The sequence below is a fragment of the Streptococcus mitis genome (assembly GCF_002860865.1).
GTDB classification, from domain to species: domain Bacteria; phylum Bacillota; class Bacilli; order Lactobacillales; family Streptococcaceae; genus Streptococcus; species Streptococcus mitis_AT.
In genome coordinates this window covers 1-49,013 of record NZ_PKIE01000010.1, presented here as the reverse complement: position 1 = coordinate 49,013, position 49,013 = coordinate 1, and the positions used below count along the sequence as shown (strand labels likewise).

The window sequence follows — 49,013 nt, the reverse complement described above, 5'->3', positions numbered from 1 at the left end:
AGAGTAACATAAATCTCAAAAAATAGGGTGAAAAAACCTTTATTTGTCATGCAAAAAAATAGAAGATAGGATAGAGAATCACTTTGATGTTCTCAATCCTATCTCCTATTTAAAGAGTTAGATCACTAACTTAATGACATTGTAGACATTCCCTCCTTTTGTGTTTTTTAATAAGTTGTTTTCTATAGAAAGCTTACATCATGCCGCCCATCATGCTTGGATCCATTGCTGGAGCTGGGGCCACTGGTTCTGGTTTATTGGCTACGACTGCTTCTGTTGTCAAAATCAAACTAGCTACAGATGCTGCATTTTGTAGAGCTGAACGACTCACTTTAACTGGGTCGATAATCCCTTGATCAATCATGTTGACCCATTCGCCAGTCGCTGCATTGAAACCTGTACCAAGCTCAGCATTTTTCAAACGATCGATAACGATAGAGCCTTCAAATCCTGCATTGTGGGCGATTTGACGAACAGGTTCTTCCAAGGCACGGAGTACAATATTGCGGCCCGTTGCTTCGTCTCCTGTCAATTCCAAATCAGCTACGGCAGGGATAACATTTACAAGGGCTGTTCCACCACCTGCAACGATTCCTTCTTCAACAGCTGCACGAGTAGCGTTAAGGGCATCTTCAATGCGGAGTTTCATTTCTTTCAACTCAGTTTCAGTTGCAGCACCGACCTTAATCACTGCGACACCACCTGACAATTTTGCCAAGCGTTCTTGTAATTTTTCACGATCAAATTCAGATGTTGTAGTTTCGATTTGAGACTTGATAACTGCAACACGGTGAGAAATCGCTTCAGGATTTCCAGCACCTTCTACGATAACAGTGCTATCTTTATCAACAGTCACTCTAGCAGCTTGACCAAGCGCCTCAATAGTAGCATCTTTCAACTCAAGACCAAGGTCTTCTGTAATAACTGTTCCTCCTGTCAAGATGGCAATGTCTTCGAGCATGGCTTTGCGACGGTCACCAAAACCTGGAGCTTTGACTGCTACCACGTTGAATGTTCCACGAATCTTGTTCAATACAAGAGTTGGAAGAGCTTCACCATCCACATCATCCGCAATAATCAAGAGTGGACGATTGCTTTGGAGAATGCTTTCGAGGAGTGGCAAGATTTCTTGGATATTTGAAATCTTCTTATCTGTAATCAAAATGTATGGATTTTCAAGGTCAGCCACCATTTTTTCGCTATCTGTCACCATGTACTGTGAAAGGTAACCACGGTCAAACTGCATTCCTTCCACAACTTCAAGTTCTGTTTCCATACCACGTGACTCTTCGATGGTGATAACACCATCTTTGCCAACTTTTTCCATGGCTTCAGAGATGTACTCACCAACTTTTTCAGAACGAGAAGATACAGCAGCAACCTGAGCGATGGCTTCTTTGTTGGCAACAGGGATGGCATTATTTTTCAAGGCTTCTACTGCTGCGGTAACTGCTGTTTCAATCCCACGACGAATTCCGATTGGATTTGCACCTGCTGTGACGTTTTTGATTCCTTCGCGGACGATTGCTTGGGTCAAAACAGTTGCAGTTGTAGTCCCGTCACCTGCGATATCATTTGTTTTTGAAGCGACTTCTGATACCAATTTGGCACCCATATTTTCAAAATGGTCTTCCAACTCGATTTCTTTGGCAATAGTCACACCGTCATTGGTAATCAAGGGTGAACCGAATGACTTTTCAAGAACGACATTACGACCTTTTGGTCCTAAGGTTACTTTAACAGTGTCTGCAAGGATATCGACACCACGGACCATAGCTGAACGGGCATCTGATGAAAATTTAATTTCTTTTGACATACTTACTTTCTCCTTCTATTCTTCAATGATTGCCAAGATGTTAGCTTCGCCTACGATGATGTACTTTTCATCGCCATCTTTGACATCAAGACCTGCGTGAGCTTCAACCAAGACACGGTCTCCAGCTTTAACACTTGGAGCAACTAAGTCACCGTTCAAGGTACGAACACCTTGTCCAGTAGCCACAACTTGAGCTGTTTTGGTTTTTTCTTGGGCTGAACCTGCGAGGACAAAACCTCCAACAGTTTGTTCTTTTTCTTCGATTTTTAAGACCACACGGTCCCCTAATGGTTTCAACATCTGATTTCCTCCATAATGAGATAGATAGTATTAGCACTCTTTATATCTGAGTGCTAAATCATAGTTCTATTGTATCACTTGGTCAGAAATAGTCAAGAAAAAAGTCTGACTTTCTCAAGATAAAAAGCCTGAGAGCAACTCAGACTTTTTAATGCTTAAAATGGCAATTCTTCCTCTTCCAAGACCAAATCTGCCAAATCTTGGCCTGCATTATTTTCACGCATGGCACGTTGAGCACGACTTTCCAAGAGTTGGAATCCTGTGACGAGGACTTCGGTCACGTAGTTCATTTGACCATTTTTCTCAAAACGACGGGTACGAAGTTCCCCATCAACGGAAATGAGACTACCTTTGGTTGCGTAGCTGGCCAAGCTTTCTGCTAGTCTGCCCCAAAGAACCATATTGACAAAATCAGCTTCGCGTTCCCCGTTTTGGTCTTTGTAACGACGGTTCACAGCGATAGTTGCTCGTGCTACTGACTTGTCATTGCTGGTTTTGTGCAATTCTGGTGCTGCAACGATTCTTCCAATAAGAATAACTTTATTATACATATTTTCTTCCTCCTACTTATCTATTCGCAGAAAATCAAAAAAGTTACAGAAATTTGTAACTTTCGAGGAAATTTTTTAGTTTTTATGAACCATGAAACCTGTCGCCTGTTGATTTGCCATAATGGTCATATCTGTAATCTGAACACGACGAGGTTGACTAGTCACATAGACTACTGTGTCTGCAATATCTTGAGCTTGCAAGGCTTCTATTCCTTGGTAAACGGACGCAGCCCGCTCTTTGTCACCATGAAAACGCACTGTAGAAAAATCTGTTTCGACAATTCCAGGCTGAATGGTCGTCACCTTGATATCCGTTGCGATGGTATCAATTCGCAGACCATCTGAAAAGGTCTTAACTGCTGCCTTGGTAGCTGAGTAAACAGCGGCACCAGCATAGGCGTAGATTCCTGCGGTTGACCCCATGTTGATGATATGTCCTTGATTGGCTTTTACCATTGCTGGCAAGAAACAGCGAGTGACGGCCATCAAACCTTTGACATTGGTATCCAGCATGGTCAACATATCCAACTCTTCATAGTCCTGATAAGGTGCTAAACCTAGAGCCAGTCCGGCATTGTTGACCAGAATATCAATCTGACCTATCGTTTCTAGAATATCAGAGCAGACAGTCTTCACCATGGTCATATTCGTCACATCTAGTGAAAAGGTCCAGACAGTTTGATTTGGGAAGACTTCTGCAAACTCCGACTTGAGGGTTTCTAGTCTATCTATCCGTCGTCCAGTTAGAACGACATTCTCACCCTGCTCCAGATAAGCACGCGCAATCGCTTCACCAATACCTGATGTCGCTCCTGTAATCACTACATTTTTTGCCATCTTATTTCCTTCTAGCTGGTCTATCAGATACTAACAACTGCTTAGGCAGTCCAGTGTTTAGCTGGGTCAAATGGAGTTCCAACAACTTGGTCTTCTGATAATTCAATAATACCACGTTTTTGCGGAGCCTTTGGCAAATGCAATTCACGAGGACTACACATCATGCCAAAACTCTTTTCACCACGAAGTTCACCTGGGAAAATAAGATTGCCTTTGGGCATCATCGCTCCAGGAAGAGCCACAATGGTTTTCAACCCGACACGCGCATTGGGAGCCCCTGCAACGATTTGCACTGTCTTGTCACTTGCGACTGCAACTTGGCAGATGTTGAGGTGGTCACTATCTGGATGGGCTACCATCTCGACAATTTCACCAACAACAAACTTAGGTTCCTTGTCATTTACAATTTCTTCTGTAAAGCCTTCCGCCTGTAATTCTTGGTTCAAACGAGCGACTTGCTCATCTGATAAAAAAACTTGACCACGCTCTGCAATTTCAAATAAACTTGAAACTTCGAAAACATTCCACGCCACTGTTTCCCCATTGTCTTTGAGGAAAACACGAGCTACCTTGCCTTTGCGCTCCACATCCAGTTTGGCATCTCCACTGTTTTTCACGATGACCATAAGGACATCACCGACATGTTCTTTGTTATATGTAAAAATCATTGTTTCTCTTTTCTCCTATTTCAGTCCTGCTAAAAAGTCGTTAATTTGTTGCTTACTTTTACGATCGCGATTAACAAAACGACCAATTTCCTTGTCTTTTTCTAGAACAACAAGGCTAGGGATTCCATATACATCCCAGAGTTTGGCCAAATCCATATACTGGTCTCGGTCCACTCGAATAAAGGTGAACTCTGGATTAGTCTCCTCAATCTCTGGCAAGGCAGGATAGATATAACGACAATCGCCACACCAGTCCGCCACAAAAAGGAAGACTTTCTTGCCATCTTTTTCTACTAAAGATGCCAATTCTTCTAAACTTGCTGGTTGTATCATAAGACTTCCTCCTCATAGACCAGGTCCTCATTTTCATAGACAAAGGTATAATGACGGCCATCCTCAAAAATGACGCCACCAACCAAGCTCTCTAGACTGCTTTCATAGACTTGAACATAGAGGGCCGCGATTTCCCCCATGTCTGAAAAATGGTCTCGCACAATCTCTGCCAACTCTTCCTGAGTCTTCATGAGCTTGCGGTCATCTGCAACTTTTTTCGTAGCAAGGGCAAGGCTCCCAATACCAAGCAGAGCCAGACCTGCCATCCACATTTTTTTAGCTTTCATACCATTCATTTTAACACAAAAAAGTTTTTAGGACAAATGAGGAAGCAGCAGAAAAGCAAGTAAAAAGCCTCTTCCTTAAAGGAAAAGGACTTCTTATACTCAATGAAAATCAAAGCGCAAACTAGGAAGCTAGCCGCAGGCTGCTCAAAACAGCGTTTTGAGGTTGTGGATAGAACTGACGAAGTCAGCTCAAAACACTGTTTTGAGGTTGTGGATGAAGCTGACGTGGTTTGAAGAGATTTTCGAAGAATATTATTCTTATCGCCAGGCACCTGAGTTGTCAACGTAGTAAGCATCAGGTGTGTAGGTATTGCGAAGCATCTTACCTGATGAAGCTAGATAATACCACTTACCATTGTCTTTGATCCAATCATTCGCTTGCATGGCACCAGAAGAACTTACATAATACCAGTCTCCCTTGTCATAAACCCAAGCGCTTGCTTTCATAGCTCCTGAAGTTGATAAATAGTACCACTTGCCTTGATCGTAAAGCCAATCACTAGCAATCATGGCTCCTGATGATTTAAAGGCATACCAGTTGCCACCTTGATAGAGCCAAGTTTGATTGAACATGACTCCTTTATCGTTCATAAAGTACCAAGTTCCCTTGTCCTTAACCCAATCCTTCTCTACTAATTGACCTTGTTTTTGATAGTACCAGTTTTGGTTTGATTTTAGCCAGCTTTCTGCTTTTACGATTGGATAAAGTTCTTTGAAAGATCCTCCATCATATTTATGACTAATAGACTTTTGTTTTTCAAGTTTCAACTCACCATTGTCATAGTCTGCCCAAGCAAAGACTTTTTGACCATTGACAGTCTCTGGTAGGGTGGCAGTGTAAGTCTTGGTTTGATAATCCCATTTAGCATCGAGGTAAGTGTATTGATTATTTGATTCTTCAATACGGTAGTAGCCTCTCTTTCCACCTTCATGATGTACATCGTCAACCACTTTCGTTGACCAGGTCTTCACTTCGTTTCCGCTCTTGGCTTCTACCTTGATATCTCCTCTATAGCCATATGGAACATAGAAATTCAGATAACGCCCTTCTACGCCAATCATAGACTTGTCCTTTTCTTGACCTAGGAAATTGACTGTCTGATCTTGACCATTGAGACTAACCGTCCACTCGATTTTCTCGGTTTTTGGCAAATCCAAGACTTTGATATCCACTTCATGACCATTGTTAAATCGAAGAATCTTGCCATCTTGATACTGTACTCCACACTTAACAACCCATTCTTCTTTTAGATCGAAGGCCTGACCTGAATGAGGAAAAGCCAGTAAAGCTAGGCATGCTAGAGACAAACCAAATAGTGTGATTTTTTTCATTGTAAATCCTCCTTAACTTTTATTATGTTAATTATATCACTATGTCTTTATTTTGCAACTCATATCCTAAATATGCAAGCAAAAAACCTCTGAGATTGTTCTCAAAGGTTATAATCTAGCTAATTGCTGTTCTCAACTGCTGCAGTCACAAAGGCAGTGTAGAGTTCTTCTGGACGATTTGGACGACTTGACAGTTCAGGGTGATACTGACACGCTACAAAGAATTTATTTTCTGGAATTTCCACGATTTCTACCAAACGATTGTCTGGAGAAACTCCTGAAAAGACAAAGCCTGCTTCCTCAAACTGTTCACGGAAGACGTTGTTAAACTCATAACGGTGACGGTGACGGCGTTGCACCACTTCTTGATTGTGATAAGCAGCCGCTGCCTTAGAGCCACGTTTCAACTTAGATGGATAAAGTCCCAAACGAAGGGTTCCGCCCATATCCTCAACGTCAATCTGATCACGCATGATATCAATGATAGGGTATTTTGTTTCTGGTGCAAGCTCGGCAGAATTGGCACCTTCAAGACCCAAAACGTGACGAGCAAACTCGATACAAGTCAACTGCATTCCCAAGCAGACTCCCAACATTGGAACATCATTCTCACGCGCATAGCGGATAGCTTGAATTTTCCCTTCCGTACCACGTTGACCAAAACCGCCTGGTACGATGATTCCGTCCGCATCAGACAAGAGTTCCGCCACATTCTCTGCTGTCACATCATTGGCATTGATCCAATTGATTTTCACTTCTGCGTCGTTGGCATAACCAGAGTGTTTCAAGGCTTCAACCACAGAAATGTAGGCATCTTGCAACTCAACATACTTACCGACAAGGGAAATTTTAACTTGTTTCTTGAGGTTCATGACCTTGTCCACCATGGCTGACCATTCTGTCATATCCGCTACTGGTGCGTCTAATTTCAAATGGTCACAGACAATTTGATCCATACCTTGAGCCTGCAAGTTCAATGGAATTTGGTAAAGGTGTTCGACATCCAAAGACTCGATAACGGCTTCTGGTGCCACATCACAGAACTGGGCCAGTTTATTTTTAATTCCTTGACCAGCTGGCTCTTCTGTACGAATAACCAACATATTTGGTTGGATTCCCAATCCACGCAATTCTTTTACAGAGTGTTGAGTTGGTTTGGTCTTCATTTCACCAGCTGCCTTGAGGTAAGGAAGGAGGGTTGTATGGATGTACATGACATTGTCCGCCCCCACATCTGCCTTCATCTGACGAAGGGCCTCTAAGAATGGCAAGGACTCGATATCTCCTACTGTTCCACCAACCTCTGTAATAATGACATCAGAATCAGTCGTTAGAGCGGCACGCTTGATTTTTTCTTTCAAAGCATCTGTAATATGAGGAATGACTTGAACAGTTGCCCCAAGGTATTCTCCACGTCGTTCCTTACGAAGAACTTCACTGTAAATTTTACCAGTTGTCACGTTAGAATATTTGTTAAGATTGATATCGATGAAACGTTCATAGTGACCCAAGTCCAAATCTGTCTCAGCTCCGTCATCTGTCACAAAAACTTCCCCGTGCTGGTAAGGGCTCATAGTTCCCGGATCAATATTGATATAAGGGTCAAACTTTTGAATGGTCACTTTGAGACCACGATTTTTCAAGAGACGGCCTAGACTTGCTGCCACAATCCCTTTCCCAATAGACGATACCACACCACCAGTTACAAAAATATATTTCGTTGACATAGATTCCTCTTTCTAAAATGCTCAAGGTCTTGTCAACTACGAGGGGACATAGAAAACAAGACCCTACTAATAAGAATAATCTGGAACGACTGCACCAGATTCACAACCAAAATACAAGAAGATAACTTCTTGAAAAACAAAAATAGCTCCCTAAGAACTAGGGAGCCCCGACCTCTAAAAGAGGTGCCCGAACAATATGATACCTAAAAATAGGATAATTGTCAATAGCTAACTTTTATTCCTCGACGTTTTCAGAATCATCGTCTGAAAACTCATCGTCTTCTTCGTTGAGATCCACGTCTTCACCCAAGTCATCTGGGGCGATTTCGTTGATTTCTGCATCGTAAGCTTCCACTTCATTTTTCTCATCATCTGGATTTTCATCATCGTATGAAAGTGCTGGATCAGCTTCGTATGCATCTTCATCTTCTGGATCATCTGCATTGTAGTCAATAGCATCTGAATCGCCATCCATGAAGGCATTGACGCGTTTTTTCTTAGCTTTTGGTGCTACTTCATCGTCGTCATTTTCTTCAAGAGCAATGATTTCTTCGTCGATTTCGTCCACACCATACCATGAACGAAGACCCCATTTGTTGTCTCCAAGTGAGATGAAGCTACCGTCAAAGTTCAACTCTGTGTAGAACAAAGGCAAGGCTTCACGGATATCGCTGTTTGATGTTCCAAGGTAGTTTTGAATTTCGTTTACAAGATCGCTAAAATGCATCTCGTGATCGCGACCACGAAGTTCCAAGATAGCACGCGCTACCTCAATCATAGATAGTTCACTTTTTTCTTGCCCAGCAAATACTTCTAATTCCAAAGCGTTTCTCCTCATTTATACTACTATCGCCAGAGCGAACAGACTCTGACCTCATTTTATCATTTACTCTTTATTTTACGATAATTTTACGGAATAGTCAAAGGTTAAGGGGGAGAAAGTGACAGGACTTTTTATTTCTTTGCTACCCAGCCGATGGCATCGTGAGGTGGATTTTCAGTATCAATCCAGATAAATTCAATACCTATTTCCCCATTTTTAAACTTGGTCAATCGAATTCCATTGATTTCCAGTTCATTTAGTCGTTGTCCTGTCAAGACTTCTCGTTCCTGTAGTTGGAAAACACCACGTAAAATCCAATTCCCGAGGATTTCTTGCTTATCTGTAGACTGAATAGCCTTACCAGCTTCTTGGTTGATATAGGCATTGATGACATCTCCAGAAGATAAGAAGCATAGCTTAAAGGTTCTTTCTTCTTTGGATAGAGCTAGTTTTTTAGTACCAGGTTCAAAGGTCCCAAACCCAGGACCAAAGAAATCAGGTCTTTCATCGTGAAAGTTTTTCGATTCAGGCAGAGGAATGTAAACTTCACTAACTGGCCGATATACGAGTTGTTCAATTTCTTTAATGAGTTTTTTATTGCCAGTATTGTGAACAAAGTGAATCAAATCCTCACGAATAGCTTTCATCTGAGCTTTTTCTTCCTTACTGGTCCATTTTTTCAATAGAATTTCCTCTAAAGAGAAGGTCACAAAAGCTAGTTCTTCTGGAGCCAGACTGTCTTTGAATTTTTCCTGAATCTTTAAAATTCGTGGCAGCCGATCTTTTTTAGCTAATTTTGAACCACCATTAAAGGCATTGAAGCCAGAGTTTTCTTCCACATTTCCATGTTTATCTGTGATAACCCAAGACACTGTCTCTAAGATATCAGTTTTATCCTTTTCAGCTGTCAGTAAATGAAGATTTTCAAATAGCGAAAAAGGATCTTCAATATAATGGACGTCCCAAGTGTCTACCACAATGTCTTTATTATTAAAAGTCATGTGGAGCTGGCTATCAGCTGCTGTATACTTGTAATGATGTTGTCCATCCGTAAATCGAAAATTAGTTGGATTGTTTTTGGTGGTTGAACCTTCAATGACCAGATTATCAATATCGACTGGTAAATAAGTCGTCTCGCCAACAAAAATCCTAGGATTTTCTCCCTTTGGTGTCGGCATTAGAACGTGATAAACAGCTTCAACATTGACCGAATCTGAGTTAAAACCCTTAATTTGTGCCTTAGAAGATTCGATTCTCTGATTTCTTAAGGTCGCAATCTTTCGTGCCAACTCTTCATAGCGTTGATAGTTTTTCTTGTCTGCTGTTTCTTTATCTGATGAGATATCTGCATGGAATTTGATATCACCCAACAATTCCGTCCAATCTTGTGAGTCTTTCTTAAACTGGGCAATTTTTTGGTCTCCAGAATTGATTCCAAAAGACTTGATACCCACTAGGTATTTATGATTTTCATCCACAACGACAGAGGCATCATAGGAAGTATTGGCAATATCTTCTCCAACGGCATTAAATGCTTTTTGAAAAACAGTCTCTTGAAATTTAGAATTAACAATTGGAGCAACATAATTCTCTGTTTGTCCCTCATCTTCTGATTCTGCCTTTTGAGAGAAAGCTTGGCTCAAACTAGCGAAGTTGGTAATTAAAGTTTTGTATTTGTCTTTTTGTTCAGACTTTAGATATTCCCACATAAGCACCCTCTTTTCTATTTTCAGTATATCAAAAGAAGATTAGTTTTTCACTAATCCTCTTTATATATTCGTTAATTAATACTGTAAAATTCAAGATTTCCTCGTTTTTTAACCAATTTTAAATAATCTTCACCAGACAGAAGGGCTAGACCATCATCATAAGATTTGATTTTTTCAAGAGCTTGATCATAGCTATCTACAAAGTCCTTGACATAGGATTGCCCTTCAAATTGTCCATTCATCTTGGTGTAGATAATAGCGAATTTTCCTGAGCGGTTAAGTTGAGATTGCCCTTGGCTGTCATTCAAGGCCTTGGCAACATTTTCCGCGATACGTTTAATCACGGGAACGACTACGCTATTCCCAGCCTGTTTGTATAGCTGACCGTTAGAAACGCCTTCTGGGATTTTAAAGGATTTAGGATATCCTTGAACATTAAAAGTTTCTTTCGGTGTTAGCTTACGAATCTCGCCACTGTCCGTCAGGATCAATGGAACGTTGTGACCACCTGTTCCCATATTTGCTGTTAGGGTAGGGACAACGCCATTTTTATTTTCACGGACATATTGACGGCGCCACTGGTAAACCGTATCTTGACTAGTCACTTCAAACTTCAACTGGTCGTAGAAATTTTGCTTGCCTTCACGATAGTAGTAGACTTCATCAAGCTGGTCACCAAAGTTAATGACGTCTTGAAGAGTCGTAGTCAGTTTAATTTCCTCTGGAAATTCAAACAAGTCATAAGCTTCCTTGGTATCAAAACCAACGATGTAGATCCGCTCACGGTTTTGAGGGATATTTCCGTAGTCTTTCCCGTTGAGAACCTTCCACTTGATAAAGTAGTTGTTCTCGGTCAAGGCCTCACGAATAACCTTGAAGGTATTGCCATGATCATGACCGACCATGTTCTTGACGTTTTCGATAAAGATAGCACGAGGTTTACATCCCTCAATCATGCGAAGCAACTCAAAGAAAAGATCGCCACGATCATCATCAAATCCCTTGCGATAACCCGCAATGCTAAAGGCCTGACAAGGGAAACCTCCCATAATCACATCTACGCGCTCAGCTGGGATATCTTCCGGCTGAACATCGTGAATATCACGACCATCCAAATAGGTATCTGGATGGTTTAACTGATAAGTCTGACGCGCATACTTATCAAACTCATTGGCATACACCACTCTGAACTCGTTGGTCTGTTCAAATCCCAACTCAATTCCCCCAACACCTGAGAAGAAAGCTGCAATGTTGTACTTCTCAGGTCGGTTCGAACTTACAGAATTTGTCATGTAGTTACCTGCTTTCTAGAAATGTTAGTTATATTAGTAGTATTTTGATAATTTGCAAATAATTGTATTTTATCTTTTTATTGGATATAAAAAGATCTATTTGTACCCATATTTTTACTTGCTCCTATGGATTTATCAACAATTTCCTATCTTTATTAATTTCCTGTTATACAATTATGTACTTTCATCATTAATGTTTATTATTGATTATTCTTTTTGGTCTTGATCTTACCAATGCTTTCACTCGTTCTGATAGATGTATCAATAATTTTCTCTCTTCGTTAATTTCCTCTTCTACAATTTGTATACTTTTATCATCAATATTTGATATCACATATCCTTTTACATCATTAAATTCTTCTTTAGAATGAGCTAATGAATTCCGTTTATCTATCATTCGCATCCAATCATTCAATAATGATTTGTTGAGGGTTTTATCACGTTTACTAAGATGATTATTTTTAAAATCTCCGTATAGAGATTTATAATTTCTAGAATCTGCCAAGTCAACCTTTAATATTTTTTTTAATTCATATTCTATCTCAGCATTTTCACTCATATACTCTCCTCTAAGAGCATTTAGTTCATCCCATTTTGATAGACTAATTTCAATGGCTTTCTGAAATTCACGTTTAATTACTTCATCACTAGGAGAGGATAAGTTGATAATCATAGTATTATTTAATAATCCTAGATTATCTTCCTTATTAATTTTTGTTATTACTGTCTCCTTTATCTCATCATAATTTTTTGAATAAAGAATAAAAAATTGCTTATAGTTTTCTCGACTTCTTACATCACTTAAAAAGTCAATGCCATTATCAATACCATTCGCATATTCTTCTCCTAAATTAAAATCAGATATAAAAAAATCGATTCTTTTAGAACTATCATCCAAAACTTTTCTGGCATCTCCAATGCTTTCACATAAATAACAATTATCTGTTAATAATTGATAACCTTTATCTTCTATAGCTTTGTTTACTATTTTTAAATAGTCGTGAAAAGCATCTTCCATCTCATCTTCTAACCAAATAATACTAATATCTCTACGCATTTTCTAATTATCACCTAATTCAATTATAAAGCTTGTTTCTTCCGTATTTGAAACCACTTTAATTTCCCATTTAAATTTTTTACAAGTTTGTCTAATTATGTACATTCCAACTCCTGTTCCATTTTCTTTAGTAGTAAATCCTAATCTAAAAATATCGTCCTTATTTACTATTTCAGAAGATAATGGCTTATTAGAAGTTATAACTAATCTATTTTCTTCATCTATGAATTTAAATATAATTTTGTCTGCTAGTTGATCCATAGCATTTATAATAAAATTATCTAGTATCATACCTAAATCAAAAATATGTACTCTGGAAGTATGAGGATTATTTGAAAAATCAATTATAATCTCTAAATTTTTATAAGACAGACTGTTTAAGTAACTCTTTATATAACTTTTGACATTAATGTATTTCCTTCCTTTTACTTCCGAAGTATTTAATTTGAGAATTTGGTTTTTTATTGTAAATAATTTTCCAGAAGATTTTTTTAGACTAACAACATACTCGCTCACTCGTTCAAAATCATCTGTCGATTTAAAATCTGCAACAATTTTTTTATTTACTGAATCTATGTTTTTATACACTCCAGTTAATTCATGAGCCAGCAAATTTTGTTGCGCAGAATTATTACTTCCAATTAAAACATCCTTTCTTTTACTTTCCTCCTCTGCTATGTCTCTAGCTATTTCTGCTTCTTTTTGTTTTGTCTCTGCCAATTTTCTAGCTAAATCAGCCTCCTGACGTTGCTGTTCTGCAATTCTTTTATTTTCTTCTGCTTGCTTCCTTTTTTCCTCTGCAAGTTGCTCTTTTCTTTCTGATTTCTCTTTTTCTTCTTGTCGAATTTTTTCCACTTCTTTGCGAACTACACCACCAACATTAACACGTTCACTTATCAACTTATTAACAATTGGTTTTAGCAGTTCAATCAATAAAGTTATCCTTTCATCATTTCCTGATAATCCTTCACGATTTGAAGTTGAAATATCCTCCAAATAATCATTGTCTAAAATATCAAATGAGATTTCCCCTTCTATATAATTACTAAATGCTTGAGTATTATTTAACTGTGGCATAAAATCTGATACTGCCAATTTATCTCTAACATAAAGTCTTAGCTGATTAGCCTTATAAACAGAATTCCTTATAAATCTATTATTGGGATCATTTTTTGTATTTTCAGCTGCTTCCACCATATTAATTGTACTGTGGATTCCTATCCAACCAGTTAATTCATAATTAAATTCCTTTGCATATCCTTGTAAAGTTATAAATTTTCTTTTTCCTTTTAAATTTATTTTAGTAATATCTGATGGATTTAATTTTTTTACCTTACGTAATTTGTTGGATACTTGTTCTAAATCTGCATTTATTTTCACTGAGTCATTTAACAATTTGTTTTCAACGATACCTTCAGAAGTTTGAAAAAAAGCATACAAATTTTTAAATCCAATTACTTTAGAAACTTTTGAAAATTCTATCTTCTGTTTTGCTTTAGTCTTGTACGCCACTTCGATAACTGCACCAATATTGTTTAACAAGTAATAATTAGCCAAATTCATCTTTAAAGAATCTAGCTTTCCCTCTGCAAATCCAGCTAAATTAACTCCAACCGATTTTATCAAAGTCCCCGACTCAAACGAATCCCAAACACTTCTATTTTCAATAGATACATCATTAATGTCAACACGAATTAATTCAGGAATATCGCTATCAGATGCATTTGTAGAGTCTAACATCCAAGCTGTTTCAGTTCCTCCCTTCTTAGAAACTATATAATATTTTTTTGACAAAAATAATGTCGCTAATTTTCCTATACCTTTTCTTCCCTTTGTCTTCTCAGAGAATTCCTCGTTTGATATACGTCTATTTCTACCAATCAAGGCGTACTTAGTAGATAAATCTTCATAGCTCATTCCACTGCCATTATCTAAAATCTCTAATATCGAATTCTCTTTATCGATAGATTCTATATAGAGCTTGACATTTGTTGCACCAGCATCTAAACCATTAGCTATTAATTCAGATATTGCGCTCCAATTATTAGTATACATTTGCTTTCCTAACAAGTTTAAAGCAAAATAAGAGAAGTTAAATGGGATACTATTAGTTTCTATCATAATCAAACGCCTTTATAATTTATTTTCCTCGAAAAAATTTTTTATTCTATTAGCCAGATGAATACTCAAAATAGGGGGGACAGCATTCCCAATTTGAGTATTGATAGCTTGCAATCCACCTACAAATTTATAATTATCTGGAAAAGATTGAATTCTTGCCCCTTCTCTAGCCGTCAAAGCTCGGTTTTGTTCAGGATGAATGCAACGAAGAGAGGATGGTGTTGACAAATTATTTGTAATAGTAGTAGAAGGTCTATCCCACCACAATCTACCGTAAGTATTATTATAGCCAGAAGTCAGGTATAAATCTTTATCTAAAATACCATCTTCTACCATCCTATTAATATCGTTTTTTCCTTGCCCCTCTTCAAGAGCTCTCATTATTTTTTGTAATCTCTCACCATGATTTCGACTAACATGATTAAGTAGCTCGGTTTGATTTCCTTTTAATAAAGCTTGGTACTCTGTTCTTGGTTCACATATATAATTATTTTTTTGTTCATTATTTCCTAATATAGGTAAATCACTAATTGCATCTCTTAATGTAATTTCATTGTTTAGGGTAGTTTCTTCTGGGAATGTCCACTCGAACTTAATTTTTAAATCCTTTCTTATTCCTATCAAAAAAACACGTTCTCTATTTTGAGGAACACCAAAATCTTTTGCATTAATTAATTTAGTAAAAACGTCATAACCACTGACATCACCAAAGCTTGATAAATCATTAAAACTTTCTTTTACATTTCTAATGATTGGGCCGTTCTGTTCATTTTTCATAGTTAAAAGTCCAAAAACATTTTCAAAAACAAACATCTTAGGTTGGATAAAAGAAAGTATTCTTCGATATTCTCTATACATTTTAGCTCTTTTATCATATTGTCTCTTACCAACCGTACTAAATGACTGACAAGGTGGTCCACCAATAACTAAATCAACTCTTTTTGAACTGATTCCTTTGGATTTTAAAAAATGTTCATCTATATTAGCAATATCTTCCTCAATCATAGTAACTCTAGGATAATTTTGTCTGAAAGCTTCTGCTGCATCATGATTGAATTCATTTGCAAATCTAATGTTAAAGTCATTTCTGGAAACAAATTTATTATTTTTAATTGTATTCTGAAAGCCAAAAGTCAATCCTCCAGCACCAGAAAATAAGTCTACAACTTCTATCATTTCTTACCTTTTTTCAAAAAATATTCTCATTTTTCATTATACCAAAAAACACGGTTTATCACCGTGTTTCTATGTTTATTTCACCAACTTCTTCATCTCATCAATACGTGCTACGGTCGCGTCGTATTTGGCTTGGTAGTCGGCTTGTTTGTCGCGTTCTTTTTTGACGACTTCTGGTTTGGCATTAGCTACGAAGCGTTCGTTAGAGAGTTTCTTGCTGACCATATCCAGTTCTTTTTGCCATTTAGCTAGTTCCTTGTCGAGACGAGCCAGTTCTTCTTCGACATTGAGGAGGTCTGCCAGTGGCAAGTAGATTTCTGCTCCTGTGATGACGCTTGACATAGCGAGTTCAGGTGCAGGAATAGTTGATGCGATTTCCAGGTGTTCTGGATTTGTGAAGCGTTTGATGTAGTTGACATTGCTGTTAAAGAAGGCTTCCAAGTCACTATCGCTTGTCTTAACAAGGATGGTGATTGGTTTGCTTGGTGCTACGTTTACTTCCGCACGCGCATTACGAACAGCACGGATCAAGTCTTTGAGGCTTTCCACACCTGTGTGGGCAGCAAGGTCTTCAAAGGCTGGGTTGACAGTTGGGTATGCAGCTGTGACGATAGAGCCTTCTGAGATTTGTCCAAAGATTTCCTCTGTCACGAACGGCATGATTGGGTGAAGGAGACGAAGAATCTTGTCCAAGGTATAAAGGAGAACAGAACGTGTGATGACTTTCTCTTCTTCGTTATCGCTATAAAGGACTTCCTTGGTCAACTCAACGTACCAATCCGCAAATTCATCCCAGATGAAGTTGTAGAGGATGTGTCCAGCCACACCAAACTCAAACTTGTCAAAGTTTTCAGTAACTTTACCGATAGTTTCATTGAGGTTGTGGAGAATCCAGCGGTCTGTGACATTTCCAGCTTCCTTGTTGACCACTTTTTCGACATTGGCAGTTGCTTGCTCAAGGGTCAAACCTTCATTATTCATGAGGATATAACGAGAGATGTTCCAGATTTTGTTAATAAAGTTCCATGAAGCATCCATTTTCTCATAAGAGAAACGCACGTCTTGCCCTGGTGCAGAACCGTTTGAAAGGAACCAACGAAGGCTATCTGTTCCGTACTTATCAATAACATCCATTGGATCAATCCCGTTACCGAGAGATTTCGACATCTTGCGTCCTTGCTCATCACGAATGAGACCATGAATCAAGGCATTTTTAAATGGCGACTTGCCAGTAAATTCCAAACCTTGGAAAATCATTCGAGATACCCAGAACGGGATAATATCATAACCAGTCACCAAAGTTGATGTTGGATAATAACGTTTGAAGTCTTCTGAGTCGACATCCGGCCAGCCCATGGTAGAGAATGGCCAAAGAGCCGAACTGAACCACGTATCCAAGACATCTTCGTCCTGAGTCCAACCTTCACCTTCTGGAGCTTCTTCGCCGACATATATTTCACCCTCAGCATTGTACCAAGCAGGGATTTGGTGACCCCACCAGAGCTGACGAGAGATTACCCAGTCGTGAACATTTTCCATCCATTGAAGGAAGGTATCGTTGAAACGAGGTGGGTAGAATTCTACCTTGTCTTCTGTGTCTTGATTGGCAATGGCATTTTTCGCCAATTGATCCATCTTGACGAACCATTGAGTAGACAAGCGTGGCTCAACCACGACACCTGTACGTTCTGAGTGGCCAACACTGTGAACAAGTTTTTCGATTTTGACAAGAGCACCGATTTCTTCCAGCTTAGCAACGACTGCCTTACGAGCTTCAAAACGATCCATGCCTACAAATTCAAAGGTCAAGTCATTCATAGTTCCGTCATCGTTCATAACATTGACTTGCGGCAAGTTGTGACGTTGACCAACCAAGAAGTCGTTTGGATCATGGGCAGGCGTGATTTTCACAACACCAGTACCAAACTCAGGATCTGCATGCTTATCCCCAACGATTGGGATCAATTTATTAGCGATTGGAAGAATGACATTTTTACCAATCAAGTCCTTGTAGCGTGGGTCTTCTGGATTGACCGCAACGGCAACGTCCCCAAACATGGTCTCAGGACGAGTTGTCGCCACTTCAAGGGCGCGTGAACCGTCTTCCAGCATATAGTTCATGTGGTAGAAGGCACCTTCTACGTCCTTGTGGATAACTTCGATATCAGAAAGGGCTGTGCGAGCTGCTGGATCCCAGTTGATGATAAATTCACCACGGTAGATCCATCCTTTCTTGTAAAGGTCCACGAATACTTTGCGAACGGCTTTAGACAAACCTTCATCAAGAGTGAAACGCTCACGAGAGTAGTCTACTGAGAGCCCCATCTTGCCCCATTGTTCCTTGATAGTAGTGGCATATTCGTCTTTCCATTCCCAAACCTTATCGAGGAATTTTTCACGACCCAGGTCATAACGCGTAATACCCTCGCCACGCAAGCGCTCCTCAACCTTAGCCTGAGTCGCAATCCCAGCGTGGTCCATACCAGGAAGCCAAAGCGTATCAAAACCTTGCATGCGTTTTTGACGGATGATGATATCTTGCAAAGTCGTATCCCAAGCGTGACCAAGGTGAAGTTTCCCAGTTACGTTTGGTGGTGGAATCACGATTGAATAAGGCTTAGCCTTTTGATCTCCTGAAGGCTTGAAAACATCCGCATCAAGCCATTTTTGGTAACGACCAGCCTCAACGTCGGCTGGATTATATTTAGGTGAAAGTTCTTTAGACATGTGTTTGTCCTTTCTCTATTGTATTTATTTTATCTTGAATCTGCTTAGCAACTTCTTCTGCAGACAGATTCGTATTATTTATTTTAAAGTAGTGGTGCAACTCATTCGGTTGATGTTGGGAATTTAATTGAAGTGTTTCAGCAATCTCTAAAATTTCTCTTTCAGATACCTCAATATGTCGTTTTAAGGGTTTGTGCTTTAATCGATTCTCCGTTCGATTTCGACGTATGCGCTCTTCAAGACTTGTTTCCAACTCAACAAAAAGAATCTCTTGATGATAGCCATTCAACAAATCCTGAATTTGCTTCAAATACATCAGCTGGTACTGATTTGAAAAATCAATCACGTCTGTTAAAATCACATATCGCTGATTTCTAGCGCTAGCTCCAAGGAAAGAAAAGGTAATTCCACGAACAAATTCCCACATCTCCTCGGTATAATCCTGATAGATTTCTAGTGCAAAATCGATGGCTTGATGGTTATAAAAGAGGGTAGCATTCGTCAGCCGAGACAGTTCTTGACCAATCGTCATTTTCCCAGAAGCTGGAGCTCCAATGATGAAAAGATGCATCAAATTACCTCCCACTCACTCCTCAGCAAACCATATATCAGACTGTCACAGCGGTTTCCTTGAACATCCTTTCTGTCTCTTATTCGAGCTTCGAGGGTAAATCCAAGCTTCTCTGCAACTCGTTGACTTTGGATATTATAACCAAAGCAAGTCAGCTCAATCTTATGAAGTCCCAGTTCTTTAAATCCTAAGTCAATCAAAGTACGCGCTGCTTCTGGTACATAACTGCGTCCCCAATAGTCTGGGTGCAAGGTATAGCCAATCTCCAGTACATCGTCTTCGTGCCGATGGTTGAAATCAACAGAGCCGATGACTTTATCGGTTCCTTTGACGACAATTCCATAACCAGCTGGGATATTTTCCTTTTGATTGCGTTCTGGAAGGATATGCTCCAGATAATAAATCTCATCTTCCAAGGTCTTGACGGGCGGAAAACCTGCTGGATAAGTGACCTCTGGAAGACTAGCGTAGGTATGGATATCCTCAGCTTCTGCCACTGTACGAACTCGTAGGACGAGTCGTTCGGTTTCTAATCGTTCTGGTAATTCAGCTCTTGACATCCTTCATCCTCGCTTTCTTGATGAAGCTCCCCATAGGGTCAACACGGTTATCTAAATAGCGATAAACGCGCTGGTGACCGTCCCCCATAAAGTAAGTCGGTGAAAAACGATCATTTTTAAAATGTCCCTTATCATCCAAGAGTTCAGGATCAGCAAGTCGCTCGATAATCTTGGCAAAGATATGACAGATTCCATCTTCCTCGATAATTCTATCAACTTGACATTCTAACACGACTGGACAGGCCTCTAAAATCGGAGATTGAGTCTGGTCAGAAATCTCGTAGTCTAGTCCCAGGTGTTTCAATTTTTCTCGATGACTGATAAAACCAGCCTGCTCCATCTCGAGCATGAGATTTTCATCAGGAATATTCACAGTAAACTTCTGGTAATGCTTGATTTGCTCAACCGCATTTTCCTCAGAACCAACACCGATGACTAGCCAATCTCCCAGACTATAAGAGGAGCTGCAGGTCGTTATATTGTGTCCAAAATTCTTGTCCTGATATCCCAAAATGAAGATTGGAAAACCATAATAGAGTTTACTTGTGTTAAAAGATTGCTTCATGACAACCTCCTTTGACCAAAACGCAAAAGAAAAGCCCTGCCATCTACATGACAGGGACGAATGTGTTTATCCGCGGTACCACCCAAATTCGGGCAGCGCCCGCAACTCTCGTCTTTAAAACAAAAAGACACTTTTATTTCAATTTTTCATCCATTAGCAACTAGTTTTGACACATTTGTGGACTTCTCAGCACCGCCACTTTCTGTAAAATGTGGGATTCAAAACACCTCTAATGGCTCTATTGTAGCAAGATTTTTTCGGAAATGCAAGGCACAAGAAAGATTACTTGAACTTGATGCCATTTTCCTTCAATTTCTTGATGGTAGCTGGGCCGATTCCTTTCAAGGCAAGTAGTTCTTTTTCAGTCCAGTTTTTGAAATCTGAAGCAGACTTGATTCCTTCATCATAGAAAGTTTTGGCACGGTCAAGTGGAAGTCCACCCAAGTTTGCTGCAAAATCTTCTACAGAATTGGCTACTTTTTGAGCTTGCTCTTTGGTAGCTTCTACTGCTTGTTCAACTTTTTTAGAAACAGCCTTACCAGCTTGGCTTGCTGACTGTTCTGCACGTTTCACGACTTTTTTTGTCTCTTCTACAACCTTAGTCACAGTACTTGAAAAAGCACCTGCACGACGGAGGCTATTTCGTAATTGTTTTTTACGATTGAGTTTCTTTGACATGATAAAATCCTTTCAATAAAAAACCCCTGTTCTGACAAGGATTTAATATAAATATTCTATCAAGATTTTAGTAAAAAATCAAGAATCTTTCTCGTTTAATAATTTCGCTCACCAAACAAGCCATCTGGTAAATCATGGAATCCCTTACCTGCCTTGAAGTTTTCAAACTTACCAAGCAAGAACTGATAAGCATCCAAGCGGCTTTCGTAGCGAATCATGGCATCTTTGGCACGCTCGTCTTGGTCTTCTTCGTAGACTTTTTGGCTTTCCTTATGTGCCATGTCGTTGATCATGATTTGGGTATTGACCCAAGCTTCAAATTCCTTCATAAATTCTTGTTCGTAACTCATTTTTTCTCCTTATTCTAATCCACGGAAATAGTCCGTGTCAATCTCACGGTAGGGCTGGATATCCTGAACATACTCCAACACACCTTGGAATTCCCCATCTTCATCGTGCACTGCAGCGTAGGTGATGTGGACAAACTTGCCTCGTGATTGAGATTTGAACCACATTTCATACTTGTCTTTAGTACCCTCACGAAGCCCCTTCATGATGGTCTTGACCTTGTCCAAGTACTTAGGCGGATGGCAGAGTTCGACATTGCGCCCAACTTGGGACGGGGTCCGTTTGAAAATCATCTCATCAGCTGGCGTATTGTCATTGTAATACTGGAAAATATCGTCTTTATTGACAAAGGTAATCTCCATAGGAAGATGATTGAGGATGAGATTGGCCTGCTCGACCGAGAGATAGCCATTGCCAAAAGCCTGTTGACTATGACGATCCAAAGCTGATTCCTTTTCCTTAGGGGTAAAGGTAATGGTAAACTGTCCTTCTGGCGTATCGATAACCTGCTGAACTTGTCCCTCTGCCGTATCTAGCTGTACGGGCTCCTCTGCACTCTTTTCCTCAACAAAACTCTGTCTTTCTGGCACCCATTTTTCTGACGGACGGATGATGGCATAGCCGTAGGCATCACTCTCCTCCGCAATCTGAAGCCAGTCATCCTGAGTGAAGGACTCAAGGAGAATCATGAGAAGGATGGACTCTTCCTTGAAAATCATACTTTCAAACTCTGCCGCAAAGGCTTCAAAATCTTCTTTTACAGTGCTAATCGACACTTCTGGTAGTGCCTTGGCTGTCGCTAGGGCTGTCTGAAAGAGTTCCCTAATCTGGTCATCCACTCCCCACATCACCTTAGGAGGTGAATCGTGACCATAGCGCTCCATGATAGGAAAGAAAAGTTCTTCTTTACGTTGATAATGGATATCAAATTGACCCACAAGTCCCATCTGACGGACCAAGCCCTTGCGCATCTCTGCCAGCATTTCCTCGTCTTCCATAGACTCATAGGTATCTAGCAATCTCCGAATGCGAATCAAGGCTGCACGGAGGGCTAGATTTTCTTCTTTGAAAATCCGAACTGGGTGACCTGGATGCTCAGTATCCTCCACTTCGACACCTTTAATAGCATTTTTAAAAAGATTGGCATGGACATCACAGAGTTCCATAACATCCTCAAAGGTGACACCTGAGTCTGAGTTCATCAGCTCGTGCTCCATGAGGGAAATCTCGATGGCTGAGACACCCGCAAAGGTAGCATCAAAGCGCTCCTGAACCGACTCAGGAGAGGCACCATTGTGCAATTCTAACAAAATATCCCGTAGGATATGAATCCGTTCATCTGCCATTAGTCTAATCCAATCACTTCGTAGCCGTTTGCTTCCAGTGTGCGGACAATCTTGTCCATAGGAGTTCCTTCAAGCTTAGAACCCTGTTTGAGCGATACCTTGCGACCGACTGTGTTGCGCATCAAGGGATTGGCAAGAGGTTTAAAACCTAGCTCCACTAGAATTTCCAAGACTTCTGGATGCTTATCCACCACTTCTGCAACAGGAATTGACACATCGATGATATTGTCCATGACGACCTCCATTGAATATTCTAAAATGATTTTACTGCTTATATTATACCATATGGAAAGAGATTAAAAAACTAGCAGTACAAGACTTGCTAGTTCCCCACGACTTGGATGACCATCTAAATAAGTTTAAAGAGCCAATCCAATAGTTTAAATAATAGCTTGTAAAACAGCAATTGGACTGCAAAAGAGATGATCATCCAAAAGAATTTCAAAATCCCAATAATCGGTTTAATAAAAAGAATGGCAAGAAGACCCCAAAAAAATTTCATTCTCTCTCCTCTGGCTTGATGAGCCACCGAGCCGTATCCATTAACTTGTCTGCAATAAAAAGTTTCCCAAAACCGACAACGGCATTATCATCTTTCTTTATCGTTTTCATGACATTTACACCTTGCATGGTCAAAAAGTAATTACCATAAGTTTTAGCTAGAGTTTTTATGAGTCCCATATTATCTTTCCTCTTTAAACTACACTTTAAAATATTAGCGATACCAATCTTGCTGGCCATTTCTGAAAAATCGCTTTATCTCACTTTTTCAATTCCTATAATATCATACAAGCTAAATTTTATAAAGCTTTTTAATAATGTTTAACTCTGGAAAGATTCCGCCAGCATGTTTTATTGCCTTTTCCTCCACCAAAAAAGAGGGTTGCCCCTCTTCTTAGTTCTTATCCAGATTGCGTAGCATCTCGTCAATCTTGTTCCCATATTCGATGGATTCGTCTTTGACGAAGGTCAAATCTGGGATTTTGTACAATTTCAAATTGCGACCAAGTTCACGTTTGATAGTACCAGTTGCTTTTTCAAGCCCGATTTGGGCTTTTTGATTATCTGAAGCAAGGTTACTCAAAATGGTGTAGTAAACCTTGGCAACAGACAAGTCACCTAGCATCTGAACATCTGTGATGGTCACGCCTTGGACACGAGGGTCACGGACTTTCTTTTGCAAAATCTCATTGACTTCACGCTTGATTTCCATGCCCACACGATCCGTACGGAAATGATTTGCCATGATATTCCTTTCTCTACTTTGAACCAAAAGCTAGGCCAGCAGACCTAGCTATTTTTAAACTTATTGATTTTCATTTCAAATTGAAACGAAGTTCAATTTGAAATCATCTGCTTCTTTCGCCGTGGTGAAAGTGATGGAACTGATTTTTCAGTCCCATCACAGGGGATTTTTGAGACCCTAGGCTCAAAAATAAGCAATGAAACCATCGGTTTGCTTGCGTCCCTCACTACCTAAGAAAGGAGCAAAAATCTTATCTTTTAATTTCTTCCATGACATAGGCCTCAATCACATCATCAGTCTTGATATCATTGTAGCCATCAATCATCAAACCACCTTCACGACCGTTTGTAACTTCTTTGACGTCGTCTTTGTAGTGTTTCAAGCTTGCGAGTTCGCCGTCATAGATAACGACACCGTCACGGATAACACGGACTTTAGAGTCACGGGTAACCTTACCATTGATAACCATGAATCCACCGATAGTTCCCACTTTAGACACCTTGAAGGTTTCACGAATAACTGCTTCACCGATAACTTTTTCTTCAAATTCTGGATCAAGCATCCCTTTCATGGCTTCTTCCATCTCTTCGATAACCTTGTAGATAATGCTGTGGAGACGGATTTCTACATCATCAGCTTCTGCTTGTTGACGCGCTTGTGGTGTAGGGCGTACGTTGAAACCAACGATAAAGGCATTTGAAGCTTCGGCAAGAGTCACGTCAGATTCGTTGATGGCACCGACTGCCGAGTGGACGATGGTCACTTTGACACCTTCCACATCGATTTTTTGAAGTGAGGCAGAAAGGGCTTCAACAGAACCTTGTACGTCGGCCTTGATGATAACGTTAACAGACTTGAGTTCACCAGCTTTAAGGGTATCAAAGAGGTTTTCAAGGCTGACACGTTGGGTAGCTTGACGTTGTTTCATGAGGGCACGTTTGGCACGCTCTTCACCAGCTGCACGCGCAGATTTTTCATCTTCGTAAACGGCAAAGTGGTCACCCGCCATTGGCGCTTCGTTCAAACCTGTGATTGAAACTGGTGTTGATGGTCCAGCAACCTTAACACGACGACCAAGGTCGTTGGTCATAGCACGGACACGACCGAAGGTATTTCCGACAACGATTGGGTCTTGAACATTCAAGGTACCTTGTTGAACAAGAAGGGTTGCAACCGCACCTTTTCCTTTATCCAAGCGCGCTTCGATAACTGTACCGATAGCACGCACTGTTGGGTCTGCCTTGAGTTCTTGGATTTCAGCCACAAGAAGGACTGTTTCCAACAACTCTTCGATGTTTTGGTTGAATTTAGCTGAGATTTCAACAAATTCAGAATCTCCACCCCAAGCTGTTGACATAACACCATGCTCTGCCAATTCACCGATAACACGTTCTGGGTTGGCACCTGGTTTATCAATCTTGTTGATGGCTACGATGATTGGAACGTTGGCTGCTTTTGAGTGGTTGATGGCTTCGATAGTCTGAGGCATAACTCCGTCATCTGCCGCTACGACCAAGATAGTAATATCGGTAACAGAAGCACCGCGCGCACGCATAGATGTAAAGGCTGCGTGTCCCGGTGTATCAAGGAAGGTAATCTTCTTGCCATTTTCAACGATTTGGTAGGCACCAATATGCTGAGTGATACCACCTGCTTCACCTGTCGCAACACGAGAGTTACGAAGGGTATCTAAGAGTGTTGTTTTACCGTGGTCAACGTGTCCCATGATAGTTACAACTGGTGGACGCTCTACCAATTCATCTTCATTGAGATAACCATCTTCGACAAAGAAACGTTCGATATCGGCATTATCCACTTCAACCTTTTGTTTAGCTTCGATACCGTAATCCACCATGAGGAGCTCAATTGTTTCCCCATCCAAGGATTGGTTTTGTGTGGCCATGACACCCATCATAAAGAGTTTCTTAACGATTTCAGCTGGTTCACGTTTGATACGTTTTGCGATTTCCGCAACGGTCATACCATCTGTATATTCAAATTCTGTTGGCAATTCATGGAATTTACGCTCTGTAACAGGTTTTGGAGTCTGATTGCGGTTGTTCTTGTTATTGCCTTTTTTGTTCTTTTTGTTGTTATTCCAGTTACTATTCTTTTGATTTCTCACTTGATTTTGACTACTTCGATTCTTTTGTTGTTTTCTAGGACCATCTTCTTCGTGATCATAATCGTCACGATTTTTGTCTGGTCGAGCTTGTTTTTTACGACGTGTATCCACTGCAGCTTCTTTTTTCTCAGGGACGACTTCAACCACTGCTTGAATTTGCTGTTCTTGTTGCGCTTGTTCAGCTAACTTAGCCACTTCTTCAAAGATTTCCTCTGGTTCCTTACGTTTGTTAGCTTGAGCCAAGGCTTCTTTGGCAGCCTGATACTGCTTGAAGCGTTCCTCGCTTGAACGTGCGTACTCTGCATTTTGCTCTGCTTTTAGGGCTGCTGCACGGGCTTTAAAGTCAACACGTGGAGCCGCTTGATTTGGACGTTTGTCCTCTTGTTGACGACGCTCATTACCACGATTTTGCTGACCTTGCTGTTTCTTAGCTTGGTCATTAAAGCGACGATTGTCGCGGTTGCCTTGACCTTGTTTTCCGCCATTACGGCCGTCATTTTTCTGACGGTTGCCGTTTTGTTGTTGGTCACGGTTATTGCCCTTATTTTGCTTGCGTCGTTCTGCCTGCTCTTTGGCACGGGCTTCACGCTCAGCCTTGAAATTACGGCTTTGCGGTTTTGTTGCTACTTTTTCTGCCTTCGGAGCAACTGGCTCAGCCGGTTTTGCCTCTTCCTTGGCTACAGCTGGTTTTACTGGTTCAGACTTTTCGGCTTTCTTTTCTGCACTTGCTTTTGGGGCTGCAGGTTTTGCTTCTGCTTTCGGAGCAGCTGCAGGCTTAAAGCTGGCAGCGATTTTTGCAGCGACAGCTTCTTCCACACTTGATGAGTGGCTTTTCACATCCAAGCCCAACTCTTTTGCACGCGCTACAACTTCTTTACTTTCTTTTCCAAGTTCTTTTGCGATTTCGTACAATCTTTTCTTAGACAAATCATGTCCTCCTCTTCTATTCCATAAGAGACCTCATTTTCTTTGTAAATCCAGCATCTGTTACAGCCAAAACCTTTCTTGATTTCCCGACTGCTATGCTTAATTCCAGTGTTGAAAACACGGTTACAATTTCTACTTGATAATAATGACTTTTATCTTGAATCTTCTTGGTCAGATTGGGTCCAGCATCATGGGCTAGAAAGACCAACTTGGCCTTGCCGTCTTGAATGACCTTGACCACCAATTCTTCACCCGATATGATGCGCCCTGCTCGCTGAGCAAGCCCCAAGAGATTGCTTATCTTTTGCTTATTCAAGTCCTAACTCTCTTCTTTTCACTTTGTGATCCACATAAGCGATCAACTCATCATAAAAGCTTTCTTCCACTTCCATGCTAAAGCTGCGGTTAAAGACCTTCTTCTTTTTCGCCTCTAGGGCTTCTGCATTGTCTAGCTTGATATAAGCGCCGCGACCATTAGCCTTGCCTGTCGGATCGATAAAGACTTGTCCTTCCTTGTTTTTGACAATACGGAGCAAATCACGCTTATCAATCACTTCGTTAGACACAACAGACTTGCGCAAAGGGATTTTTCTCGTTTTCATCTTTCCCTCCTCTAGCAGCTTTTATTCTTCTACAGTATCGTTTTCTGCTTCCAACTCTACTGAATCAGCTTCTTCCATGGCTTCAAATTCGCTAGCAGACTTGATATCGATACGGTAACCAGTCAAGTGAGCCGCCAAGCGCACGTTTTGTCCACGACGACCGATTGCAAGAGAAAGCTTGTTATCAGGAACAACTACCAAGGCACGTTTGCTGTCGTTTTCATCAAAGATAACTTGGTCAACCTCAGCAGGGGCAATGGCATTGTAGATAAATTCAGCTGGATCTGCTACCCACTCGATAACGTCGATATTTTCTTCGATTGGCACCATACGGTCACTCTTGGCATCGTAGCGAGCTGGGTGGAACTTGCTAGTAATCTTCTTGATGTTAGCTCCACCGCGTCCAACGATTGTTCCGATAGCGTCCACGTTTGGATTGTGGCTACGAACTGCAACCTTAGTACGGTCACCAGCTTCACGAGCCACGCTCATGATTTCAACAGTTCCATCATAAACTTCTGGAATTTCTTGCTCCATCAAGCGTTTGATCATTTCTGGATGGCTACGGCTAACAAAGACATTTACACCGCGAGGGTTGTCTTCAACCTTGTAGACATAGACTTCGATACGGTCGTGAGAAGCAAAAACTTCTCCAGGAATTTGGTCTTGTTTTGACAATTGGGCTTCAATGCTACCAAGGTTGACATAAATGAAGCGGTTATCGAAGCGTTCTACTGTACCAGACATGATTTCTTGCTCATGTTCTTTGTAAGTATCGTAAGTAATGGCACGTGTTTGCTTGCGCATTTTTTCCATAATGGTTTGTTTGGCAGATTGGGCTGCTACACGACCAAACTCACCTGGTGCTTCTTCAAACTTGATTTTGTCTCCAAGTTCATAGGCTGAATTAATGGCAAGAGCATCTTTTAAGCTGATTTCCAAACGGCTATCAAATACTTCATCAACAACTTCACGGACAGTATAGACAGTAAAGTCACCTGTTTTTTCGTTGAAATCAATAGCTACACTGTCTGACTGACCATAGCGTCTGCGATAAGCGGAACGAAGCGACTCTACTACTGCGTCGATGATGTCTTCTTTTTTGATTCCCTTGTCTTCTTCCAAAATGCGGAAGGCCTCTAGCATTTCTTTACTCATGTTTTCTTCACTTTTGAATCCTCAAAAGCTATCCTTTCTTTTTCTATAATTTAACTGCTAAACGTGCTTTTGATACTAAACTGTATGGAATTTGGACGGTTTTCTTACGCGTCTTGTCCATATATTCCATAGTCAACTCGTCCTCTTCAAAGGCCAACAAGGTTCCTTCAAAGACCTTTTGCTTATCGATGGCTTGGTAGAGCCCGACATGGATGTATTTCCCAACCGCTCCAGCAACGGCATCCTTGGTTTTCAAAGGACGTTCCAAGCCTGGACTGGTAATTTCTAGGAAATATTGTTCTGGGAAGGGATCTGGCTTGATGGTGTCTAGGACAGGACTGATAATTTCTGTCAAGTCCGCTGTATCGTTCAAGGTAATTCCTTCAGGTTTATCTACAAAAATACTGAGAATCATGTCACTGCCAATCTTTCCATACTCGATATCCACGAGTTCGAAAGGCGCTTGGATGACAGGTTCTACAACTTCTCTGACTAATTCTATGATTGTTGCGATTGCGTCCACCTCCTCATAAGCAAGAGGCGAAGATATTTCCCCGCCTCACTTTTCATATTCTTACTATTAGTATAACACGTTTGCCAACTTATGTAAAGCAAAAGCACTTATACAGCCTGATTTCAGGCTTTTTCTTAAAATTCTGCCTCAACTCGGTAGATAACTTGACCCTTGTTGGAGAATTTTTGCTCGTATTCTGTCATGACATTGCCTTCAAAATCACTGGCATGCAAATCTAGCCAGACACCATTGAGCTTCATGCCATATTGAGAAAAACTCACTAGGCTGTACTCAAACAAGCCACGGTTATCCGTCTTGAAATGAATTTCTCCATTTTCAGGCAAGATGCGCTTAAAGGTATCCAAGAAGGTCTTGTAGGTCAAACGACGCTTTTCATGACGCTTTTTAGGCCAAGGATCTGAAAAGTTCAGATACAAGCGATCAATCTCACCGTCTTCAAAGTAGTCAGTCAAGTCAGAACCATCTACCCACAAGAGCTTGATGTTAGGCACTCCAACTTCAAGCACCTTGTCCAAAGCGTAGCTCAAAACAGACTTTTGAATATCAATCCCGATATAGTTAATGTCAGGGTTTTGCTTGGCCATACCTGAAACAAAGGCACCCTTTCCACTTCCTACTTCCACATGAATGGGATTATCATTGCCAAACAAGTCCCGCCATTTCCCCTTGGCTTCCAAGGGATTGAGGACCACATACTGGGGATTTGCCTCTAGTAATTCTGTCGCCCCTTTACGATTTCTAACTCTCATCTTCTCTTTCCATACTTGTCTCGGAAGTGACGCAAGCCATGGATCTCCCGATTGACATTTTCTAAATCTTGGTTCATATAATACTTGGAAATCTGGCTCAAGTAAGACAATTGACCGTACCAATACAATTTATTTAATACCGTTTGATTGTACTTATAACCGTAGTAGGTCAACCATTCCTTCCACTGATGTTCTGGAATATAATGGCAGAGCATATGGGCCACATCAAACATGCGGTCGGTCAAGCGAACCGAATCCCAATCTACCAAATAAATCAAGCCACTATCTGTCTCAATCCAATTACTATGTCGTACATCTCCATGGACAATGGTCGCATAGTCCTCTCTAAATCCTGGAATAGTCTGACGTAAATCAGCCATCACTTCACTGATAAAATGATTTTTACGCAAAGCATCTGGAGCCGTTTCTTGCCAAGACTGTAGTAAATCTACAGGTGTTTCCATGGCATATCCCAAACGACTCAACTGTGTCATCAAAGGACGTGAGCGATGAAGGCGGGTTAAAATATTGACGATTTGTTTACGATTCATATCATAGGGGGTCAATATTTTGCCTGTCAACCATTCTTGAGCACACATATCACGCCCATCTGCCAAACGGCGACTCCATAATAATTGTGGAGCAATTTGTTCTCTAGCTAGACCAGGTAGGATTGGAGAGGTGTTCATTTTTACAAAGATACGCTTCCCATCAGGATAGCTACCCATATAAGCTTTGCCACTTTTCCCAGGTATGGGAGTCAGTGTTAGCTCATTATCACCCAAATCCATTTCTTTCCTCCGTATAAAGTTTCCTTACTATTCTACTAGTTTTTGGCCTATTCGTCAACCGCTCCACACCCGATTCTCAAAGAAAAGCCTCTAGATTGGCTTGGGTATCATTATAGAAAGAAAAAGGCAAGCACCGTCTTCTGCTTACCTTTCATGATTTTTATAAATAATATAAGAGTGGCCAAGCATTGTAAAACATGTGAACTAGAGTAGAAACCCACAAATTTTGGCTCTTTTTATAGGCAAAGCCCAGTAACAAGCCTCCAAGTAGATAAAAAATAAACGAGGGGACATTAGAAGGTCCATGCATGAAAGAAAAGAGAGAGGAAGTTAGCACAAGCCCTAACCAAGAGTTGTCAAAAACCGCACCTTGAAGAAGTCCTCTGAAAATGAGTTCCTCCTGAATCGGGCCAAAAACTGAGGTAGTCAAAATCAAAGACAGGGAAATTCCTCTGATGACTTCCGCCAAGTGTTGAACTCCTGCGCCAGAAGAAACAGCAAAGAATTTAATATAAACCAGCGTCTCAAGCACACTTAGAAGAAAGATTGCAATGAAAAGCAAAAGGTCTTTCTTGCTTAACATCCCAAAAGAAATCATTTCAAACTTTCTAGCATAAGTAACACTCACCAAAGTTACAAGAAGACTTACAATAATCAGTGCAGATTCATTTTGAAAAAAATCCCCATGGTTAATCGTATAAGGAACTGTAATGACAATTATTAGTACTAAAAATCCAATGCACAAGGCATGAAATTTATCAAAAAACTCCATAAAATTATCCTCCTCAACAAACAGACTTTACTACAAGTCATCCTTGAGCTCTAATCTTTCCAAAACAAACCATTTGAGTAACCAAAATCCGACCACATAGCCAGCCCCTAAAAATATAGCCATAAAAGCTAGCATGGAATTTAGGGAATTAAAGACCACCGCAGATACAAAGGTTAGCACAAAAACGTTAAAGGCAATGGTGTCAGAAGCCAAGACTAGAATATAGGGGGTCAACCAGTCTAAAGTTTTTGAATTTAGGAAAAATAAGTGTTTATACATAATAACCTCCCCTTGCTAGAGCATAGACTAGTCGCAGATTAAGAAGAAAGTTCTTCCCTACTTTTTATAATACTTCAAACCCCAAATGAGTAGAAGCATAATAATCAAGCAGAGAATAGCGCCAATATAGGCAATTAATTGTTGATAGAATTCTCCTGCTGTGATACCTCTATACAAACAAATAATAGACATAAAACCTGTCAAGCCGATGAACATGAGTTGATTGGTTCTAGGACTAACCAAATCATCATCTTCAAACTTTCTTATCTTCATTTCTCTAGTGAGATAAACAGTGACCAAAATAGAAGCCAAGTTAATAACCACTAAAAGAAATTGGAAAACCAAGGAAAAATTTAAAAACTGACGAGATAGGAATAGATAAGTAGAGACAAGTAAGGGCAACTGACCTAGGAACAATCTCGCAAGGAAGATGGTCTGTTTTTTAAAAAATATTTTTTTCATTGCTTTCTCCATTACAATTAAATGACATCTAATCATTTTCTAAAATTTGATAACTTTTATGAAATGTTTTAGCAGAAACAACTCTATGATTGGTGATATCTATATAATCACCTGGATAACCAAGAACATACATCCCATAACCAGCGAATCCTCCTCCAACTGTTCCAACTAGACCAAACTTGATATTCGTTGCGAGAGAAGTGTTGAGACCTGCCATTAGAATGCGCACATGATTATCCAACCAAACCATATAATTTTTTTGAAAAGCTTCCTCTACCCAACTTGGTTTAGGAGTTGCTTGACCAATTTCCCAAACATCAACAATTTGATTCCCATATTTTGCCTTCATAGCTTCAATCCTTTTTAAATACCATTACATGAGTTTAGAGTTCCCCCTATACCATAAGGACTACATGGTTTTGAAAAATGTATAATAGGCCACTTACCATTTAATTGATCCAAAGTTGGAGAAGGTGCTAGCCCACCCAATAAACCAGAAATCATATCTCCCCAACCTCCGAAACCTCACTCAACTTTCGCAAGCATCTCAGTATCCATCATTTCAAATTGTTCCATCATTTTTGTATTCATAACGAATACCCCTTTTTTATTTTTAATTTTAATTGTTATCCTGTTGCAATTGACAATTTTAGTATAGCACTATTTGTTAAAGTTTTTCATACAAATCTTGAATTGTCATTGAAACGTCTTAAATTATTCAAAGAGTACAATCTTCCCAATCAACTAATAAGAAGTGAATAATATTAAATTCCATTATTCACTTCTTAAAATCGATAATTATTTTTAATCTACTATTTTTAGCTAAATACCCTGTGTAAAAAAGTCAGCAAAAATGGTAATGTTGCGAAAATATTATTGATCACATGCACCGTATAGGAAGGATAAATGCTCTTGGTATAGCGGGTCAAACTAGCAAAGATGATGCCAGATGTTGCAAAGACGAAGATATCTAACAAACTAGGCAGGCTTGAAAAATGAGGAAGGGCAAATAAAATTGACGGAAGAAGCAAATCAAGGCCAAATCTCGAATGCTTAAAAAAGGCGTGTTGCAGTAATCCTCTATAGATTAGCTCTTCCATAAGTGGAGTCAGAAAGAACAAAGTTATATAGATACCTAGCTCAGCAAAGTTGGTCCCACTATAACCGATCAATACAGCCCAACCTTCAGCAGTTGACTGAACATGTTTAGCTGTCTGAACGTTAAAAGAGATCTGGAGCACTACCACTAATACTGTCAAAATCGAATACCAAAGCCATTTTTTTCTTGGAATGTGAAAGAGATAACCATGACCTGTCTTAACCAGAATCCAAATCATGACTCCGCTAAATAGTAAACTCAAGATATTTTGAATCCAGACGAAATTGCCAATCTGGGAAGAAAATTGCCAATAATTTTGAACAATAAGCGTCAGCTGAGAAAGACCAAATACGAAAAATAAGTAAGAGAAGACTGCACTTATTTTGAATAGAAGTTGATACTTTTTCATAGAAATCCTTTCCACTATGACCTCCCCTTGTCAAGCTCTACTGCTGCAAGATTAAGAAGACAGTTTGTTCTTTTTAAGGCTAACCTGACTACTAGATAATAGATACATTAAGGCATTAAAGACAATGAAAATATGTCCATAGAATAAAATCAACCTCACATCCAAACCAAGATAAAGTTTGACCATCAAAAAGATGAGCAAAAGAATTTGAAACCATATCGTTTTTCCAAAAATAAATTTAAAACGGTTTCGAATGTCTGCCTCCTTAATTTGTACCGTCAACCCTTTATTGGTAAGAAGAAAAACTCCTGCTTCAAACAAGCCACTGTAGAGAACAAGCCACCCAATCGATACATTAGAGATTTGTAAAAATGTCCCTAAAAGAATATTCAAAATACTACTCAAGAAAATAACAAGAAATAATCTATATTTCATTTTAAATACCTCCATTCACTTATTTCACGGACAGTTTAATAGAGCCTTCTAATAAAAGATTCTGTCAGAAGAGGAAGGCAAGCTACTTTTTATAATACTTCAAACCCCAAATGAGCAAAAGCATAATAATCAAGCATAGAATAGCACCAATATAAGCGATTAGTTGTTGGTAGAATTCTCCTGCTGTGATACCTCTATACAAACAGATAATAGACATAAAACCTGTCAAGCCAATATACATAAGTTGATTGGTTCTAGGACTAACCAAATCATCATCTTCAAACTCTCTTATCTTCATCTCCCTAGTGAGGTAAACAGTGACCAAAATGGAAGCTAAGTTAATAACCACTAAAAGAAATTGGAAAACCAAGGAAAAATTTAAAAACTGACGAGATAGAAATAGATAAGTGGAGACAAGTAAGGGCAACTGACCTAGGAACAATCTTGTAAGAAAGATGTTCCGTTTTTTAGCAAGAAAAGTTTTCATTTCTTTTCTCCTTTCATATATTATTAGACGAAGAACTACACAAACTCACCGGTTCAAAACCTAAGTAGCCAGAAAAAAGAGACAGGTGACAGTAGCATTCATCAAACCATGTACAACTACACAGGAATATAGATTTCTCCGCTTTATATAGAGAATTCCTAATACAATTCCTGACACTAGATGTTGAGAGAGCATTTCTCCGTCATGAGCAAATCCAAAAAGAACAGCCGAAAAGATAATAGCAACTATGGGAGAATATTTTTCTAAACTTCCTAAAATGATTCCTCTAAAGAGTATCTCCTCCAAAAGAGGTTGAGTGAAAGTAGTTGACAACCAGAATAGAACTATGTACAAGAAACCACTTGTTTCCAAATGTTGAAAAAAGCTTAAAGAACTTGTATTATCATGGACTTTTCCAAGAACGGTCATGAAAAATATAAAACCAACTACTAAAACCAGATTAGCCAGATAAGCAAGAACAATCCATTTCAATTCTACCCATTTGATTGGCAAGCAATCTAAAGTAGTCTCATCACCCCATCTCTTAATAAGATATACAAGAATGGTTAAGCATATAAAGAAAGATAGAAAGAAGGCACCAACACTGAACACATCTCCCATCACTCCGTCATAAAATCGTCTCACAACAGTTAATGGTACAACTTGAATAGCAAAAGTAAGTAAAAAACAAGTAATTATTTTTTTAAAGATAGAAATCGTTTTTTTCATAGTTTGTCCTTTTTTCAACTCATTAATAAGATATTTTTTCTAATTTACTACTTCCACGAACGAAGCCCCCGCTTCCTTAACTTGTGTTTTATCACACTTCCTGCTTCAATCTTTACACTGCTAGTATAGCACTCGTTTTATTCTTGGATCACTCAAATCATAAATGGTCATCGAAACCTCCTAAATTGTAGAAAAAAAGCAAGCATGAAAAACATACTTGCCTTAGGGGAACTTGACAATGTGAAAATACAAAATAGAAAACTACTCACCCTCACTTCCGTATGTTCTCATATATTCTCATAATCGCAACAAGAATACAGGCTGTCCCACCTGCCAAAACCAGGAGGGTAATGATAATGTTGAGGATTTCAGGCGTACTCCCTATTCTGTTGATAAGACGGAGTAGGGATATAACTGTCAACTGAATCAGGAGTATTGATTCTACTCTTACCATTGAAGTAAGTCTGTTTTCAACTGCATATAAAAAGGCTGGTAGCAAAACACAGGCTATAGCAATCACAAACAGGTTACTCCCCGTTTCTTCTCCCTTGTTCACCGCGGAAATCATGAGAAGATTTGATGCTATAATCAACGTAGAACAGATGATAAAAAAGGATTTCTTATTCATTTAATATACCTCGCATACTATGGTAAAAATCAAACTGGATAAAGACAAACTTTAACTGCTAACTTCTGCTAATTTTTCACAAATTTTCTAATGACCAACCTGCAACAAGTGAACCGTTAAAACCTGACGAAAGACTTGATTTTGACAGGTGGTATTGAGACTGGTATTGGGATGGCTTTCCACAATTTTCATGACGGTATAGAGACCAACTCCTCTCTCCTCCCCTTTAGAACTTGCTCCAAAGGAGAAAATTTCAGAAATGTCTATACCCTCTTCTTTAATGGAATTTTCAATGATAAAGGTCTCCTGTGCTCCATTTTTTAAAAAAGCAATTGAAACATGAGGTTGACTGGCCTCTGCACTGGCTTCAATAGCATTGTCACAAAGGATAGACACAATGGTTAGAAAATCAAGCAGACTCATCCCCTCTACCTGAATCTCCTCAGGAACTTCGACATTAAAGACAATGTCCTTATCTCTGGCTTTTAGAAATTTCCCCGCGAGGAGACTTTTGAGGGCTTTATCACGAATATTCACGAGTCGTCCAAGGTCATATTTGTTGTCCTGCAATTTTTCACTAGAATCCTTTAAGACGGAGTCGTAGACCTCTTTTATCTGCTCCATGTCCTCCTCTTCAATGCCCAGACGTAAGCTGGTTAAGAGGTTAGTGTAGTCATGGCGAAAGCTCCGGACTTCCTTGTAAAGTTCCTCTATATGCCGACTATAGCGTTCCATATCTCTGTAGCGCAAGGCCAGCTCTTGGTCCAGTCTCTCATGGAGTTTGTCCTTCAAATAGGTATCCAATTTCTTGATAACCCCCATAAAAAAGAGCAAGTAAAACACTAGAATCAGATGGCGAACAGTCTTTGATTGGATATCGTATGCATATTCAAAGTAAGACAGATTTTCCATGACTAGAAAGTAAGCCCCCATTATCCAGTTAATCTTAGTCAGGGACTGTTGAAAACCTTTATCGAGAAACTCCTTTCTCAATCTAGTAAAATCATAGTCCAACCATTTCAAAAAGACTAATACTATGAAGCAAACGAATAGCATAATCAACAAAAAGAGAGGATTTCCATCTCCATCTACAATCCCTTGCCCCAAAAACGGAAACACAAAATAGGAAACACTTCTGTAAAAGAGATCCATCAATACAATTGGAAAGAGACCATAAAAGAAAAGGAGTTTTTTAGGAAGCCCTCTTAACAGTAAGAAAGATAGACATATACCGAACAAAGGTTCTATAAAATAGGACAAATATTCACTTACATCCAAAAATTGAAAAGTCGCAAAAATGGCCCCTAGAAGAAATTTCAAAAGAAAAGCTTTAAAAATCCTCTCAAAAGTGAGACCAATTCCATCTACCTTAAAGAAAATGACAATTTCTAGTCCATTAATAACAAGAAAATACAACAATATCCAAGCAATGTTCATAAACTCTCCTAGCTCAGTGTAATTTATTGATGGCTTCAGACACTTCCCTGACCTTATAACGCGCGATCATACAGCTTCCTCCATTTGGAAAGAAAAGGAGTTTTTCTTTCTTATCCAAACGAACTACATTGGCAGGATTGATGAGAAAAGAGCGATGGCACTGCAAAAGACGAGGCTCCTGCTTGAAAACATCCTCTAAACTCGCTGTAAACTCCAGCCTGTCTGTCTTGGTATAAAGAATAACACGATGGGCTCTGGGCGACGTTTCTAGATAGTAAACCTCTTTAAAAGGATACTGGAATTGGGCAAATTTTGATTTAAAGTAAAAGCAATCTTCAGCTAGACTTTTACTGTCTTGACCATTGCCATAGAGGAGGGCTGTCTCGATACGAGATTCAAACTCCTCTGCCGAAAGTGCCTTATCAATGTAGTCCAAAGCAGACACTTGGTAGCGAAAGGACAGGGGCATAAACTCCGAGTGAGTCGTCACAAAGACGATGAGAGCATAGGGATCCCGATCCCGAATCTTTCTAGCCACTTCCAGCCCCTTCATCTCCTCATTTCGAATCTCAATATCCAAAAAGAATAGCTGATGAGCTCCCTTCTCATGCACCTCTGTCAGCAGCTGGTCTGGTTTGCCAAAAACTTCAAAAGAACTGGGAGTGATATGATGTTCCTTCAATAGTTTCTCAATCGTCGCTTCAATCCTAGTCTGCTGGGAAAAATCATCCTCTAAAACAAATATTCTCATCTTCTTACTCTCCTTGTTTCAATTTCTTCCTAAAAAGAGAATAGCAAAAATACTCTGACACAAGCCCACCAAATCTTAAATAGGCCTTCAAAGCTCCTGAAAGGTAGCTTGTTCCTCAAATAAGCATGATAATCTTACAACTATTTTATCATAAAATCTTAACAGTACCATTCAGGAAATTTCAAGTACAATTAAAGATTTTATGGTGAAAAAGGAGACAAAAGTGATAAACTAACAGTATCAAAACACAGTTGCTAGAAACAAGACTGGCACCCAGATTAAAGGAGGAATTCTCATGACAGATACAGACCCTATCAAAAGAGCTCAGACTTTGATTACTGACTTAAACAAAGCCTATCAAGCATGCAAACAGGCAACCGCTGACGACGTCCGCTTTCAGGAGCAATTAAACTCTATTCTTGGCTTTCTAGCCAAGGCTGAGACTGTGGATAATCGAGTCTTGATTGAACTGGAAAAATTTTACCAGACTTCCAGTCTTCTCATGGGACTCAGCGCTCTCAATCCTGATGCTCCTACTCGCGCCGCTTGGCGGGCCTATGACCGTTTCCACTTTGACCAAGTCAAGACCAAGTTGAGTCTTTACGGACCAACCATTATCTTGTAGAAAATAAAAGAAGTTGAGACAGACTGAACTCAACTTCTTTTTTAGTGTCATATAGGCAATGTTAGTCCTGCATCTGACGTTTGACCTGATAAGGCAAATACAAGACTAGTAAAACCAAACCAGCTCCCAGTAAGGCTAGAAGGGCTAGTTTTTCTTGGAAGGTAATCAACCCAACAGCTAATTCCACTACTAAGACGAAACTGGTCAATCCTCGAACTACAGCCTGCAAGCCTTTTTCCTTTTGCCCCTTGTCCAGTGGAAAAAGTTGGGTCAAATACTGGTAGTCAAAGGCGTGATAGAGGGCCAGTAACTGGAAGAGCAAGAGGTAGTTAAACAGAACCACTACCGCTGTCGCAATCCAAGATTGCTCGATAAAGACCTGAGCCAGCAAGGAAAGTAAGAGAAGACGGAGACTGAGGGCGAAGAGATCTCCATTTCGCAGATAAGAACGCAGATAGAGATTTTGCCAAATCTTCCCAGGCACCTTCTGAACAGCCTTTAGGATAAAGTCCAGATAGGCACGACGTTTGACACTGTTTGAAATTCCCTTGACCTGCGTAAAGAGGGAAAAGAAACGAAGCAAGATTTGCTTGCGCTTGCTTTCTTGGGAAATAACATAGTCCCAGTTGAGACCAGTTTCAGTGAAAAATTTGCTGGATTTTTGACGAAAGAGCAGATATTTCCCTGCACCCAATAAAAGCACATAGACTAGAAAAACTGGCAATCCATAACCCATGGCTAAAAATAAAGGCGCAAATAAAAGCAAGAAAAGGGTCTGGACAAAGAGCCAAAAAACTAGGGAAATGCCAGTTTGACGCTTTAGATGGAGCTTGATTTCCTCTTCTCCGACCAAGAGAAAGAGCTTGTCAGGTGCCTCCATGTAAGTAGCAATTCCACCCCAAAGCAAAAGTAAAACAGACGTAATTCCTACAAACAAAAGGATAGGCCAATGATTTTCAGGAAAATGTTGCAAGAGTTGACTGTACTGGTAGGCTAGAAATCCCAGCAGGACAAGCAGGAACAAGACAAAGTGGTCATTAAGAACATAGCGCAAATAACCAAGACACTCCTTACGAAAAGCCTGCTTTCTCTTTAAAAACAAGTCTTTCATAGCTCCTCCTCTTTGGTCAGAGCCAAGTAAATATCATTCAAACTAGCCTCAGGCATATCAAAGGCTTCGCGCAGTTGTGCCAGATTCCCCTTGGCACGCACCTCCCCCTTGTGGAGAATAACGAAGGCATCACACATCTTCTCCGCCGAATCCAGCACGTGGGTACTCATGAGAATGGACTTGCCCTTTTGCTTTTCCACTTCCAAAAGCTGAATCAAGTCAGAAATAGCCAGCGGATCAAGACCAAGGAAAGGCTCATCCACGATAAAGAGACTCGGATCCACCACAAAAGCACAGATAATCATGACCTTCTGCTTCATCCCTTTTGAAAAATGAACTGGAAACCAGTCTAATTTCTGGTCCAAACGGAACATTTTTAACAAAGGTTCTACTCGATCAAAAGCCACTTTCTGCTCAATACCATAAGCCATAGCAACCGTTTCGATATGCTCTCTGAGGGTCAATTCCTCATACAGGCTAGGTGTCTCAGGAATGTAGCCAATTTGCTTGCGGTAGCTCGTTGCATCTTCCTGAAGAGTAAGTCCATTGATATTGATGGAGCCACTATAAGGTGTCAACAGGCCGATAATCTCATTAATAGTCGTCGATTTCCCAGCACCATTGAGACCAATCAAACCGACCAACTGCCCACTTTCAACTGCAAAGGACACATCTTTCAAGACAGGGACATGAACATAGCCACCTGTCAGGTTTTTAATTTCTAACATATTTTCTCCAAATCTGGTATAATGTAGCTATATTATATCAAAATTCAATACAGTAGAGGTAGATTTTATGTCAGATTGCATTTTTTGTAAAATCATTGCAGGGGAAATTCCTGCTTCAAAAGTATATGAAGATGAGCAGGTTCTTGCCTTTCTTGATATCTCTCAAGTGACACCAGGACACACCTTGGTCGTGCCAAAAGAACACTATCGCAATCTTTTGGAAATGGACGCTACAAGCGCCAGCCAACTCTTTGCTCAAGTACCAAAAGTAGCTCAAAAAGTCATGAAAGCTACTAAGGCTGCTGGAATGAATATCATTGCCAACTGTGAAGAAATCGCAGGGCAAACAGTCTTCCATACCCACGTTCACCTCGTGCCTCGCTACAGTGCAGACGATGACCTCAAGATTGATTTTATCGCCCACGAACCAGACTTTGACAAACTTGCTCAAGTCGCTGAAACCATCAAAAACGCCTAAGGAGTTGCTATGAAATTATCCAACCTACTGCTATTTGCAGGAGCTGCAGCTGGAAGTTATCTGGTCACAAAAAATCGTCAAACCATCACAGATGAAGTCTTGAATACCACTGACCGCGTTCAAGCTATCAAGGATGATGTGGATATTATCCAAAACAGCCTGCAAATCATCGACCAACAAAAAGAACTCATCAAGGAATACCAAGAAGACCTGACTTACAAGTTTAAAGTCTTGGAAAAAGATATCCAGACTAGACTAGCTGTCATCAAAGAAACACAGGAAATCGAAGATAAGTAAAAAGAGCCCGACGACTCTTTTTTAAAACATAAACAAGTTATATCCCATCAACTATACATCACAATTTAGACAACTCATTCACCATTTCGTAACTAAATCGAATACTTTCACAGACTTTCCGCCGTAATGAAAACACCTGAAACAGCTTGGTTTCAGGTGTTCGGAAACTTTGAGACCTAGGCTCAAAGTTTAGGCATGGAACTTCGAAGAAGGTTGCTACCGTCCGTCATTACTTAAGGAAAGTCTTAAAAAATCTATAAATAAAAAGAGCCACTCGGCTCTTTTTACTTTATTCTCCTTCAAAGGCATCTTTAATATGGTCAAAGAAGCCTTTTTTCTTTGGATTGACTTTTAAATCACCTGCAGCTGCGAATTCTTTCAAGGCTGCTTTTTGACGGTCGTTCAAGCCTGTCGGTGTTACGACATTAACGGTAACATATTGGTCACCAACTGCACCTCCACGAAGGCTCGGAGCTCCCTTGCCACGTAGACGGAATTTCTTACCAGTCTGAGTTCCCTCTGGGATAACCAATTCAACATCACCATGAACCGTTGGGATATCAACTGTATCACCAAGAGCTGCTTGGACAAAGTTGAGGTTGAGATTGTAGAAGATAGTAGTTCCTTCACGTTCAAACTTGTCGCTAGCTTCCACAGAAACTACTACATACAAGTCACCATAAGGTCCACCGTTAAAGCCTGCTTCACCTTGACCTGCTAGGCGAATTTGTTGACCTGTTTCCACACCAGCAGGGATTTTCACATGTACACTATGAGCTTGTTTTTCATGACCTGTTCCGTGGCAGGTTGTACATGGACCTTTGATTTCTTTTCCGCGACCGTGACAGACATCACAGGTTACTTGGCGACGCATCATACCAAGAGGAGTCTGCGTATCGACGTTAATGACACCAGCGCCATGACAGCGTCCACAAGTGACTGGACTTGTCCCTGGCTTAGCACCAGAGCCATTACATGTACGACAGCTTGCTTCACGGTTGTATTTAACTTCTTTTTCAGCTCCAAAAATAGCTTCTTCAAAGGTCAAGTTCACACGATACTGGAGATCATCACCTTGACGAGGAGCGTTTGGATTGCGCGAAGCACTGCCTCCGCCGAAGAAACTTGAGAAGATGTCCTCAAAACCACCGAAGCCACCTGCCCCGTTGAAACCACCGAAACCGCCAGCACCACCAAAGCCACCGTTGGCACCAGCAGCACCATATTGGTCATAGACCGCACGTTTTTGGTCGTCACTCAAAGTCTCATAGGCTTCTTGAACTTCCTTGTACTTTTCCTCAGCACCAGGCTCCTTGTTGATATCTGGGTGGTATTTTTTGGAAAGCTTGCGATAAGCTTTTTTGATCTCGTCTGCCGAAGCGTTTTTTGACACCCCCAGACGATCATAAAATTCAGTATTGTTCATAATTCAAGATACAAAGGGCGTTAACCGGACACAGCCAAAAAAGGAGTTTTGACGACGGACGCTTGCGTCCTAGAAAAACTATCTTCTTGGCACAGTCCGTAGCCCGTGTTCAGTTACTCGAACACCCTTGTTCCTTTCTGTTGATATTGTGAATCAAACCTCTATTTAGGTCGGATTCAATTACTTTCTTTTATATTGATGAGACAAACCACAAACAAATCAGGCAAGCCTCTTTTTATCGAAAAACAGAGGCTGGGTTGCAACCTCTGGATTTCTTTTTATCATTACTACATTTAGACAAAGCACCTTAGTAATTAGTCATTCTTAACGACCTCACTCCCCGATTTTCAAGTTCGGGATAAAATAGTCCACTGGACTATTTTATTTTTCCGTAAACTCTCCGTCTACGACGTCATCGCCTGCGTTTCCTGTTGCTTGTGCGCCTTCTGCTCCTGCTTGAGCTTGTTGCGCTGCTGCGGCTTGTTCGTAGAGTTTAACAGCAAGTCCTTGAGCTTTTTCGTTCAAAGCTTCGAGTTTTGCTTTCATTTCGTCCAAGTTGTTGTCTTCTTGAGCTTTCTTAAGATCATCAAGGGCCGCTTGGGCAGCATCACGTTCTGCATCGAAGCCTTTACCTTCAGTTTCCTTGATTGTCTTTTCAGTCGCAAAAATTGCTTGGTCTACTTCGTTACGAAGGTCAACTTCTTCTTTACGTTTCTTATCTGCTTCAGCGTTAGCTTCTGCATCTTTCATCATGCGGTCGATTTCTTCGTCTGTCAAACCTGAGTTTGATTGGATAACAATTGTTTGTTCTTTTTGAGTTCCAAGGTCTTTAGCTTTAACAGATACGATACCGTTCTTGTCGATGTCAAATGTTACTTCGATTTGTGGGATACCACGAGGTGCAGCTGGGATATCAGTCAATTGGAATCGTCCAAGAGTCTTGTTATCTGCTGCCATTGGGCGTTCACCTTGAAGAACGTGGATATCAACGGCTGGTTGGTTGTCTGCTGCAGTTGAGAAGACTTGTGATTTAGATGTTGGAATAGTAGTGTTGCGATCGATAAGTTTTGTAAATACTCCACCCATTGTTTCGATACCAAGTGACAATGGTGTTACGTCAAGAAGGACAACGTCTTTGACATCACCAGTGATGACACCACCTTGAATCGCAGCACCCATAGCAACTACTTCATCAGGGTTTACTGATTTGTTTGGTTCTTTACCAGTTTCAGCTTTAACAGCTTCTACAACGGCTGGGATACGAGTTGAACCACCAACAAGGATAACTTCGTCGATTTCTGACAAGCTCAAACCTGCATCAGAAAGGGCTTGACGAACTGGAACTTTTGTACGTTCTACAAGGTCACGAGTCAAATCATCAAATTTCGCACGAGTCAAAGTCATTTCCAAGTGAAGAGGTCCAGCTTCACCAGCAGTGATAAATGGCAAGCTGATTTGGGTTGAAGTTACACCAGAAAGGTCTTTCTTAGCTTTTTCAGCCGCATCTTTCAAACGTTGCATTGCCATCTTGTCAGTAGACAAGTCGATACCATTTTCTTTCTTGAATTCTGCTACCAAGTGGTCGATAATTTTTTGGTCAAAGTCATCACCACCAAGTTTGTTGTCCCCTGCAGTTGACAATACATCGAAGACACCGTCACCCAATTCAAGGATAGAGACGTCGAATGTACCACCACCAAGGTCAAATACCAAGATTTTTTCTTCTTTGTCAGTCTTGTCCAAACCGTAAGCAAGAGCGGCTGCAGTTGGTTCGTTGACGATACGTTCTACTTCAAGACCGGCGATTTTACCAGCGTCTTTTGTTGCTTGACGTTGAGCATCATTAAAGTAAGCTGGAACTGTGATAACTGCTTTAGTTACTTTTTCACCAAGGTAGTCTTCAGCATAACCTTTCAAGTATTGAAGAATCATAGCTGAGATTTCTTGTGGAGTGTACTCTTTTCCGTTTGCAGAAACTTTTTCAGAAGTTCCCATCTTAGATTTGATAGAGATAACTGTATCTGGGTTTGTGACCGCTTGACGTTTTGCAGCATCACCAACGATGATTTCACCGTTTTTGAATGAGACTACAGATGGAGTTGTGCGGTTTCCTTCTGGGTTTGCGATGATTTTTGATTCAGTTCCTTCAAGAACTGCAACTGCTGAGTTTGTTGTACCTAAGTCAATACCGATAATTTTAGACATGTGTTTTTCTCCTTGTTAGTTAATTTTCTATTTTTGATATTTCCCTTAAGTGGTGGGGACGTGAGCAACTCCCTACGGGATTTCATCACTTATTTTTGAGCCTATTGTCTCAAAAATCCCCTGTTTCAGTAGCTTTTGCTACTGAAACTTTCACCACGGTGGGAAATATCTTCCTTGCAAGCCTCCGGCTTGCCTCTTATCTTTCTTTCATAGTTTATTGTCGTTTCGGACAAGTTTTCTATTATATATGTTGCAACCGTCAGAATTGCCTAGTTGTAGACAACTACCATTGCTGGGCGTAGGATGCGGTCATGGAGTTTGTAGCCTTTTTGGAAGACTTGGGCGATGGTATCTGCTGGGTGTTCATCGTCTGCTGGAAGAGTTTGGATTGCCATATGGTAGTTATGGTCAAATTCACCGTCAGCTGCGATTTCTTCGATTCCTTCTTCTTTCAAAGCGTGAATCAAGCTTTCTTGCACCATTTCCAATCCTTTTTTGACATCGTCTGTCAAACCTTCAACCGCGAGTGCACGCTCAAGGTTATCCAAAGAAGGGAGAATCGCTTTTGCCAAGTCCTGGCTACGATAACGTTGCAAGTTTTGACGCTCTTCATTGGCACGGCGTTGGATATTTTGCATTTCTGCATGAGCGCGAAGGTATTTATTTTCGAACTCATCTGCACGTTCATTTGCCAAGTCCAACTCTGACTTCTCAGGAGTTGTTTCTTCTACCGTTTCCACAACTTCCTCTTCTTGGACTTCTTCTACTTCTTCATTTTTTATATCTTGGGCCATTTTCGCCTCCTTTAATGATTTCAATCTTAATGTACTTCGTAATGATTACTGCTGAGGTAGCGGTAAAAATCTGTCAACTTCATGGTCAAAACACGATTGACCACATTGACCTGGTTGATTAGCTGTTGGTAATCCAGATTGACTGGACCGATAATGGCTAGAATTCCAACTCCCCGATAAGGAATGAGGAACTTGCTACTAATCACCGCTAGATCAGCTAGACAGGACTCTTGACTGTCTGCAACACGGACGTTTTGCATCTGATCTTCACGCAATCCCTCACGAATCTCCAGAGCCACCTTTTGCGGTTGATCAAAGAACTGATAAGCTGCCAGATTGGCAAAATTCAAGAGATTGACCTTGCCTGCCACCACAATGTTTTCGTTGAACATTTCCTTAAAGATGTGTTCAAAGAGATCGATAACATTGTCCGTAGTTGTAAAGTAACGCTGGATAATCTGCGGAATCTCCGTCCGAATCTTGTAGTGAATATCTAGAACGGTGTGGCCGAGAAAACGTTCCTGAATGATGCTCTTCAGTTTCAGCAAATCCTCCTGCAAGAAATTCCTTGGAATCAGAAACTGACTAGTAACCGTTCGAGACTCGTCTAGGGTGAATACTGCCAAGGCTGTATGTTGCCCCAAAACAACGATATCAAAGGCTGTCAAACGTTGCCTGCTCGGCTCAACATCCAGTGCTACTACCGTACAGCCACTCAAGTCTGTTAGTAGATTAGCAGCCTCTTGCAGAATATCCTCCAATTTGAAGAATTCCTGATCAAAGGCTTTGACAATCTCATAAACCTCATTTTCAGCCAGTCGGTCAAAATCCAGTGAGTGTTTCACATAGTACTGAAAACCAGCAACACTTGGCATCCGACCACTTGAAGTATGAGCCTTTTCAAGCAAACCTTGCTTCTCTAGAGCCGCCATGTCATTACGAATGGTTGCACTGCTAGAGTTAATAGACTCTTGCAAGGCTTTGGATCCGACAGGTTCGTGCGTTTTGGTAAAGATGTCAATAATCAGATTTAAAATATCCTGCTGACGCTCTGTAACCATCTCATCACTCCTCTCTGTCTGATCGATTAGCACTCGATACGCTCAAGTGCTAACTTATGATTCTATTATACACCCTTAAAAGAGAATGTCAAGATAAAAACTCAAAAAATTAGCACTCTTTTGTCAAGAGTGCTAAAAATCAGTCTGAAGACCTAGAACCCTACCTTCCATCTACTCGGTATTTCCTTTTTAGTCTGAAATAACCATAAATTAGATAAGAAATCATAAAGGCATATAAAATAAAAATAACGAAGAAAGACATAGCAAGCTCTTCTTTAAATAAACTCATACAAACAACAAACCCACCTAAGAAAGTAGCTGTACAGGAACGAAATCTAGATCGCATGACTTCCCATCTGAGCCCCTTACTCATATAGACTTGATCCTCTGGAAGTAAATTAGAAGACGATTTACGAAGAATCGAACAAAAACCTGTTTCTATCAATTCCCAACCTCTATTTCTAAAATCTTGCAGTTCATGCTTATGCTTTTTAAGAAATCTAGAATCATAGATACAGTAGATAACATCGTCTGGTTGACATTGGTCAAAATAGAACAAACCAAAACGACTCGTTCTATATCTCCAACCTTTCAAGTGCATCTCATGCAAATATTCTTCTTCCTTGTCCAAATCAACAATAGTGAAAATCCGAAATTGCTTTTTATTTATCATGACTTTCCCTCCAATTTTGAGCATGCCTCCCCTATCATAAATCTGATAATTCCTTCTTTTTATGCCATAACTTCCAGCTAATATAAGCAACTATTAACAAGAGGATTAAAGACAAGAAAATATCTAGCCCGACCGCAAGTAAACTCCATAGACCATACGCATTACTTCTATTGAGCAATTTAAGTAAGAATGGTATATGTATGGCTAGCAAAAGTAAAACAGGTACTAATCGCAGTCTTAAAATGCGATTAACCATAGCTAACTTCCCAGCAGCGTCATTATAGATTTCAAATTCTGCATTCGATTCAATTTCAGAATATGCTTTTCTAAAATAGGAAAAACTATTAAAGTCTGTAATATGCTCCCAGCCACAGTCTTTAAACAGTTGTAAATAGGAGGCTCTCTCTGATTTTTCCATTGGGTAAAAATCCAACTGATAAGACACTTGCTCAGAGTGACACTTTTCAAAGGTATACTTAACTGCAAACAATAAGATAGAATAGCTTACTTTTCTAAGTTTCCAGCCCTTAGCATGCATTTCTCTAAAGTACAGAGCCTCCCTCTCATAATCCGCAATTGTAAAAATTCGATAAACAATTTTCTTTTCCATCATCCTTCCTCCCGACTGTTTCTATAGAGTCGTTCAATACGTTTCAATTCAATATCTAAGACTTTTCGTCCCAAGTCTGTTATCTGATAGATTTTCCGTTTTTCCTCTTCTCGGACAAAGGAAATCAAACCATCCTTTTCCATCTTTGACAAGGTTCCATACATAGTTCCAGGACTAATTGAAACTTGCGAATCTGTCATCTCCTTGACCTTTTGCGTAATGCTATAACCATGACCTTCCTTTTGCAGACAGAACAAGATATAAAAACCCGTTTCCGTCATCGGAAGATAAACTCGACGAATCTTATCCGTCAATTCCATTTATAGCTACCTCCTATTCAGCTCGATATATCGCACTTCGTTATATAAAATATATCACACCTCGATATAAAATACAAGAAAAAAGATTACCCACAGGCCAATGTCATTAAGTTAGTGATCTAACTCTTTAAATAGGAGATAGGATTGAGAACATCAAAGTGATTCTCTATCCTATCTTCTATTTTTTTGCATGACAAATAAAGGTTTTTTCACCCTATTTTTTGAGATTTATGTTACTCT

At 40.1% G+C, this 49,013-nt stretch carries 56 protein-coding genes and 1 pseudogene; 4 read left to right on the top strand and 53 right to left on the bottom strand.

Translation table 11 applies throughout. The features are described from left to right. Nucleotides 1-193: 193 nt before the first annotated feature. The 7 genes from groL to CYK18_RS10060 form a co-directional block, all read right to left on the bottom strand. The gene (gene groL / locus CYK18_RS10090; RefSeq protein WP_101786423.1) at nt 194-1,816 is read right to left on the bottom strand and encodes a chaperonin GroEL; all 1,623 of its coding nucleotides are present in this window, start codon (nt 1,814-1,816) and stop codon (nt 194-196) included. A 15-nt stretch (nt 1,817-1,831) separates the two neighbouring features. Then, a complete protein-coding gene (groES, locus tag CYK18_RS10085) occupies nt 1,832-2,116 on the bottom strand; it encodes a co-chaperone GroES (protein WP_000917323.1) in 285 nt (94 codons plus the stop codon). A 155-nt stretch (nt 2,117-2,271) separates the two neighbouring features. Then, nucleotides 2,272-2,667, bottom strand: coding sequence for a single-stranded DNA-binding protein (locus tag CYK18_RS10080; RefSeq protein ID WP_101786421.1), 396 nt, complete (start codon nt 2,665-2,667; stop codon nt 2,272-2,274). Between the two features lie 75 nt (nt 2,668-2,742). Beyond that, nucleotides 2,743-3,504, bottom strand: coding sequence for an SDR family NAD(P)-dependent oxidoreductase (locus CYK18_RS10075; protein ID WP_101786419.1), 762 nt, complete (start codon nt 3,502-3,504; stop codon nt 2,743-2,745). Between the two features lie 41 nt (nt 3,505-3,545). After that, a complete protein-coding gene (ytpR, locus tag CYK18_RS10070) occupies nt 3,546-4,172 on the bottom strand; it encodes a YtpR family tRNA-binding protein (RefSeq protein WP_101786417.1) in 627 nt (208 codons plus the stop codon). Between the two features lie 15 nt (nt 4,173-4,187). Next, nucleotides 4,188-4,505, bottom strand: a complete 318-nt coding sequence (locus tag CYK18_RS10065) for a thioredoxin family protein (RefSeq protein ID WP_000615777.1) — start codon at nt 4,503-4,505, stop codon at nt 4,188-4,190. Then, complete coding sequence (locus CYK18_RS10060) at nt 4,502-4,801, bottom strand: DUF4651 domain-containing protein (protein WP_033676298.1); 300 nt, start codon at nt 4,799-4,801, stop codon at nt 4,502-4,504. The genes CYK18_RS10065 and CYK18_RS10060 overlap by 4 nt, the downstream gene beginning before the upstream one ends. A gap of 93 nt (nt 4,802-4,894) precedes the next feature. On the opposite strand from CYK18_RS10060, the gene CYK18_RS11165 reads away from it, so the two are divergent. Next, nucleotides 4,895-5,026, top strand: a complete 132-nt coding sequence (locus tag CYK18_RS11165) for a hypothetical protein (protein ID WP_257960200.1) — start codon at nt 4,895-4,897, stop codon at nt 5,024-5,026. Nucleotides 5,027-5,050: 24 nt separating this feature from the next. Here the strand turns inward: CYK18_RS11165 and CYK18_RS10055 are convergent, their stop codons facing one another. From CYK18_RS10055 to CYK18_RS09870, 37 genes and pseudogenes are all read right to left on the bottom strand, one after another. Further along, complete coding sequence (locus CYK18_RS10055) at nt 5,051-6,124, bottom strand: N-acetylmuramoyl-L-alanine amidase family protein (protein ID WP_180948052.1); 1,074 nt, start codon at nt 6,122-6,124, stop codon at nt 5,051-5,053. A 119-nt stretch (nt 6,125-6,243) separates the two neighbouring features. Next, nucleotides 6,244-7,851, bottom strand: coding sequence for a CTP synthase (locus CYK18_RS10050; RefSeq protein ID WP_101786415.1), 1,608 nt, complete (start codon nt 7,849-7,851; stop codon nt 6,244-6,246). A 235-nt stretch (nt 7,852-8,086) separates the two neighbouring features. Then, the gene (gene rpoE, locus CYK18_RS10045) at nt 8,087-8,674 is read right to left on the bottom strand and encodes a DNA-directed RNA polymerase subunit delta (protein WP_042750234.1); all 588 of its coding nucleotides are present in this window, start codon (nt 8,672-8,674) and stop codon (nt 8,087-8,089) included. 131 nt (nt 8,675-8,805) lie between these two features. Further along, complete coding sequence (locus CYK18_RS10870) at nt 8,806-10,383, bottom strand: hypothetical protein (protein ID WP_180948051.1); 1,578 nt, start codon at nt 10,381-10,383, stop codon at nt 8,806-8,808. A gap of 71 nt (nt 10,384-10,454) precedes the next feature. Next, a complete protein-coding gene (locus tag CYK18_RS10035) occupies nt 10,455-11,675 on the bottom strand; it encodes a DNA cytosine methyltransferase (RefSeq protein WP_101786413.1) in 1,221 nt (406 codons plus the stop codon). 190 nt (nt 11,676-11,865) lie between these two features. Next, nucleotides 11,866-12,732 carry a hypothetical protein gene (locus tag CYK18_RS10030; RefSeq protein WP_078228331.1) on the bottom strand — a complete coding sequence of 289 codons (867 nt, stop codon included), beginning with the start codon at nt 12,730-12,732 and terminating at the stop codon, nt 11,866-11,868. A gap of 3 nt (nt 12,733-12,735) precedes the next feature. Continuing rightward, the gene (locus CYK18_RS10025) at nt 12,736-14,853 is read right to left on the bottom strand and encodes an ATP-binding protein (RefSeq protein WP_078228333.1); all 2,118 of its coding nucleotides are present in this window, start codon (nt 14,851-14,853) and stop codon (nt 12,736-12,738) included. Nucleotides 14,854-14,865: 12 nt separating this feature from the next. Next, a complete protein-coding gene (locus CYK18_RS10020; RefSeq protein WP_078228334.1) occupies nt 14,866-16,029 on the bottom strand; it encodes a DNA cytosine methyltransferase in 1,164 nt (387 codons plus the stop codon). Between the two features lie 75 nt (nt 16,030-16,104). Beyond that, nucleotides 16,105-18,756 (bottom strand): valine--tRNA ligase, encoded by a 2,652-nt coding sequence (locus CYK18_RS10015; RefSeq protein ID WP_101786411.1) that lies wholly within the window; start codon nt 18,754-18,756, stop codon nt 16,105-16,107. Next, nucleotides 18,749-19,327 carry an AAA family ATPase gene (locus CYK18_RS10010; RefSeq protein WP_101786409.1) on the bottom strand — a complete coding sequence of 193 codons (579 nt, stop codon included), beginning with the start codon at nt 19,325-19,327 and terminating at the stop codon, nt 18,749-18,751. Before CYK18_RS10010 ends, CYK18_RS10015 begins: the two co-directional genes overlap by 8 nt. Continuing rightward, nucleotides 19,327-19,887 carry a GNAT family N-acetyltransferase gene (locus CYK18_RS10005; RefSeq protein ID WP_101786407.1) on the bottom strand — a complete coding sequence of 187 codons (561 nt, stop codon included), beginning with the start codon at nt 19,885-19,887 and terminating at the stop codon, nt 19,327-19,329. The genes CYK18_RS10010 and CYK18_RS10005 overlap by 1 nt, the downstream gene beginning before the upstream one ends. Beyond that, a complete protein-coding gene (locus tag CYK18_RS10000; protein ID WP_101786405.1) occupies nt 19,874-20,452 on the bottom strand; it encodes a flavin reductase family protein in 579 nt (192 codons plus the stop codon). The genes CYK18_RS10005 and CYK18_RS10000 overlap by 14 nt, the downstream gene beginning before the upstream one ends. 282 nt (nt 20,453-20,734) lie before the next feature. Continuing rightward, a complete protein-coding gene (locus tag CYK18_RS09990) occupies nt 20,735-21,130 on the bottom strand; it encodes a helix-hairpin-helix domain-containing protein (protein WP_000038635.1) in 396 nt (131 codons plus the stop codon). Nucleotides 21,131-21,225: 95 nt separating this feature from the next. Continuing rightward, on the bottom strand, nt 21,226-21,480 hold the full coding sequence (locus CYK18_RS09985; RefSeq protein WP_000119706.1) for a DUF1912 family protein: 255 nt from the start codon (nt 21,478-21,480) through the stop codon (nt 21,226-21,228). 9 nt (nt 21,481-21,489) lie between these two features. Beyond that, on the bottom strand, nt 21,490-22,824 hold the full coding sequence (locus tag CYK18_RS09980; RefSeq protein WP_101786403.1) for a DUF438 domain-containing protein: 1,335 nt from the start codon (nt 22,822-22,824) through the stop codon (nt 21,490-21,492). Then, nucleotides 22,824-23,057: a DUF1858 domain-containing protein gene (locus CYK18_RS09975; RefSeq protein ID WP_000368739.1), complete on the bottom strand. Its 234-nt coding sequence runs from the start codon at nt 23,055-23,057 to the stop codon at nt 22,824-22,826. Before CYK18_RS09975 ends, CYK18_RS09980 begins: the two co-directional genes overlap by 1 nt. Nucleotides 23,058-23,173: 116 nt before the next feature. Beyond that, complete coding sequence (locus CYK18_RS10865; RefSeq protein ID WP_180947977.1) at nt 23,174-23,326, bottom strand: hypothetical protein; 153 nt, start codon at nt 23,324-23,326, stop codon at nt 23,174-23,176. Continuing rightward, nucleotides 23,323-23,505: a hypothetical protein gene (locus tag CYK18_RS09970; RefSeq protein WP_101782663.1), complete on the bottom strand. Its 183-nt coding sequence runs from the start codon at nt 23,503-23,505 to the stop codon at nt 23,323-23,325. The genes CYK18_RS10865 and CYK18_RS09970 overlap by 4 nt, the downstream gene beginning before the upstream one ends. Nucleotides 23,506-23,719: 214 nt before the next feature. Beyond that, nucleotides 23,720-24,070 carry a 30S ribosome-binding factor RbfA gene (rbfA, locus tag CYK18_RS09965; RefSeq protein ID WP_001273601.1) on the bottom strand — a complete coding sequence of 117 codons (351 nt, stop codon included), beginning with the start codon at nt 24,068-24,070 and terminating at the stop codon, nt 23,720-23,722. A 250-nt stretch (nt 24,071-24,320) separates the two neighbouring features. Further along, nucleotides 24,321-27,122 (bottom strand): translation initiation factor IF-2, encoded by a 2,802-nt coding sequence (gene infB, locus CYK18_RS09960; protein WP_101782662.1) that lies wholly within the window; start codon nt 27,120-27,122, stop codon nt 24,321-24,323. Between the two features lie 16 nt (nt 27,123-27,138). Beyond that, nucleotides 27,139-27,438, bottom strand: coding sequence for a YlxQ-related RNA-binding protein (locus CYK18_RS09955; RefSeq protein WP_001041404.1), 300 nt, complete (start codon nt 27,436-27,438; stop codon nt 27,139-27,141). Next, nucleotides 27,431-27,724, bottom strand: coding sequence for an RNase P modulator RnpM (rnpM, locus tag CYK18_RS09950; protein WP_000857562.1), 294 nt, complete (start codon nt 27,722-27,724; stop codon nt 27,431-27,433). Before rnpM ends, CYK18_RS09955 begins: the two co-directional genes overlap by 8 nt. Before the next feature lie 21 nt (nt 27,725-27,745). Beyond that, nucleotides 27,746-28,882, bottom strand: coding sequence for a transcription termination factor NusA (gene nusA / locus CYK18_RS09945; RefSeq protein ID WP_101786401.1), 1,137 nt, complete (start codon nt 28,880-28,882; stop codon nt 27,746-27,748). Between the two features lie 43 nt (nt 28,883-28,925). Continuing rightward, nucleotides 28,926-29,405 (bottom strand): ribosome maturation factor RimP, encoded by a 480-nt coding sequence (gene rimP, locus CYK18_RS09940; protein WP_101786400.1) that lies wholly within the window; start codon nt 29,403-29,405, stop codon nt 28,926-28,928. Nucleotides 29,406-29,530: 125 nt separating this feature from the next. After that, nucleotides 29,531-30,166: a tRNA (guanosine(46)-N7)-methyltransferase TrmB gene (gene trmB / locus CYK18_RS09935; protein WP_001266094.1), complete on the bottom strand. Its 636-nt coding sequence runs from the start codon at nt 30,164-30,166 to the stop codon at nt 29,531-29,533. Further along, the gene (gene ccrZ, locus CYK18_RS09930) at nt 30,163-30,957 is read right to left on the bottom strand and encodes a cell cycle regulator CcrZ (RefSeq protein ID WP_000363005.1); all 795 of its coding nucleotides are present in this window, start codon (nt 30,955-30,957) and stop codon (nt 30,163-30,165) included. Before ccrZ ends, trmB begins: the two co-directional genes overlap by 4 nt. A gap of 160 nt (nt 30,958-31,117) precedes the next feature. Further along, nucleotides 31,118-31,729: a CPBP family intramembrane glutamic endopeptidase gene (locus CYK18_RS09925; RefSeq protein WP_101786398.1), complete on the bottom strand. Its 612-nt coding sequence runs from the start codon at nt 31,727-31,729 to the stop codon at nt 31,118-31,120. Nucleotides 31,730-31,759: 30 nt separating this feature from the next. Beyond that, the gene (blpZ, locus tag CYK18_RS09920) at nt 31,760-32,008 is read right to left on the bottom strand and encodes an immunity protein BlpZ (protein ID WP_101786396.1); all 249 of its coding nucleotides are present in this window, start codon (nt 32,006-32,008) and stop codon (nt 31,760-31,762) included. Nucleotides 32,009-32,065: 57 nt separating this feature from the next. Beyond that, complete coding sequence (locus CYK18_RS09915; protein WP_101786394.1) at nt 32,066-32,470, bottom strand: immunity protein; 405 nt, start codon at nt 32,468-32,470, stop codon at nt 32,066-32,068. Between the two features lie 28 nt (nt 32,471-32,498). After that, entirely contained in the window at nt 32,499-32,819 is a 321-nt protein-coding gene (locus CYK18_RS09910; RefSeq protein ID WP_000645118.1) for a hypothetical protein, read from the bottom strand. Nucleotides 32,820-32,833: 14 nt separating this feature from the next. Further along, nucleotides 32,834-33,061: pseudogene (locus CYK18_RS11160) on the bottom strand (ComC/BlpC family peptide pheromone/bacteriocin). Nucleotides 33,062-33,288: 227 nt separating this feature from the next. After that, nucleotides 33,289-33,978: a CPBP family intramembrane glutamic endopeptidase gene (locus CYK18_RS09900; protein ID WP_101786392.1), complete on the bottom strand. Its 690-nt coding sequence runs from the start codon at nt 33,976-33,978 to the stop codon at nt 33,289-33,291. Between the two features lie 51 nt (nt 33,979-34,029). Next, nucleotides 34,030-34,413, bottom strand: a complete 384-nt coding sequence (locus tag CYK18_RS09895; RefSeq protein ID WP_180948050.1) for an immunity protein — start codon at nt 34,411-34,413, stop codon at nt 34,030-34,032. A gap of 82 nt (nt 34,414-34,495) precedes the next feature. Then, nucleotides 34,496-34,900 (bottom strand): immunity protein, encoded by a 405-nt coding sequence (locus CYK18_RS09890; protein ID WP_101786389.1) that lies wholly within the window; start codon nt 34,898-34,900, stop codon nt 34,496-34,498. 60 nt (nt 34,901-34,960) lie between these two features. Next, the gene (locus tag CYK18_RS09885; RefSeq protein ID WP_024057404.1) at nt 34,961-35,629 is read right to left on the bottom strand and encodes a CPBP family intramembrane glutamic endopeptidase; all 669 of its coding nucleotides are present in this window, start codon (nt 35,627-35,629) and stop codon (nt 34,961-34,963) included. A gap of 715 nt (nt 35,630-36,344) precedes the next feature. Further along, nucleotides 36,345-37,694, bottom strand: a complete 1,350-nt coding sequence (locus tag CYK18_RS09875) for a sensor histidine kinase (RefSeq protein ID WP_101786386.1) — start codon at nt 37,692-37,694, stop codon at nt 36,345-36,347. Between the two features lie 13 nt (nt 37,695-37,707). Continuing rightward, the gene (locus CYK18_RS09870; protein WP_101786384.1) at nt 37,708-38,445 is read right to left on the bottom strand and encodes a response regulator transcription factor; all 738 of its coding nucleotides are present in this window, start codon (nt 38,443-38,445) and stop codon (nt 37,708-37,710) included. Between the two features lie 295 nt (nt 38,446-38,740). Here CYK18_RS09870 and CYK18_RS09865 point away from each other — a divergent pair, with 295 nt between their 5' ends. After that, nucleotides 38,741-39,070, top strand: coding sequence for a hypothetical protein (locus tag CYK18_RS09865; RefSeq protein ID WP_004257513.1), 330 nt, complete (start codon nt 38,741-38,743; stop codon nt 39,068-39,070). 61 nt (nt 39,071-39,131) lie between these two features. On the opposite strand, the gene CYK18_RS09860 is transcribed toward CYK18_RS09865, so the two are convergent. Together CYK18_RS09860 and CYK18_RS09855 are read right to left on the bottom strand one after the other, a co-directional pair. Further along, nucleotides 39,132-40,181, bottom strand: coding sequence for an ABC transporter permease (locus tag CYK18_RS09860; RefSeq protein ID WP_101786382.1), 1,050 nt, complete (start codon nt 40,179-40,181; stop codon nt 39,132-39,134). After that, the gene (locus tag CYK18_RS09855; protein WP_101786380.1) at nt 40,178-40,909 is read right to left on the bottom strand and encodes an ABC transporter ATP-binding protein; all 732 of its coding nucleotides are present in this window, start codon (nt 40,907-40,909) and stop codon (nt 40,178-40,180) included. The genes CYK18_RS09860 and CYK18_RS09855 overlap by 4 nt, the downstream gene beginning before the upstream one ends. Nucleotides 40,910-40,976: 67 nt before the next feature. Here CYK18_RS09855 and CYK18_RS09850 point away from each other — a divergent pair, with 67 nt between their 5' ends. Together CYK18_RS09850 and CYK18_RS09845 are read left to right on the top strand one after the other, a co-directional pair. Further along, nucleotides 40,977-41,387 (top strand): HIT family protein, encoded by a 411-nt coding sequence (locus tag CYK18_RS09850; protein WP_001278317.1) that lies wholly within the window; start codon nt 40,977-40,979, stop codon nt 41,385-41,387. A gap of 9 nt (nt 41,388-41,396) precedes the next feature. Beyond that, nucleotides 41,397-41,684 (top strand): hypothetical protein, encoded by a 288-nt coding sequence (locus CYK18_RS09845; protein ID WP_000777754.1) that lies wholly within the window; start codon nt 41,397-41,399, stop codon nt 41,682-41,684. Between the two features lie 289 nt (nt 41,685-41,973). On the opposite strand, the gene dnaJ is transcribed toward CYK18_RS09845, so the two are convergent. The 7 genes from dnaJ to CYK18_RS09805 form a co-directional block, all read right to left on the bottom strand. Then, nucleotides 41,974-43,110: a molecular chaperone DnaJ gene (gene dnaJ / locus CYK18_RS09840; protein WP_101786378.1), complete on the bottom strand. Its 1,137-nt coding sequence runs from the start codon at nt 43,108-43,110 to the stop codon at nt 41,974-41,976. A gap of 381 nt (nt 43,111-43,491) precedes the next feature. Continuing rightward, on the bottom strand, nt 43,492-45,315 hold the full coding sequence (gene dnaK / locus CYK18_RS09835) for a molecular chaperone DnaK (protein WP_000034667.1): 1,824 nt from the start codon (nt 45,313-45,315) through the stop codon (nt 43,492-43,494). Between the two features lie 269 nt (nt 45,316-45,584). After that, complete coding sequence (gene grpE / locus CYK18_RS09825) at nt 45,585-46,109, bottom strand: nucleotide exchange factor GrpE (protein WP_000046038.1); 525 nt, start codon at nt 46,107-46,109, stop codon at nt 45,585-45,587. A gap of 26 nt (nt 46,110-46,135) precedes the next feature. After that, nucleotides 46,136-47,170, bottom strand: a complete 1,035-nt coding sequence (gene hrcA, locus CYK18_RS09820) for a heat-inducible transcriptional repressor HrcA (RefSeq protein ID WP_000255759.1) — start codon at nt 47,168-47,170, stop codon at nt 46,136-46,138. A gap of 160 nt (nt 47,171-47,330) precedes the next feature. After that, entirely contained in the window at nt 47,331-47,843 is a 513-nt protein-coding gene (locus CYK18_RS09815; protein ID WP_101786376.1) for a DUF2812 domain-containing protein, read from the bottom strand. Nucleotides 47,844-47,877: 34 nt separating this feature from the next. Continuing rightward, nucleotides 47,878-48,453 (bottom strand): DUF2812 domain-containing protein, encoded by a 576-nt coding sequence (locus CYK18_RS09810; protein WP_101786374.1) that lies wholly within the window; start codon nt 48,451-48,453, stop codon nt 47,878-47,880. Continuing rightward, a complete protein-coding gene (locus tag CYK18_RS09805) occupies nt 48,453-48,773 on the bottom strand; it encodes a PadR family transcriptional regulator (protein WP_000423972.1) in 321 nt (106 codons plus the stop codon). Before CYK18_RS09805 ends, CYK18_RS09810 begins: the two co-directional genes overlap by 1 nt. Nucleotides 48,774-49,013 lie beyond the last annotated feature (240 nt).

Coding starts and splice junctions, on each gene's coding strand:
- CYK18_RS09895 (WP_180948050.1), bottom strand. CDS start 34,413: ATGAAATATAGATTATTTCTTGTTATTTTCTTGAGTAGTATTTTGAAT.
- CYK18_RS10010 (WP_101786409.1), bottom strand. CDS start 19,327: ATGCATCTTTTCATCATTGGAGCTCCAGCTTCTGGGAAAATGACGATT.
- rbfA (WP_001273601.1), bottom strand. CDS start 24,070: ATGGCAAATCATTTCCGTACGGATCGTGTGGGCATGGAAATCAAGCGT.
- CYK18_RS09875 (WP_101786386.1), bottom strand. CDS start 37,694: ATGAACATTGCTTGGATATTGTTGTATTTTCTTGTTATTAATGGACTA.
- CYK18_RS09910 (WP_000645118.1), bottom strand. CDS start 32,819: ATGAAGGCAAAATATGGGAATCAAATTGTTGATGTTTGGGAAATTGGT.
- CYK18_RS10075 (WP_101786419.1), bottom strand. CDS start 3,504: ATGGCAAAAAATGTAGTGATTACAGGAGCGACATCAGGTATTGGTGAA.
- CYK18_RS10060 (WP_033676298.1), bottom strand. CDS start 4,801: ATGAATGGTATGAAAGCTAAAAAAATGTGGATGGCAGGTCTGGCTCTG.
- dnaK (WP_000034667.1), bottom strand. CDS start 45,315: ATGTCTAAAATTATCGGTATTGACTTAGGTACAACAAACTCAGCAGTT.
- nusA (WP_101786401.1), bottom strand. CDS start 28,882: ATGAGTAAAGAAATGCTAGAGGCCTTCCGCATTTTGGAAGAAGACAAG.
- trmB (WP_001266094.1), bottom strand. CDS start 30,166: ATGAGAGTTAGAAATCGTAAAGGGGCGACAGAATTACTAGAGGCAAAT.
- CYK18_RS10025 (WP_078228333.1), bottom strand. CDS start 14,853: ATGATAGAAACTAATAGTATCCCATTTAACTTCTCTTATTTTGCTTTA.
- CYK18_RS10080 (WP_101786421.1), bottom strand. CDS start 2,667: ATGTATAATAAAGTTATTCTTATTGGAAGAATCGTTGCAGCACCAGAA.
- CYK18_RS09850 (WP_001278317.1), top strand. CDS start 40,977: ATGTCAGATTGCATTTTTTGTAAAATCATTGCAGGGGAAATTCCTGCT.
- CYK18_RS09925 (WP_101786398.1), bottom strand. CDS start 31,729: ATGGAGTTTTTTGATAAATTTCATGCCTTGTGCATTGGATTTTTAGTA.
- CYK18_RS10055 (WP_180948052.1), bottom strand. CDS start 6,124: ATGAAAAAAATCACACTATTTGGTTTGTCTCTAGCATGCCTAGCTTTA.
- CYK18_RS10065 (WP_000615777.1), bottom strand. CDS start 4,505: ATGATACAACCAGCAAGTTTAGAAGAATTGGCATCTTTAGTAGAAAAA.
- CYK18_RS09980 (WP_101786403.1), bottom strand. CDS start 22,824: ATGGCAGATGAACGGATTCATATCCTACGGGATATTTTGTTAGAATTG.
- grpE (WP_000046038.1), bottom strand. CDS start 46,109: ATGGCCCAAGATATAAAAAATGAAGAAGTAGAAGAAGTCCAAGAAGAG.
- CYK18_RS09900 (WP_101786392.1), bottom strand. CDS start 33,978: ATGAAAAAGTATCAACTTCTATTCAAAATAAGTGCAGTCTTCTCTTAC.
- CYK18_RS11165 (WP_257960200.1), top strand. CDS start 4,895: ATGAAAATCAAAGCGCAAACTAGGAAGCTAGCCGCAGGCTGCTCAAAA.
- CYK18_RS09975 (WP_000368739.1), bottom strand. CDS start 23,057: ATGGACAATATCATCGATGTGTCAATTCCTGTTGCAGAAGTGGTGGAT.
- dnaJ (WP_101786378.1), bottom strand. CDS start 43,110: ATGAACAATACTGAATTTTATGATCGTCTGGGGGTGTCAAAAAACGCT.
- ccrZ (WP_000363005.1), bottom strand. CDS start 30,957: ATGGATTTGGGTGATAATGAGCTAACACTGACTCCCATACCTGGGAAA.
- blpZ (WP_101786396.1), bottom strand. CDS start 32,008: ATGTATAAACACTTATTTTTCCTAAATTCAAAAACTTTAGACTGGTTG.
- CYK18_RS09915 (WP_101786394.1), bottom strand. CDS start 32,470: ATGAAAAAAATATTTTTTAAAAAACAGACCATCTTCCTTGCGAGATTG.
- ytpR (WP_101786417.1), bottom strand. CDS start 4,172: ATGATTTTTACATATAACAAAGAACATGTCGGTGATGTCCTTATGGTC.
- CYK18_RS10000 (WP_101786405.1), bottom strand. CDS start 20,452: ATGAAGCAATCTTTTAACACAAGTAAACTCTATTATGGTTTTCCAATC.
- CYK18_RS10035 (WP_101786413.1), bottom strand. CDS start 11,675: ATGACAAATTCTGTAAGTTCGAACCGACCTGAGAAGTACAACATTGCA.
- groL (WP_101786423.1), bottom strand. CDS start 1,816: ATGTCAAAAGAAATTAAATTTTCATCAGATGCCCGTTCAGCTATGGTC.
- CYK18_RS09970 (WP_101782663.1), bottom strand. CDS start 23,505: ATGGGACTCATAAAAACTCTAGCTAAAACTTATGGTAATTACTTTTTG.
- CYK18_RS10005 (WP_101786407.1), bottom strand. CDS start 19,887: ATGTCAAGAGCTGAATTACCAGAACGATTAGAAACCGAACGACTCGTC.
- CYK18_RS09990 (WP_000038635.1), bottom strand. CDS start 21,130: ATGTCAAAGAAACTCAATCGTAAAAAACAATTACGAAATAGCCTCCGT.
- CYK18_RS09815 (WP_101786376.1), bottom strand. CDS start 47,843: ATGATAAATAAAAAGCAATTTCGGATTTTCACTATTGTTGATTTGGAC.
- CYK18_RS09845 (WP_000777754.1), top strand. CDS start 41,397: ATGAAATTATCCAACCTACTGCTATTTGCAGGAGCTGCAGCTGGAAGT.
- CYK18_RS09865 (WP_004257513.1), top strand. CDS start 38,741: ATGACAGATACAGACCCTATCAAAAGAGCTCAGACTTTGATTACTGAC.
- groES (WP_000917323.1), bottom strand. CDS start 2,116: ATGTTGAAACCATTAGGGGACCGTGTGGTCTTAAAAATCGAAGAAAAA.
- CYK18_RS10030 (WP_078228331.1), bottom strand. CDS start 12,732: ATGCGTAGAGATATTAGTATTATTTGGTTAGAAGATGAGATGGAAGAT.
- CYK18_RS09855 (WP_101786380.1), bottom strand. CDS start 40,909: ATGTTAGAAATTAAAAACCTGACAGGTGGCTATGTTCATGTCCCTGTC.
- CYK18_RS09870 (WP_101786384.1), bottom strand. CDS start 38,445: ATGAGAATATTTGTTTTAGAGGATGATTTTTCCCAGCAGACTAGGATT.
- CYK18_RS10870 (WP_180948051.1), bottom strand. CDS start 10,383: ATGTGGGAATATCTAAAGTCTGAACAAAAAGACAAATACAAAACTTTA.
- CYK18_RS10865 (WP_180947977.1), bottom strand. CDS start 23,326: ATGAAATTTTTTTGGGGTCTTCTTGCCATTCTTTTTATTAAACCGATT.
- hrcA (WP_000255759.1), bottom strand. CDS start 47,170: ATGGTTACAGAGCGTCAGCAGGATATTTTAAATCTGATTATTGACATC.
- CYK18_RS09890 (WP_101786389.1), bottom strand. CDS start 34,900: ATGAAAACTTTTCTTGCTAAAAAACGGAACATCTTTCTTACAAGATTG.
- CYK18_RS09985 (WP_000119706.1), bottom strand. CDS start 21,480: ATGAGTTACGAACAAGAATTTATGAAGGAATTTGAAGCTTGGGTCAAT.
- CYK18_RS10015 (WP_101786411.1), bottom strand. CDS start 18,756: ATGTCTAAAGAACTTTCACCTAAATATAATCCAGCCGACGTTGAGGCT.
- CYK18_RS10020 (WP_078228334.1), bottom strand. CDS start 16,029: ATGATAGAAGTTGTAGACTTATTTTCTGGTGCTGGAGGATTGACTTTT.
- CYK18_RS09810 (WP_101786374.1), bottom strand. CDS start 48,453: ATGGAAAAGAAAATTGTTTATCGAATTTTTACAATTGCGGATTATGAG.
- CYK18_RS10050 (WP_101786415.1), bottom strand. CDS start 7,851: ATGTCAACGAAATATATTTTTGTAACTGGTGGTGTGGTATCGTCTATT.
- CYK18_RS09885 (WP_024057404.1), bottom strand. CDS start 35,629: ATGAAAAAAACGATTTCTATCTTTAAAAAAATAATTACTTGTTTTTTA.
- CYK18_RS09860 (WP_101786382.1), bottom strand. CDS start 40,181: ATGAAAGACTTGTTTTTAAAGAGAAAGCAGGCTTTTCGTAAGGAGTGT.
- CYK18_RS09805 (WP_000423972.1), bottom strand. CDS start 48,773: ATGGAATTGACGGATAAGATTCGTCGAGTTTATCTTCCGATGACGGAA.
- rnpM (WP_000857562.1), bottom strand. CDS start 27,724: ATGAAAACGAGAAAAATCCCTTTGCGCAAGTCTGTTGTGTCTAACGAA.